Below are 57,157 nucleotides of genomic sequence, written 5' to 3' on the forward strand. Positions count from 1 at the left end.
TAGGACTTCCTTCAGATTCCATCTCACGATGGACACCCTTGTCTTCGACTAGTGGTTAGCGACTAAACCTCCACAGTGGACTTTCACCACTTAGATGTATGCCATGCCCGGCACACGAAAAAACACGCTGATTGCTCAACGTGTTTCGTTTAATCTTCTTTGGCATCTTGGAACTGTGAATTATAAAGCTTTTCATAGGCTCCTTGTTGCTTCATCAATTCTTCATGTGTTCCCTGTTCAACAATGTCGCCATCGTTAATTACAAGGATTAAATCCGCATTACGAATAGTAGATAAACGATGGGCAATGACAAAGCTTGTACGCCCAGTCATAACATTTTTCATCGCTTCTTGTAAGATTTTTTCCAATCGTGTATCAACGGAAGAAGTCGCCTCATCTAAGATCAATATCTGAGGATCTTTTAGAATTGCTCTAGCAATCGTTAACAATTGCTTTTCACCTTGGGATACATTGTTAGCTTCCTCGTTAATTAAGGAATCATAACCATCTGGTAGAGTACGAATGAAATGATGTACATTAGCCATTTTGGCAGCCTTAATAACTTCATCTTTTCTCGCATCTAAGCGACCATAACGAATGTTATCATAGATTGTACCTGAGAATAACCAAGTGTCTTGTAATACCATACCAAACTGATCACGTAAATTTTCTCGTTTCATATCTCGTATATCCACACCATCAATTTTTATGCTACCACCTTTTACATCATAGAATCGTAACAATAAATTAATAAGTGTTGTCTTACCAGCACCCGTTGGACCAACGATAGCGACCATCTGTCCACTTTTTACGTTGATATTCAAATCCTGGATGAAGTTATGATCGGTGTAACCGAATTTTACATGTTCAAATGTAACATTGCCTTTTGCATGATCTAATACTTCTGCCGGATTCTTTTCTGCTACTTCCTCTTCTTCCTCTAGGATTTCTAAGATACGTCCTAGCGCTGCAGCTGCAGCTTGGATTTGAGAGGATAGTGCTGATATCTGTGATAATGGATCATTGATTTGCCAAATGTAACGGATAAATGCTTGTAGGTTACCTATTTGCATAGTGCCTTGGATTACATAGATTGTTCCTACAACCGCAATTACACCAATTGTAATATACGTAACTAGTGCATTCAATGGTCCAATGGTAGAAGATACAAATTGTGCCTTAAAGGCATTCTCTCTTAATTCTTCGTTTAAATCATGAAATTTTTGAATACTTTCTTGTTGTTTGTTGTATAACAATATTTCATTATATCCTGTGTACATTTCTGTGATTGCGCCATTTAAAGCACCAAGTGCATTTTGCTGTGCCTTAAAACGTTTTTGAGAACGTTTTACAATCGCACGTGTAATCAATAATGTAAATGGAATAATAAGTGCAGAAATAGCAGCCATCACCGGATTGATCATAAACATCATAACCAATGAGAATACTAAGGATAAAGCACCTGTTGCGACACTGATAAAACTCTGTTGCATCGCATTGGATACAGCGTCAATATCGTTGGTAATCTTACTTAAGACATCTCCAAAGTGATGGGTATCAAAATAACGTACAGGTAATCTTCTAATTTTACTTTGTACTGCATTACGCATATCTTGCATAGCATGTTGAATTGCATTGGTTAACCAAACAACCGCGAACATTTGTGAGATTGTCTTAGCTAAATAAATGCCCAACAAGATCAACATAACTCTTATAATCTTTTGAAAATTAATCAGGATAACTCCTGCTTGAGAGTTCACGACATCCTCTGCCAATTGTGTCGTAATCAAACCTTCAAAGTAAGGTGCTAAGGACATTGTTAATACCGCAATAATTGCCATAATAACAGCCCCAACAAATCCCCACTTATAAGGCGCTAAGAATTGATAGAATCCTTTGATACTCTTCATTATTTGTTGTTTTTTATTCATGGTTCAATTCCTCCTCACTCAACTGTGATAGAGCAATTTCGTGATAAATCTGACAGTTCTTTAATAGCTCTTTATGTGTTCCTATACCGATTACGTTTCCTTCATCTAAGACTACAATTCGATCGGCATCCATAATACTAGAAATACGTTGAGCTACGACCATAACAATGCTATCTTTTGTCTCTTTCTTTAAATCATGACGTAATTTTGCATCAGTCTTAAAATCAAGAGCTGAAAAGGAATCATCAAATACATAGATATCAGGTTTTCTAACCAAGGCACGAGCAATAGAAAGTCGTTGTTTTTGACCTCCAGATACATTGGTCGCTCCTTCTGTAATCTCTTCTTCAAAGTGCTTTTCTTTTTCCATGATGAAATCAAGACCTTGTGCAGTTTTCGCGGCATGCTCAACTTCTTCATGTGTTGCATGTTCTTTACCAAAGCGAATATTTTCTTCGATTGTCCCACTAAATAACATTGCTTTTTGTGGAATCACTCCCAATTTAGAACGTAGTGCGAATAAATCATAATCTCTTAAATCCACACCATCGATATAGATATGACCACTTGTCACATCATAAAATCTTGGGATTAAGTTTACTAGAGTACTCTTACCAGAACCAGTACTACCAATAAACGCAATGGTTTCACCTTTCTTTGCTTTGAAAGATATATCATGTAGAATAGGTTCTTCCCCATCCGGATATACAAATGTCACATGATCAAACTCAATCGTTCCACTTTGATCTCCCTCCATTTTTCCATTCTTTGGATTCATAATCAAAGGTTCTGTATCCAACACTTCTTGAATACGTTTTGCACTTACTTCTGCTCTTGGATATTGCATAAATACCGTACAGAAAAGCATGACAGAGAACATTGCATGGAATAAATAATCCATAAATGCAACGAGTTGCCCTACTTGAAGTGCATTGTTTTCAATCAAAAGTGCAGCTACCCAGAAAATAGCAAGAGCTGCTAAATTCATAACCATAAAAAAGATTGGGCTTGTTAATGACATGAGTTTAAATAATTTTTTGGAATAGCCTGTGAATTGATGATTCATATCATCGAATCGTTGCTGTTCATAGTCGTCATTGTGAAATGCGCGAATGACACGAATCCCACTTAAATTCTCGCGGGAAATTCGATTCAGTCCATCAAGCGAATTTTGCTGATTTTCTGAAATTGGTTTAGATATCCTAGCGACGATAACAACCCCAATGATAATCATTGGAATGGTAGTCGCAATTACTAAGGATAAAGGAATTGATGCACGAGCTGTCATTATAAAACTAGCCACAAACATGACCGGAGTCATGAGGGCAGTACGTAACAACACATTAACAAACGTCTGAATTTGATAAGCATCATTATTGGTTCTAGTAATCATACTAGAAGTACCAAATTTATTAAATTCAAACGCGGTAAATTGCTGGACTTTGTTAAAGATATCATTACGAATATCTCTAGTAATAGACGTTGAAATTTTTGCACAGCAATACCCTAATAAAATAGTACCACCTACACCAATCAACGAAATCACTAACATAACAAGTCCCATTTGAAGGATATAGTCTGTATCCCCCTTGAGCGCACCGTTATCAATCATCATAGCGACGATTGTAGGAATTCCCAGTTCCACCAACGCAAATCCAAAGACAGACAAAACATTTACAATTCCAATTTTCTTGTAATTCTTTAAATAATGTAAAATTAGACGCATATTTGTCCCTCCTTATTTTGCCTTATCAGGTTCTGGCTTGTTTATCATAAACTATAAGGTTACCTTATAGTCAACACTTTATTTTATTTCTTTCCATTATTTTCACATTTGTCTTTCCTTTTATATCTCCAGCATTGACGTTTTTCTCTAACATGCTACTATATAGATAGATAGGTTTTATGATTTTAAAAAAACCTAGAGAAAAAGGAGAAAATGGGGATGAAAAAACTATGTTTGGTAGCTTTAAGTGCGTTAACAGTGTTGAGTTTAGCAGGATGTGGTAAGAAAAGCGTTGAGGATACATTAAAAGACAATAAACTTGAGGTAAGTTGTAAAGATGAAGCATGTTCCATAATGCCTAGTGATGAGAGTTACTCTTTTGCATATTCTATAGTTGATGATAAAGAAAATTTATCTTTTATAAAAATAGACCTAGCAACATACTCATCAATTATTTACTCTCTTACTAATGATTATACCTTTATCCTTAATGACGATGGTTCATGTATCATCACGAAGGGTAAACCAAGTGGAGACTGTGGTGATGATGCAACGGAAATCGCTAAAGATTGGAAAGAAACATATAAAACAACATTGTCTGATTTAGAAATCGAAGAAAAAGAATTACTCACATTTTTCAAAGATCAATTTAACAAAGCGTTTAAATAGAAAAGTTTCAATTTCAAAAGATTGTCCTATGGCAATCTTTTTCCTATATAAGTAGAAGCTATAGACATATGCTTCGCCTCATACTATACTTTATACAAGGAGAATCTTATGAATAAAAACAAATATTTTACAGCTGGAGAATTTTCAAAAATTGTTGATGTTGAAAAGCATGTTTTATTTCATTATGATGAAATTGGTGTATTCAAACCAGCATTTGTTGCGGACAATGGCTATCGGTATTATTCTATACATCAATACGATACCTTTCTCATCATTAAGAATCTTCAAAAGATGGGAATGTCTTTACAAGAAATACGCAATTATCTAGAAGAAAGAAACCCTTCTTTATTCTTGAACCTATTGGATACAAAAGCCAAAGAAATTGATGATGAAATACGATATCTTCTCAGTATTAAGTCGATGATGAAATGGATGAAAGATTCCACAACCTATGCCTTAACTCATCAATACCAAGAATTTGAACTTGTTGAATTAGAGAAAGAAAATCTCTTGTGTACTGAGAATTTAGAGAATACAAATGATAAAAGCTTTGCAAACTTTATGAAGGACTATATCAATTTTATGAAAGAAAGTTCCATAAGTGTTCAACAAAGTGTAGGAAATATGATAACCATTGATCATTTACGTAAACAGGATTATATTAACTATTCGTATATGTATCAAGTCTTACATGAAGATTATGCAAAACCATCCATGGTTCGTAAAAAAGGTTGGTACTTATGTGGATGGCACAATGGAAGTTATAATGATTTAGATGACACATACAAAGCAATGTTGGAGTATGCAGATAAGCATGATATTTCATTAGGAACTTATGCTTATGAAGAGTATATGGTAGCGGATATCGCAGTAAAAGAGGATAGTGAATATATAACTCGTATTTATATGGAAACAGATAAAATCTAAGGATCTTATCTGTTTTTTATTGTTTCGGTGTAATCTTTATGAACTATGTATAAGAGAAGAAAGGATACTCATACTACCTATAGAACGATATAAGGAGGTATGTATATGGATTTTGATTTACATGGAAAGATCGCGTTGGTAAGTGGATGTTCACAAGGGCTTGGATATGAATGTGTAAAGATATTAGCACAACATGGGGCAGATATCTTTGGTATTAGTATCGGGGATGATAGTAAGTTAAAGCAAGAAGTTGAAGTGATAGGTAGAAGATATCATTCCATGACGATCAGCCTAACCACTCCTGGTGCTATACATTCCTTGATGAAAGAAGTGCTGGGAACTTATCAAAAGATTGATATTTTATTGAATTTTGCAGGTACACTAAAGAAAGAAGATACACTAAAGATTACAAAAATAGAATGGAATTCTGCTATGGATATCAATGTGGGAGCTGCCTTCTTTTTATCACAAGAAGTCATTAAACAATTCAAAAAACAACAAACAGGTGGAAAGATAATCAATGCGAGTGGAATACTTCCTTTTGATACAAGTGAATATTGTGCTTATTATACTAGTAAAGGTGCTTTGGAGGCTATGACAAAGTATCTTGCTTATGAATTTGCTAGTGATCATATTCAAATCAATGCCATTGCGTTTGGGTTTATGGATACTGGCGCAAAGTTACAAAATGGAGATGGCAATGAAATGGATACCTCTATCTTACAAAGGATACCAACACACAGATGGGGGAGTGTACAAGATATGGAAGGTTTGATTCTTTTATTAACGTCCTCCAAAGGAGATTACATTACAGGAGCTTGTATTCCTATTGATGGTGGCTATTCTATACACTAAGCAAAAAGAAGTGACTCACTTCTTTTTTTACGCCATCATATATGCAATGATAAAAATACATAAAATTCCTAAACATAATGCCCCCACTAATATGCAGAGCGCTGTCTTAACTTCTTTTTGTGTAGGTTCCATAATCACCCTCCATCTTGTTATATGTAAAAACTAGAAAATGAGATAGTTCATATGCCTATTTCTATACATATTGTTAACTTCCTCTATAATTCTATCCTTACTGTTGATTTTACTGTACAAAACAAGCTTTGCTATATCATAATAAAGAAGAATAGGGGGAATAAATATGAGAAAGGATTTCGGGACTATTCTAAAAGAAGCATTGACAAAGAATAATTACAAACAAAAAGACATTGCGGAGAAGTTAAATATTTCTCCTCAAACCATGAGCCATTATATTAATAATAAGAGGCTTCCACAACTAGACTGTTTTCTTAGCATGGTAGAATTTCTTGGTTTAAAAGATGTATTTGAGGGTTCCCCACCACTCGATAAGGAGCATATGAATACATTTTTAATTACAGTGATTCCAAAGTTAGATGAAGAACAACAGTACATTCTATTTCTATTGGTGCGATACTTTGATAAAAGTATGCATCAAAAAAAAGGAACTCAAATGAATTCCTAAAACAAAAACAATGTAATATAGACAACGATACATGCAACCAGAGCAACCATAATCAAACTCTTTCCTTTATATGCAAGCACCAATGCCGCTGCACATCCAATACAACTTGCCAGTATCTGGGAGGGCGAAGTTCCAGCGGATGTAAATATAGCTGGAAATGTCATTGCGCCAAGAACTGCATAGGGTACATAAAACAAAAAAGATTTTATAAATTGGTTATGTATTTCTTTTTGAAAAAAGGTCAAAGGTATCATTCTTATAAGGTAGGTCACACCTGCCATAACGAGAATATATGGAATATAGTTACTCATGATGTACCTCCTCAATTGGAAAGAAATAAGCCCCAAACGCAGAAGCTATTACTGTGCACAAGATAATTGCAAATCCTGAACTTATTGGTACCCATGTATGAACGATGGCAAACAAACAACTTAGGAATATGGAAATTATCAGTACTTTTCTTACGGCTGAAAATTTCTTAGCAGGAGGAATGATGATTGCTAGAAACATTCCATAAATTGCAATCCCTAGCGCATTACGAATGGCTAGTGGTAATATGGTGCTTGCGGCTCCTCCAAGGAATGTACCAAATGTCCAACAGAATACAGGAAATGAAATAAGTCCTGCCATGTACCATTTACCAACGCGTTCATAAGTACTACTAGCAAGCGCAAATATTTCATCCGTGATGCCAAAAGAGACAAGTGCACGTTCGTGAGTCTTCATTTTCTTATCGACTTTTTGAGAAAGAGATAAAGACATTAAGGCATAACGTAAATTAATAATAAATTGAGACAATGCCAATTCAAATAAGGATCCTTGTTGAAGAATTAAGGCTAATCCAGAGAATTGTCCAGCACTTGTCAAATTCACCAAAGATATCATTACCGCAACCCCAACAGGTATTCCTCCAGAAACAGCTGCCATACCAAATGTAAAAGATACCGAAAGGTATCCTAAACCAATTGGCACTCCATCTTTTATCCCTTGTTTAAAACGATTTTCAATCAATTCCAAAAGCTTCACTCCCCGCTTCTTTAGGCATAATTATACCGTATTGTAAGATATATGAAAAGAAGAAATCCTTCTATCTTAAAGGATTTCCTTATTTATTCAACATAATATCTAAAATGGTAGCGTCCATTTCCTTTAAACCACCACTGACAAGTTTCCCAATGTGCTTTACTGTTTCTTCTACATCTTCAAAAATGATACCTTCTTTGCTAGTAGGTGAAATATCATTCATCGCCAGTGTAGAACATTGAATCGCTGCATTTGTAGCGGTAGCTATTTTCAATGCACAGGTTGTTTTCGCCCCATCACAAATCATTCCAGTCATATCCGCAAGCATATTACTTATGGCATGTTTTATGTTATGTAAATCTCCACCCATCAAATAGGTAATCCCACAACTTGCCCCAGTTGCTCCAGCGATACCAGCCCCACACAAAGGAGATAACCTACCCATGTATTCTTTGATATGGCAAACAATCAAATGACTAATTGCCAATGCTCTAGCTAATTTTTCTGGAGTTTCTTTAAGTTGTTGTGCGAGTGCTATTACAGGCATAGAACAAGCAATCCCTTGATTTCCACTTCCTGCAGTAGTCATAATAGGCATAGTACAACCATCCATTCTCGCATCGGATGCTGCGGCAGTAGCCGCAATGATTTGGTTCGCAACATTAGCACATAAAATATTCTTCCCATTCTCTGTATTGATTTTATTACCAACTTCTAATCCATATCCTCCTTTTAAGCCTTCTTGTGATACCTTTTGGTTCATTTCGGCGCCATCTAAAAGGAATGCAATTTCTTCAAAAGGGATGGTTGTCGCAAACTCATAGATTCCAGAGATTGTTAACAAGGTTCCCTTTTGTTCATCACTATCCTTGCATAATGACACTTCTTTAATGATTTCTTGATCTTTTTTTAAAAGGATTACATTTGTATGTTCACGAGCAATCACGACTTCTACGTTATGATGTACACCGCGCATATGTACTTCTATATATAAATTCTCATCCACAAACTTTTGTTTTGTAATTATGATCTTTTTATCGATTATCTTTTCTGCTTGTTGTAGTTCTTCTTTTGTGAAATTCGATAGTATTTCTAATTTCTTATCTGGTTTACAAATCGCAACACCCAAAGCAGCCGCAATATCCAACCCTACCTTGCCAGTTCCAGGTATCCCTACTCCCAATGCATTCTTAATGATATTTGCACTCAAAAAGAGGTCTATATGTTGAACTTCTTCTTCAAGCAAATCAAAAGCTAATGCGGTTGCATATGCCACCGCGATTGGTTCTGTACACCCTTCTGCAGGTATTACTTCTTTTTTAAGTGTTTCTAAATATATACATTTCATATTCTATCCTCTTTTACTATCATTCTAATAAATATAACAAGCATTGTAAACATATTTAGAACTTTATTTATGATTCGTATACTTTTACAGAAAAAAGATTCGCAAACAAGCGAATCCTTTAAAATTCTAGCTTTCTCTTATGCTTCAGTTGCACGTAATTTTAAACGTACTTCTTTTACACTCGCAATAGATGAAACCTCTCTAGATTTGCAAATGACTTTCCAAACTGCAATACTAATAACAAAGTCAATGGAACTATGCACAATAGTTCCCACTCCAACAAGTCCAAATACCATATATACAAACTCACTTGTTGTTGTCGTTCCCATATATGTAGGAAGTACCACAATAACTTCACATAGTGCGTGAACAACACCTACACATACTACAAATATAATTGTCTTAACTAAAGAATTTAATGTTTCTGGATGTTTCTTTAAATAATACGCTCCCCCAAATGCCCATATAACATGACTCAATGCGCGAAGTACAACTGGTAGTGGGAATGCTGCTAGTAAAAATCCTAAAGTAGTACCAAGTGCTACAGAAACCGCCACACTAGGAGATACAAATACCGCAATCATAATTGCCACATGAGATGCTAAAGTAAAGGACATTGGTTCGATTAAAACCTTAATTGGCGATACCATAGGAATCAAAATCCCAACCGCTATTAACATTGCAGATAATACCATTTTAAATATATTCTTATTCATACAATTTTTTCCCTTTCATCTATTTCTAACAGGTGTCTTGACACATGTTATGACTATTATAAACTTGCAAGTCACACCTGTCAATCCTGTTTTTTGTGAAAGCGTTTATAAAAAGGTTCCTCTTCACAAAGAACCTAACTTATATATGTCATAAAGGATGATAACGTATACTTCTTAGGATTTCTCGTAAAGGAATCCTTTTTCTTTTAAAGCATGTATAATTCTTTGATAGGTATCTTCATCTTTGCATTTGATGGTATGCAAATGAAGTCCGTTGGTAAGTTTTGATAGTGGAATTGCTTGATTGTTCTTCACGTTACTTAAGAACTGATCTGCATCATAGCGTGACGTGATATGAAGTTGTCCAGATAATTGACCATATAAAGGGTGTTCTACAATAACATCTACAATTGTACCTCCATGATCCACAATCGTATATAGCTCTTCTTTCAAATCTTCTTCTTTATGCACTACTGCGATTGCATAGGTCATAGAATCCAAGCTTATATCTTCCATTACATATCCTCTTGGAGTCGCAATAATATTCACGCCACTCGCTCTCAACAATGCGATATCCCCTACTACAATTTGTCTAGATACATGAAATTGAGTAGCCAAAGAACTCGCTGAACAAGGTTTTTCACTTTGTTTTATGGTTTGTAATATGGAGTCTCTACGCATGGAAGAATTCATAGGCAACACTCTCTTTCAAAAATAAATTTCTCTATAACCTCCGCAACTCCACCTTCATTATGGTCTGCTGTAGTAACATAATCACAGATGTCTTTAATTTCTTGTGCTGCATTGGCTACCGCAACCGATAAACCTGCGGTCTTTAACATTGCAATATCATTAAAATTATCTCCAATAGCAATCGTCTGTTCTACCGGTATTCCTAAATGCTGTGCTAGTTCTCTAAGACCCAATCCCTTATCAACTCCAGCACGATTCATTTCAAGATAGCGATCACTAGAAAAAGAAATACTAACTCCATCCGTAATTGGTAACATATCCTGTGCAATGTTTCTTAGATACTCCATATCAGCTCGTTGGAATAAAATTTTCATAATCGGAGTATTTTCTAAGAAATCGATGGTATTCTCTTCCATAACCACGGCATCACTTTTAAACATAAACAACCATTCTTTTTCATCTTCATTGATTTGATAGGCATATACATCTTTATCAGTAAATAGTTGAATACATAACCCATGTTCGATTCCATAAGTAAATAATTGTTTCGCTTTTTCAAATGGAAGGGTATGAAATGTTAGTTTCTTAAAATCTTTATTTTCACAAATGATACTACCATTACCAGAAATAATATATTCATCTTCTTTGTTATGTACATCCAACGTATCTAAGACATTTTGAATACATGTATATCCCCTGCCTGTCGCTGGTACAAATCGTATACCAAATTCTTGTTGTGCTCGTTTGATTGCTAGAACGTTACGTTCACTTATTTCTTTATCGCTATTTAATAGTGTTTCATCTAAATCACAGGCAATTAATTTATACATGTTCGTACCTCCAAATATGTTCTATTATAGCATGTTTTTAATCAAAATGTTCTTGAAGCCACAATGCAACCGCATCTTGATTATGATTGCTTATGACACCTGTTGCCTTTTCTTTTAGTTGGGGCAGTGCATTTTCAACTGCATAACAAGCATCACTTATCGCAAACATTGGAAGATCGTTTATAGCATCCCCAAATGTAATCACCTGATCATACTTCCCCATTTCCTTTAAAGCTTGAATTGCATATGCTTTGCTTGCTTGTATAGGCATCATTTCTAGCCAATACTCTTCACGATATAGTTCTTGTTGAAAAATGGTATTCGTAAAAGGATATGTACATATTTTATCATATACCTCTTGAAGAAAGACTCTCTCATGAATACATGTCATATAGAAAATATTTCCGTCGTATAACTCTTCAATGTGCTCTACTGGACGAAAACGTTTATCATGTTCACGTTGAAGAAGGTAATGATGTCCTCCTTCATGTAACTTACTTGGTAGATAACTTACTCTTTCTACACCATCTATATAAGCATAAACAAATGGGTATTGTGCAAAGGAAAGCAACGTATCTAGTAACTGTTTACTTTCTACATCAGAGAAAAATTGAGAATATATTGGAGTATGATGTATAGGATCGATAATAAAAACTCCATTATAGACAACCATAGGTATGTTGAGATGCAACCCTTGAACAACCTTAGATGCAGAACTAATGGATCGTGCAGTCGCAAATGTAAAATGCATTCCTTGTTCTATAAGTCCATTGATAATGCTTATCGTTTTTGAAGAAAGATTGGACTGTGAAGTAAGAAGTGTTCCATCTAAATCACTCACATATAGTTTTCTCATCATAATTCTCCTTATGGTCTGAACACAAATAAAATAAAGTATATGTGATTACGATAAATATAGCCATGATAAAAGAAAATGGAATGGAAAAACTTAGTTCTATGTTCTCATAAACTTCATTGATAAGATTCATAGGTTTTAATACATCCCAAGAGTTTAAACGCAGAAACCTTCCAAGGAATACACCGAATCCACTTAACAAGGAAATAACAGCTACCATTCCCCAGGAAATCCATGTATTGTACTTATCTTTTACATACAACTGTATATGATAAAGAGAACGATACCCAGCAAAAAAACCAATCAAAACTCCACACCCTATATGAAGTAATTCAATCCATACCCAAATATCACGTACATAAAAACTTCCTTGTGATGAGAATTCATAAAATGTTAATGGTGTAATATGTATGAAGTCCGTAATCAAATAGGCAACGTTTGGAAATAGCAACAACCAACAAATAAAACATACAATCATGGGCACTGTTTTCTTCTGTTTGGCCATACTCAAAAATAAAGAGCTAAAGAATAAAGGCAATGTCGCAAGCATTATATTCCAAATCATTGCACGATGGATAAAAACTTTCGTTTTATTGTAAACATACATAGAAAAAATAGAATACACAACAAATAGGATGATAAAAATAATTTCTTTTCTTCGTAATTCCTTCCTCATATGTTTACCTGCCTTCCATATATAGTATTATATCATGCTACGCTTTTCCTAATACTAAAGATTCTCTTAATTTATCGATAAGCTATATAAAATAAACTTATTATTATTTTGTTTATTGATATTATAAACTTCTGGTGTTACTATTATTATGAGGTGATGTTATGAAGACAATTAGTTTAGATCCATTTTATAAAGATGGGTACATTAAGCAAATGCCCAAAAAAAGAGAACTACGCATCCTTATACTACAATCCATTTGTAAAGAACTACCTCTTCAAGAAATCTATACAGAATCAGAAATCAATAATTTTTTGAAAACACGTTGTGATGATTTTGTTGAAATAAGAAGGTATCTAATTGATTATGGTATACTCAAACGCAATAGGGATGGCAGTGCATATTACAAGTGTAATAAGGACGGAATATAATGTTTATTTGTAATTAACTTTAAGAATCATATTCATCCTCTATTATCTGAATACTCAAAAGGGTAACTAAAAAGCGTGGAATCCACGCTTTTTAAACATAAATTATATTAGAAATTTACTTCTGTATCATAGTAGCAGCATTTCAATAATTTCACCATTTCTTCTTGAGATGGTTGACGAGGATTGCTACCTGTGCAAGCATCTAAAATTGCATTTGCCGCAATATCTTCAACTCTTTCAAGGAAAACATTTTCTGGAACAAATCCTTTTTCTGCAGGAAGTCCATCGATTCCATAAGTATTGATAGAATGTGGAATATTTAAATCATCACTCATTTTACGTAAGTGAGCAATCAATAATGCCACTTTTTCATCATCATTGTTTCCACCTAATTTCATATAGTCCGCAATCACACCATAACGTTTTTTCGCTGTTTCATCTTTTGCGTTGAATGCGATAACTTTAGGTAAGTACATTGCATTTGCTGCACCATGGATAATATGTCCTCCATCAATATCAGTAAATGCTGCACCAGTTTTATGTGCCATAGAGTGCACAATACCAAGCAATGCATTAGAGAATGACATACCAGCTAAACATTGTGCATCATGCATACTTGCACGACATTCCATATTTCCATTATAAGAATCTACTAAATCTTTTTGTATCATAGTAATTGCATGTAAAGCAAGAGGATCTGTATAGTTACAGTTTGCAGTAGATACATATGCTTCCACTGCGTGTGTCATAGCATCCATTCCAGTATGTGCAACTAATTTCTTAGGCATTGTTTCTGCTAAGTCAGAGTCAACGATTGCTACATCTGGTGTGATTTCAAAATCCGCAATTGGATATTTAATTCCTTTTGTATAATCCGTAATGATAGAGAATGCAGTAACTTCTGTTGCAGTTCCTGAAGTAGATGGAATAGCACAGAATTTTGCTTTTGTTCGCAATTTTGGTAAACCAAATACTTTACACATATCTTCAAACGTTGATTCAGGATACTCATATTTGATCCACATTGCTTTTGCTGCATCAATTGGTGAACCACCACCAACAGCAACAATCCAATCTGGTCCAAATTCTGACATCACTTGTGCACCACGCATTACAGTATCAACAGATGGATCTGGTTCAATACCATCAAAAATCAAAGTTTCCATACCAGCTTCTTTTAAATATGCTTCGATACGATCTAAGAATCCGCCTCTTTTCATGGAGCCTCCACCAGTACAAATGATTGCTCTTTTACCAGTAAAATCTTTTAGAGCCTCCAAAGATCCTTTCCCGTGATACAAATCCCTAGGTAATGTAAATCTCATTAAAAAAATCCTCGCTTTCCGGCTTATTGTAAGCCCTTAACTATCTATCAGTTTACATCAAATTACTTGTGAATTCAACAACTTGCACTCACAAGTAGACTTTTTTCGAAAAAAGTATTACGTATTTGTAGATATGTGTTATATTATTCTTGAAAGTATTTTTCTGAAACAAAAGAAAGGAGAGATTTCATGGAATTCATTGATGGCTATAAATTGATGTCCATTCTACGTCATACACTCAATAAACTTGATTATAGACTCATTGATCATGGCTATCGAGTTGCCTATATGGCATGGAAGTGCGCACTTTTTGAAGGGAATTTGCAACCAGAAGAATTACGTGATTTCACTATCACTTCTTTCTTACACGATATAGGTGCATATAAAACAGATGATATTGAGAAAATGGTAGAGTTTGAAACACAGAATATTATGAAACACTCTGTTTATGGTTATTTATTTCTAAAATATCTTGCGCCATTAAAAGACTACTCTAGAGCTATTCTTTGTCATCATATGCCTTATAATAAATTAAAAAATTATAATATTCCTGAATGGAAGTATATTCAGATTCTTTTCATATGTGATCGTTTCGATATTCTAATGACAATATACAACGATGTCCAAGAAGCAAAGAATAAATTACTAGAACATTCTGAGACTTTGTTTTCTTCGGATATGCTTGACTTATTTTTCCAAGCAGATGTGGAACATTACTTCATAGAAGATGTTTACCTCAAAGATATCGAATTAGATTTTAGCGAGATTTCAAAAATCTTACATTCAGATGAAGAACTGCGTGCTTATCTAGATATGATCACCTATTCGATAGATTTTAGGAGTGAATACATGATAACACATACCATGACAACCAATCGCATTGCTTTACATATAGGAAGATTGATGCAAGTAAGTACTAGCGATTTAGAAAAAATTGACTTAGGTTCTATCCTTCATGATTTAGGTAAAATCGGAATACCAAGTGAAATATTGGATTTCCCAGGAAAACTAGATGATGAACAAATGATAATTATGAGAAAACACGTCGATTATACAATAGAAATCTTAGATCATTTGATAGAAGAAGATATCGTTCAAATCGCAGTACGTCACCATGAAAAATTAAACGGTACAGGGTATCCACTAGGTTTAAATGAGAATGATTTAACCATGAATGAACGTATTGTTGCAGTAGCGGATATCATCAGTGCTTTATATGAACAGCGTAGTTATAAAGCAGCCTTACAAAAACATGAGATTGTAAAAATACTTCGTTCAAATGTGAATCATCATGAATTGGATTCTACCATTGTTGAAACCACTATAGCGCATTATGATGAGATCATAGCACAAGTTCAAAAAGAATGCGATCCTATGATTCTACTCTATAGTAAGCTTTCAAAACTGTATCCAGAAATATGTCAAAACATGGAAGAATATTTGATAAAAGGTACGAGCCTTACATAGTCTTTTATATGTACAGACATTTTCAAAAGTGATATAATATTTTCGTTCTTAATACGATTTTTATAGAATATACTATGAGGGCAATGTTCCTCTTCAAAATGCCGGAGTGGCTCAATGGTAGAGCAATTCACTCGTAACGAATAGGTTGGGTGTTCGATTCACCTCTCCGGCACCATATAAACTAAAATCCTTTTCCATAAGGGATTTTTTTAGTTTAAACGGTTGTATGGCATAAATAAATGGCATATGAAAAATAAAGTATGCAACCAAATCAAACCGTTTATGTTAATTCTCGTTGGTTGAAATCAAGCTTCTGCTGTCCTATACTTAATGTAAGGAGTGTGAAAAGTATGATTTCTCAGAATTTAATGATTTTACGAAAAAAATTCCGCTTTTCGCTTGAAGAAGTTGCGGAAAGAATTGGAGTTTCGAGACATGCAGTTACAAAGTGGGAAACAGGTGAAACAGTTCCTGACTTACACAATTGTAAATCACTAGCAGATTTATATGGAGTCACAATAGATGATCTTGTGAGTTTTGATAGTAAAGAAAACAATTTGCATATTCCGCCAAAAGGAAAACACTGTTTTGGTACAGTCAAAGTTGGTGAACGTGGGCAAATTGTAATTCCTAAAAAAGCTCGTAATCTATTTGATATGAAAGCAGGAGATGACTTACTCATTCTTGGAGATGAAGAACAAGGACTTGCCTTAGTGAAAGCAGATGTGTTCTTAAAGTTTGCACAAGAAATATTGAAAGGTGGAAACGAATCTCATGGAGGCAATTGAAACCATAAATCTTTCTAAATCTTATTCCAATATCCAAGCTGTGGATAAATTGAATTTCTCTGTTAAAGAAGGAGAACTCGTATCTTTATTAGGAATGAATGGAGCTGGTAAGTCGACTACAATCAAAATGTTATCAACTTTAGTATTACCAACAAGTGGAGATGCGAAAGTATATGGACATAGTATTTGCCATGATAGTTTTGAAATAAAAAAATTAATGAATGTTTCACCCCAAGAAACAGCAATAGCCCCTAATCTAAACGTTGAAGAAAATCTAAGATTCATATGTGGTGTATATGGTTACTCTAAAAAGGAAGCAATACAAAAAACAAAACAAATGATAGAGGATTATACAATGCAAGCCGTAGCGCATCAAAAAGCATCTACCCTATCTGGTGGATGGCAACGCAGACTATCCATAGCAATGGCATTGATTACAGAACCAAAAATGTTATTCCTAGATGAACCTACGTTAGGGTTAGATGTTCTTTCAAGACATGAGTTGTGGGATATCATTCGTAAACTAAAACAGAAGATGTCCGTAATTCTTACCACGCATTACTTAGAAGAAGCTGAAGAATTAAGTGATCGTATCATTATTATGTCAAATGGAAAGTGTATTGTTAATGGAACGGTTGAAGAAATCAAACAGAAGGCAAACGCTATAACATTAGAGAATGCTTTTCTTTATTTCAACCAAAAGGAAAATACTTTATGAAAACGTTAACGTTCGCAAGTAGAAATACAAAAGAAATTTTACGAGATAAAGTAAATCTATTCTTCGGTATTGTATTTCCAGTCCTATTGTTAGGTTTATTAACGCTTATTCAATCAAATCTCCCTGTAGAACAATTTCCTTTACGTACGCTAGCTCCTGGTATTGCTGTATTTGGATTATCTTTTATATCTATGTTCTCAGGCTTCTTAATTGCTAAGGATCGTACAAGCTCTTTTATGATGAGATTGATGAGTTCTCCGATGAAGTCTTATAACTTTATAGGTGGTTATGTTTTACCATTGATTCCAATGTCATTCATCCAAACAACCATCTGTTATATAGCTGCTTTATGTTTGGGACTTCCTTTCTCTATTCGCATCATTGCCTGTATAGTCGCCAGTGTTCCTATCAGTTTGATCTTTATTAGTATTGGATTGATATGTGGTACTTTATTTACAGACAAGCAAGTAGGCAGTTTATGTGGAGCCGTGCTTACAAACTTAGTCGCATGGCTATCTAGTACTTGGTTTGATGTTAGTTTGGTAGGAGGCTGGTTTGAAAATTTAGCAAATGCTCTACCTTTCCTTCATGCAGTTAATCTTGGTAGAAATATATATGCAGGAAATTGGAATATGCTTGGTAACGATTTTGTGGTTATTCTGATGTATGCACTCATCTTAAGTGTTATTTCCATTTATGTATTCACGAGAAAAATGAAACATATGTGTTAGCGTTTGATTCTAAGTCAAACGCTTTTATTTAAATCTTCTATCTATATTTTCGTACTTCATCGACAGATTTCTTTGACCAACATATACAAAATCTAACGCGTACAAAAAAAGAAGTCTGCCTTACAGGCAAACCTCGTTATCTTCTAATAAAATGGTGGAGGTTAAGGGACTTGAACCCCTGACCCTCTGCTTGTAAGGCAGACGCTCTCCCAACTGAGCTAAACCTCCACGACTGGTATAGATTTTACCATAGTTTCATTGAATAATCAACCACGAAAGAAAAAAAGGGCCAAGCCCTTAAATATTTGATAATTCTTCTTGCTTTTTACTAATCTTACGATATGCACGTAAATAGATAATAAATACAAGCACAACAACTATAAGTAACAATACACAACCTGTCATGAACAATCCTGTCATCATACTTGGATGTGTAGATAAAGAATAGTATATGTAAAGTAATGCCAAAAAGCAAATTACATCTACTGCAAGTAATGAACGCCATCCGCTTAATAAACGTTTGTATAGTGCTAATCTTGAAACACGATCACTAAAAATATTTGGTTCTGCCTCATGGATTGGCATTTCAATACGGAAATAATTCCATACACCATCAAACTCTGCTTTCTCGTGATAGATATTTTCCCAACCAGCTTCTAAGTAGTTGTCAACGTATCGATCTCCATCTTTTTTATCTTTTTCATAGTATCCTAAGTGATAGTAATAATTCTTAGGTTCACCTTGACGGAAAATGTACTGCATTCCCTTTTTTGTCACGAAGTGATACCCTTGTAAAGACATATCATGTAAATACACTGCCTCATCATCCATATCAGATACGAAGAATAATTTAAAACGTTTAATATCTTCTAAGATAGGTGCTGTAATCTCTTCTTTCGTTTCCACTTCAGTTGTTTGTAAGGGAGCACTCTCTTCACTAGTAGTTTCCACTTCTTTTGTCTTCAAGCTTTTTTCATCGTTCTTCTTCTTAGTTACAGTTCTGCTTGCTTTCGCTTTTGTTGCAGGTTTTTCTTCCTTAGACGCATCTTCTGTTTTCTTTGCTTTTGTTGTCTTTGTAGGTTTAGCTTTTGCCGTAGCAACTGCTTTACCCGCATCCTCTAAAGCAACTGTATCATCTTTTTTCTTTGTCTTTGTAGTTTTGGTAGTAGTCTTAGCTTCCTTTGTTGTTTCTTTCTTAGGGGCTTTTGCCTTTGTTACCTTCTTTGTATTTTCAGCATCCGCTTTAGTTTCTTTCTTTGCAGATGCTTTTTTCGTCGTAGTTGTTTTCTTTTTTATATTTTTTGAGGTATCTTCTGTTTGAAGATCTTTTGTCTCTTTTTCATTTGTTTTGTTTGTATCCATAAATAGCCTCCATTAATGTGCTACATAATAATTTAACATGTATACCTTATCGTGTCAAATTAAACCAAATTTAGCAACTCTTGAAAAGAGTCTATTTTTCTTTCGTATTCATCCACATTTCCAAAACCATAGCTCGCAAAAATGAAAGGAATATGTGCATCAATACTAGCTTCTTTATCCTTTTGTGTGTCTCCTACATATACAGCATTTTCTACTTGATTGCGTTCCATAAGCATACGTATATTAATACCTTTTTTCTTGCCAGTTCTTCCTGAACATTCATAGTCAATAATATACTTTTGAATATCGTATACAGAAAACAATGTCTCTATGTAGCCATCTTGACAATTTGATACGATATATAAATCGTGCTCTTCACTTAGTTTTGCCAATACGCTCTCTACCTCTGGATATAAATCTCCAGGATGATCTTTTAAGTATTCGCACTCCTCATTCATGCAAGTGGTAATAAGTTCCATTTGTTTTTCAAAAGGATATTGAGGAAAGATAGTAGCTGCGATATCCTCAGTAACCATACCCATCACACCATGGATTTCTTCCACACTCACATGCGCATCTGGTATTCCTAGCCTTTGTATTGTTTGATTATAAGATTCTGCAATCCTTTTTGTAGAATCCCATAGGGTTCCATCTACGTCTAATATTATTGATGTTTTCATTTTTCATCACCTCATTGTTATTTATCGTAGCATATTTTACGTCAGAAATCTATCGGACCTTCTCTTTTATATACAATGTAAAGTTCGCATACCAAAACTTTTCATCATGCACGATGTCTAAACGTACGATTCTGCATGTATTTAACACATCCATTTCAAATGAGGATATAGAAAGTTTGAGGTGTAAATCTTGATGTCTCATAAAAAGTGACAACATATCTCCTTCGTAATGAAACGCTTTTGTAGACCAAGTACTCGATCGATGATACTGAAAATCTTTCTTATTCTTTATTGCGAAGTATTGTTTACGAGCGAGTTGATAAAGTTGCCACCTACAGGCTATTGGTACCTCATGGAAATAAGCCATTTGAGAAAGCCTATGTGAATGCCTCTCCTCCATTTGTTTTACTAAATCTTGTAGCTGATCCATATAGGTTTGCTCATACTCTAGTAAAATCCTTTTCTCTTCCTCCTTCATTCTAATTCTAATCTTCTTTGTAAAGTACATAATTGCACACTCCTCTCACTTTCTATATACGAGAAAAGCATGTGAAATTCCTAAATTTTCTTTGATATTTTTCATAAATATAAAAAAACACCCAATATGAGTGTTTATTGTTTAATGGCGGAGTAGGAGAGATTTGAACTCTCGCGCCAGTTTCCCGACCTATACCCTTAGCAGGGGCACCTCTTCAGCCGCTTGAGTACTACTCCGTGTCTGATAAGTTGCTTTAACATATCTTGTTTTTTTGATGCCATAAAAGTATATCATAAACATTTTTAAAAGTCTAGTATGTAAGTTGAGATTTCTCTCTACTTATGATACTATAAATCCATAAAAACTCTATTCATACTTTATGTATGGTATAGTATAACTGTAACCAATGAATTCATCGAAAATCATACGTTAGAAATTGACTTGATGAACCCTCATTAGTATTGGAGAATATGGGAATATGAAAATTTCAACAAAAGGCGTTTATGCTTTAGAAGCAATGATTGAATTAGCTTCTAAAGGTGAAGACAAATGCGTAAGTGTTCGAGAAATTGCAGAGCACAGATCTTGTTCTATCAAGTATCTTGAACAGATTTTTAAATCATTGAAAACTGCAGGTATCATTAAGAGTACTCGTGGAAAAGAAGGTGGCTATCAAATAGCAAAACCAACTACAGAGATTACCTCAAAAGATATCATACTTGCTGTGGAAGGAAAGCTGGATCCTGTACTTTGTCTTTCACAAGTATGTCCTAGAGCAGCTAAATGTAAGACGCAACCTATTTGGTACGGAGTACAAGAAGAGATTTTTCATGTGCTACAATCGAAAACATTATACGATTTAGCTATCATGTATAAAAAAGAGGTGGCAAAATGAAATTATCCACAAAATCAAGATACGCCGTTCGTAGTATGATTGACCTTGCTGCGGCAAATCAAACTTTATCAATTATGGAAATCGGACAAAACCAAGATATATCAGAACGTTATCTAGAACTTATTTTTGCGAAATTAAAAAAATCTGGCTTATTAAAAAGTGTAAGAGGAAGCCATGGCGGATATCAACTTTCTAGATCTGCAGATGAAATTACGATTTATGATATTGTCCATACAATGGAAACAAATTCAAGTATCGTAAAAGTGAAGGAAAGTAACGACCCATTAAAATGTGTTTTACAAAGAGAGATTTGGAATCCAATCGACCATAACCTTGAAGAATACCTAAAAAGCATTAAGCTAAGTAGTCTTTTATAAATAAGTATTCTTTCATCCCTTATGAATCTATCAAGAAGCCCCGTACAATAAAGTATGGGGCTTCTTTACTTATACATATCTTCTAACCTCTTTCATATAAGATATATAAGTATTACCGAATTTCGTAATACACCATCTTTCTTCAGATAAAATAATCCAGTGAGCACTCATTTGAAACAAGATAACTATTGCACATAATATATATGAATTCGTTAACAAAGCGCATCCCATAAAATACAAGAAATACGAAACATACATTGGATTACGAGAAAACCTATATAAACCATCCTTATTAAAACCTTCTATTGTAGGTTTCGCAAAATTAACAATTGTAATTGCACACAATATCAATCCTAAAATATATAATATAAACCCTGATATACGCTGCCAAGAATAAACTATTTCAACCTTTAGAAAAAATAGATATAGCACTATGGCGATGTTTGTTATTTGATAAATATAATACGCCCATCTTTCATTCCCTATCATTTCTGGAAAGTGAGAAGCTCTCTTTATAGCATCTTTATTTATAAAAGAAAGTAATGTAAATCTAATCATTAGAAAAGGAAGTAATAAAAAAAATGCATTCATTTCAATAATTCCTCCTTTGCTCATATTTGTTTTCTTTTGATACATACTTACGTTGTTTTACCTAACGTATAATTACATAAACATTATACTCCTTATAAACAAAGATACATAACAATATTTTCATATGAATAATTCCTACTTAGATGAGATTGTTATAGGAAAGCTTTAGAAATAATAAAGAAAACCCTTCTATGTACCAATGTTAAGAATCTTTGCGAAGGAAAATGCAAAATAAACTTGCGCAAATTCCAAAGACTTTTGCTAGTGATACTACTTGTTTTATAGTAAAATGAACATTGAAAAGGAGTGATTATTATGGCTTTTGGGGAAAATTTGATGAATTTACGAAAACAGAATAAAATGACCCAGGAACAAGTAGCAGAAAAATTAGAAATTAGCAGACAGACAGTTTCTAATTGGGAACTAAATCAAACAAAACCTGATTTAGATCAATTAATTGGGTTATCTAGGTTATATAACGTTAGTTTAGATGAACTAGCAGAAATTGATATAAAAGCTTCACATGTAGAGAAAAGACCTACGCTACAGAAGGTAGAAACAAAATTTTCAAAATGTAGACGCTATTTGATTGAAAACAAGAATATTTGGATTATGATACTAGCATTGCTTTGTATCATCGCAATGGGTATTTGTGGTATGGTGGATTATGCACTGAACAATAACATTACATGGAGTTCAGTTCCGCTAATATCTATAATTTTTGGATATATAGTAATCTTACCGTTGTTTGCGAAGAAACATAAAATAGTTTTGTTTCTCTTATTTATCACAGTCGCAATACTACCTTATCTATACCTTTTAGAAAGTGTGTTACCTATTAAAAATTGGTATAATTCTCTGGCTGTTCCAATAGCATCAATAAGTGTTATAGGTTTATGGACTTCTTATGCTATTTGCAAATATTTAAAGATAAATGAATGGTATAAAGTAGCAATCCTTGTGAGTATGTGGGCAGGTATCATAACACCTATTATCAATTATATTGCTGGTAGTACGCATTCATATTTATCATTTCAAAATATTACGAATATCTTTTCATCTTTAGTAATAAGCCTATTATGTATCATTTACGGATACATTCGTTCAACAAAGAAATCTAATAAAAGATAAGACACCTAAAAAATCTACAAAAGAAACCGTAGATTTTTTTATAATCAAACTTATAGAATCCATCATAACAAACTCATCAATCGATGAGTTTGTAGGTTATGTTGATGGAGCAGATGAGGTGGGTAATTCAAAAACCTCGTTTTTAACATCTTAAGCTATAAAGACGGATGTTTTACCTAGCAAAGCCTTTGTTATTAAATGATAACAAATATCTAATCATGCTTGTAATACAGTTAACAGACTGGAATTTATCGTTTGTAAAATAAAATATTATTAACCCGTTCAGTTATATATATTTCATTTTCCACTATTTTAAGTTCATAACTCTCAATAATCTCTTTATCATGTTTCTTTAATAATTCATCAAATCCATAAGCAGTATCTTTTTTCTTCGGAAAGCGAATTGTGCTATCAAAAGATTTCTTAAATTGCAGCCCATATTTTCCGCATATTTGTAACCATTCGTCTTTTGTATAAAACTTAATATGACCATCTTTTTTTAACTGCATGTATCCATCAACAAATCGGCTGGCATCATTGGCGTTAGGTGTAGGGTCTGAAATAAACAAAATGCCATCTGATTTAATAACACGGCTAATCTCGGAAATACTTTTTTGTATATCTGGAAAATGATGTAATGCATATCTTGAAATAACCATGTCAAACTCATTATCAGCAAATGGAAAATCAACACCATCATAGGTTATAAAACTAATATTTTGGACATTTTCTTCTTTTGCCTTTAGACGATTGACTTCTAATGCCTTTTCAACAATATCCAGTCCAATGATAGATATATTTGGATATTTTTTTGCAATTGAGAAAGATAAATAGCCACTTCCTGTACCTAAATCTAAAATTTTCATATTTGCTTTAAATGGCAGAAAGTCGAGAATATTTTTCAAATGATGTCCATCTTGTGTCTGTTTATTGTAATAATCCCTTGAAGAAAAACTATCCTCAAATCCTTGCTTTGTAGACATAATACTGTTTTCTATATTCATAATATTCAATTCCTCTTTTCGTTTACAAATTCTAATTATAGTGATATTATAACTTGTTTTAAATCTAAAAGCCATTATTCTCTACTTTGCTTATTGGGTACTGCTCTATCACAAAAAGCTATATGCATGCTAAACTAAATTCTCGTTCCTCTCTACATGCAAAAAAGACATGAACACCCCTGTACTCTTTGAATACGAAGGTTTCATGCCTTACTATATAAAAAAACTCATCGATTGATGAGTTTACGTGTTTTTTACTGGAGCAAATGAGGTGGGCTCTTCAAAAACCTCGTTTCTAACATCTTTAATTATAAAGACATGCATTTGACCTAGTAAGTCCTTAGGTTTGAAGATAATGGATATCATATCATGCTTGTAATGTAGATAAACTGGAATTTAATACTATTTGTTATATTCAAGTACAGTGGGAAGATTTTCCCAAAGTTCTGCCCTCGTCTTGCTTTTTCTCAATTTTTCCAATACCTCTATGTCAGGATTAGGATATACTACGAAGCAGTCAACTTCTCCCATTTCTGAACGTATGGGAAATGCAAGCTGTTCGGTTTCTATTGAAAATTGTGCATTCACACCAGGCTTATTTCCTCTTGCGTCAAGCCTTATCCATTTTTTATAATCTTTAATGTATACGCCATTTAGTCCATGATAGATTAGCACAGGAGCTGCTTCATCATCTAAAATTAACTTTTGATAACAAAAACCTGTTGCAATAGATTTACAGCGTAATAACGCAGTAAGCAAGTGAGATTTAGCAAAACAAATCCCATGACCTGCTTTTAGCACTTCCGAAGCTGTACAAGTAATTATATCTGCATTTATATCTGCCGAATGTGAAATATTATCTCTAACAAATTCATAGGCTTTCCTAATAAAATCAAGCTCATTATCTGCCTTTTTGAATAACGAATTAGCCAATTCTATAATGACTTTGTTATCATAATCAATTATACTATCATGCTTTAGATATTCGTCCATTTTATTCGAGTATAAAATTATATCCATTTTTTTCTCCACCAAATTCTAATTTATAAGTACATTATACTTTGTTTTAAATCTAAAATCCATTATTTTCTATGATTTGCTTCATTTGACAATTTCCTTTCATCAAAAGCTAAACTCATGCTAAATTCAACCCTCGTTCCCCTTACATACAAAAAAGACATGAACACCCTAATACCCTTTGGATACATAGGTTTCATGCCTTTATATACAAAATATACTCTCAATCATGAGAGTACAATATTTCTAATGGAGCAGATGAGGCAGGGGAATTCAAAAACCTCGTTTTTAACATCTTAAACTATAAAGACGAACGTTTTACCTAGTAAAGCCTTTGTTATTAAATGATAAAAAATATCTATTCGTTCTAGTATTACAGTTAACAAACTTGAATTTATCGCTATGCGGGTTTGATAATTTCTTCTTCAAACAATGTTTCAAAAGTGTTCATAGCACCGCTATGCTCAACAATTTTCCCATCAATAACTTTATCTACATCTACTCCTGTAAAAGTTAATTTCTTTCCAGTTGGTTTCATTCCTAGCCATTCACCTTTATGTGTTCCTTCTGCGATAAATTCAGAAATAATATAATCTCCATCACTATACTGTCGAATTACTGTCATTTTCAAGTCTGGATATGTTTGTCTCACGGCTGTAATATGCTCTTTCATACCCTCAATACCGACATAATATGATTTTTCTCCAACTCTAGTGGTACAATCCGTTGAAATATAATTTTCAACTTCATTTATGAGACCATTAGATGTTACCACTTCACAAAAATACTTGATTTTTTCTTTGTCATTCATACAAATCCTCCTCTCATACAAATTCTTATTTATAAGTACATTATACCTTGTTTTAAATCTAAAAGCCATTATTCTCTACTTTGCTTATTGGGTACTGCTCTATCATAAAAAGCTATATGCATGTCAAACTAAATCCTCGTTCCCCCTACATACAAAAAAACATGAACACCCTTATACCCTTTAGATATATTGGTTTCATGCCCTTATATATAAAAAATGCACTCAATTATGAGTGTACGAGGTTTTTACTGGAGCAGATGAGGGGAATTGAACCCCCGTATCAGCCTTGGCAAGGCTGTGTTCTACCATTGAACTACATCTGCAAATGGCGGTCCAGATGGGACTCGAACCCACGATCTCCTCCGTGACAGGGAGGCATGTTAACCACTACACCACTGGACCAAAAAATGTAAAATTCAAAATGGCGGTCCAGATGGGACTCGAACCCACGATCTCCTCCGTGACAGGGAGGCATGTTAACCACTACACCACTGGACCATTTTGACTATTTTCATCATAGTGCCTGTATATAATACCATGTTTCGCATATATTGACAAGTCCTTATTTTCGTTTTTTAAAATTTTTTATAATAGAAAAGAAGTGCGTTATTTGCACTTCCTAAATATCTAAACTTACACGTATAGCGTGGTTGATTTTTTTGATGGTTTCTTCATCTAATGTACAGATCCATTGACCTAATCTTTTTTTATCTATTGTACGAAGTTGTTCACATAAGATCATAGATACATAGCTTAATGAATGATCACTGAATATCACATGAGTTGGAATGGGTGGCTTGCTCATCTTCTTAGATATTGGAGCTATTATCACTGTTTTTGAATACCGATTCCCTTTGTCATTCTGTATGACTACAACAGGTCTTACTCCCCCTTGTTCACTGCCTACAACTGGAGATAAATCTGCATAGTATACATCTCCTCTTCTTATCATTATTTCATCACAGCAACCTGCATGCTATTGATTACTTCCATCATTTCATCAGGACCTAGATCTTCTGAAAATACAGTGAATTCAACATTATCATAGATTACACTCATATGATTTCCATCATAAAACCCTACAACATCAAGAGCATCTATCATTTTACCTGGCATAATAACAGTTTGTGTTTCCTCTGCACTTGTTCGCTTCATCTCAACCACTGTAAAATTTTTATCACCTGTATACTCTAGCACATGCTTCACACTTCCATTGATATCCATTGTGGATGTATTCGTTAAGGTTGAGTTGTATACCATAACTGGATATAAAGGCAAATCCGCTTCATTAATTGCGGATGATGATGCGCTCTTTTCAATGGTTGTTGGGGCTTTAAAGTATTCATCTTTGATAGTCGCATCATAATCCGATTTTGTGAATACAATCTTTAACTGTGCACTATTATCTTTATTATAAATTTGAAGCCATTTTACTTTTGCGTCTTTATCAAACATGATCTCTTCATGATCATAATCCTTATTATTTGGATAGCTTACTTTACTACTCACAAGATATCCATCACTTTCCTTCTTTATATTCGCATTTTTTTGTTTTACAATCGATGCGATGGATTGTAACAGATAAGGCTTAGGAGAATTCATTGGCCAATCTCCCTCAAACTTAAATATCTGATTTAAACTAGGTGTTATTACATAGACACCACTTTTGTTACGTAGGATAATTTGTTGTTGGTTTAATTCTTTATCGGTAATTGTTACTTTGAATAAATCTTTGTCGTCCTTTTTGTATCCAACTTCTACTGCGTAAGTCTTTACATCTTCTCCTTTCGTAATTTCCATATTGCCAGACAGGATGTATGAATTCATATTTGACATTTTCTTATCGAATTGCTTATCGAATGATTTTGGTTTTATCGCAAACAAAAGACCAATCACCAATACTGCAATTCCAATTCCTGCAATAATCTTTGTCTTCATAGGTATCTCCCTTCATCTCATCCTAATTTATGCTGTACCCTGACAAATCATTCATAAATCCATTTCAATTTCATAGATTATAGCAGGTGATGAAAATGAGTAAGTTACAAAAATTCTGTTTAGTATTAACAATTATATGCAGTATCAATTATGCTTTTCATGTATTACTAGGGTTTGATATCCTATATGATTTTCTTCATAGTAAACTATGGATTGAAAAAATATATGCTTTTATCTTTGGGGCGTCCGCCTTCATAAATATCTTATTGTTCAAAGATGAACACATTAGATAAAGAAAAAACAGCCTGAGCTGTTTGGGTTTACAATAATAAGAATCCTAAATCTGTGATAACTTTCCGTGCGATTGATACCATATCGGAGTTGCCTTCTATTACAACACACTGTCTTTCTAAATCAATTTCGAAATCTGTTCTTGTTTCAGACAGTGCACTTTCGATTTTTTTTGCGCTTTCTTTGTCTTTTAGATTTCTAACTAAAATTATATTTTTCATAGGAATCACCTCGTTGTTATTATAGCACATTTCTTAGTTTATAAAACGCACATTTTTCTTAATTCTGATTTTGAATCAATGTGCCTTCTCCATTGGAAAATGTTCCCTTTAAATAAATTTTTATTTGATGTTCCTTTGCGTAATTAACACAACGATCATGTAGAACTCTAGATTTCATATTTAACATTTCATCATAGCTTAATACATCATACTTAATTGCGCAATCTTCTAATTTGGGATCTACGTTGTATACTCCATCTACATCCGTATAGATTTCTACTTCTTTTAAATCTAGCATATCTGCGAATAATGCTGCGCTATAATCACTTCCACCTCTTCCAAGCGTGGTTACATTACCATGATAAGAAATACCTATAAAACCACTTACTACAATGACATCATATTCTTGTAGCTTATGTTTAATTTCTTTGTTATCTAGTTTTAACACCTTTGCGTACTCATAGTTTTCATCGGTTAAGATACCACAACTAAAAAAAGGAAGCGCAAAGGCTCTTATTCCTAGCTCCAACAATTCACTACAAACTTTTAATGCTGAGATTTGTTCGCCCATGGAAACTAATCTAGCACGTTCTTCTTTACTTAGGTATTCACTTCCTAAAGACAATAAAGTATCCGTTGCGTACGTATCTGGATATCTTCCCATAGCAGATACAACCACTACGACTTTATGGTTTACAATATTCTTTAATATATGGCGATATACATGCTTTCTGGTTTTCTCATTTCTAAGGGAAGTTCCTCCAAATTTCATGACTTTTATATTCATTATTTAACCCCGCATTTCTCTATACAATATGCATAAAATACGTAGTTGTGAAGATTTTTGCCTAAAAAAAACATAGCTAACTATGTTCATTTTAATCTTTGAAGAACGCTATGCTTTTCTCTACAAGCTTTTGATAGACTGGTTTCATATCTTCTTCTCTTACTATCTGATTGATTTGGGAAAGTTCCACCCATTGAACACCGCTGTTCTCATCCGCTTTGATACGCAAGACGCTTTCTTCATCCGCAACACACAGAAACGTAACGTTTAAGTGAACATGAGAAGAGATGAAGTTACCCTTTTTCTTATGCGGTGGAACTGGCAATATCTCTATGGAAAATATACTGCTTTGTAGTGGGATTAATTTTTTTAATCCAGTTTCTTCCATCCCCTCTTTCAAAGCAACATTCATTACATCCTTATCACCATCACAATGTCCTCCACACCATCCCCATGAATCATAAATGTTATGATAAATCATTAAGACTTTTGTATTGGTTTTGTTGACAATCCACGGTGAGCATGTGATATGCGCATAGTGATTTTCTCTTTCGTAAACATTTTGAAAGTCATGTAGATATTCTAACATTAAAATGCGATCAGCTTCTTCTTGTTCATTGTAGGGAACATATGCTTTTAGTTGTTCTATTAAATCCATACTCATTTCTCCTTGTACCATTCTACAAGAGCCTCACGATATACTTTATAAGCCGTAGGAATGGCGTATCGATGATCAATATCTTCCATTGTACACCAAATGCCTTCTTGGTTCATATGCTCTACCTCTACGAAAAAGCCGTGCATCTGCCATTCTATATGAGAAAAGATATGTTTTGCATTTGGTAATTTTGTAATTTTTTTAATTCCTTTTATATGTTCTTGTAGGTCTTTCTTTTTCAAAAAGCCTTCGTGATTCATAAATTCATAAAGATTTGCGAGTAATCCTTCTTTGGGTCGTTGTTGTAGATAAATATTTTTATTATTCACTAGTACGAGAATTGTTTTTTGTTCGATTCTTCTTTTCTTCTTTTGTGTCTTGTTTGGAAGGCGTTGCGCTTGTCCACTTTGATATCCTAGACACTGATCACTAACAGGGCAGATATTACAGCGAGGAGCAGCATTAGGAACACAGATTAACGCACCTAATTCCATCAACGCTTGATTGAAATCTGCACTTCTTCCCTCAGGCATATAGTCTTGTATAATATTCTGAAATTTCTTTTTTGTTGTTTCTTTTAGGATATCATCTTCACAAACCAAGACTCTTGTAAATACTCTTAATACATTTCCATCAACTGCAGGAATATTTTCTCCATAGGCAATGGAAGCTACTGCACCAGCTGTATAATCACCAATGCCTGGCAGTGTTTTTAACAATGTAGATGTGTTTGGAAGTTGTCCATCGAACTCTTCTACACAACGTTGAGCACACTTCTTCATATTTCGAACGCGATTGTAATATCCAAGACCTTCCCATAACTTTGCGAGTTCATCATCACCTGCACAGGCTAAATCTTGTAGTGTTGGTAGAGCAGATAAAAATCTTTCGAAGTATGGTTTAACAGCTTCTACCCGGGTTTGTTGAAGCATAATTTCACTTACCCAGACGCGATAGGCACTATTGTCTTCTCTCCAAGGCAAAATTCTAGCATGTTGTTTGTACCACGCTAGTAATTGTGTTGTAAATTGTTGTTTATCATGTTGTTTTATCATAGCGAAATTATACCATACTCTCTATGTTGGATACAAAAGAAAAGCCATGTTTCCATGACTTGCCTTATATGTATTTTATAGGAAAAAATTTTCTGGTCGTACACGACAAGGTGCACTTCCACACGCATTTGCGTAGGTCCATCCTAAACCAAAGGACACATCTTTATTTGCATTCCATGTATTTACAATTTCCTGTAAGGACATATTTCCCATACTGGTAACTTCCACATGACAGTGAGGTCCTCCACTATTTCCAGAACTTCCTGACAATCCTATCTGTTGACCTTGTGAAACAATCTGTCCAGAGCTTACACTTGGAGCGTACATGTGATACATACCAATGACATAAGATTGTCCATTAGACAACTGTACAGCCATTAATACAGCGTTTCCAGCCCATGCAAGACCACAAGTACTACCTAAGCTTCCATATTCAGCACAACCGCTATATGTGGTTAACACAATACCTGCCGCAGGTGCTACTATTGGAATCCTTGTAGTAGTGCCAGTACTCATGTCCATACCAAGATGAACACCACCTCCTGGATACTGCCAAGTTCCATAATAGTAATTCCAAGTATTTCGAGACATAGGGCTCATCATATAAGAACTTAAGCCAGAACCATTATCTCCTCCAGTATTACCTCCGTTATCTCCTTCACCTGTATCTCCACCGTTTTCATTTCCACTATCTGATCCATTTCCATTATCATTCCCATTTCCATTTCCAGAGTTGTTTCCACCTCCGCCACCAAGTTCTGGTGGAATCGTTGTACTAATGGTTGGAAGAGATGACTTGATAGAAGAAGATTGCATCTCTCTTTCGATTGAGGCAGCGTTTAAATCCGCTTGCTTATTTTGATAACTAGCAATCAATGATTTATTAGATTCATTTAATGCTACTGCTAGTTTTTTCTTATTGTCGATATCTTGAACCTGAATTTCTAAAAGTTCTTTTTGAACCTCTACAGTTTCTCTATCTTCATTTAGCTTTTCTTTTTCTTTTTGAATTGCCTTTATTTGATCATTTTCATAACTGTTCAATTCCCCGACAATCTGTGTTCGTCTTAGTAAATCCGAGAACCCTGTTGACCCCATAATAAAATCTATATAATTATTGCTTCCTACATAAGCTTGCATTTCTACTAAACGCTTTTTCATTGATTCATCACGTTTTTTTATATCCGCTTGTTTCTTTTCAATCTGAACATTAAGGTCATCAATATTTGCTTGCGTGGAATCAATGGTTGCTTGAATGGAAGAAATCTGACTACTGTAATCTTGAATAACACTAGTGTTTTCTGAAATAGCACGCGACATTTTATCGATATCGCCTTGTAAATTACTCGCCTGATTTTTGATATCAGTAATTTGATTATCCAAATCTTGTGATTTATTTTGAAGATATTCTTTGTATTGGATACATTCATTCAATGTCGCCTTGTCTGTAACAACAGCACATTTCTTATTCATTTCATCTTCACGCCCTTCAAAGCCTTGGGCAAATATTAAATTTAGATTCCCAACCAACATGGAACCCACAAGAACAAACGCTATACTTTTCTTTCTCATAATCCCTCGCTCCTTTCTAACGCTTCCAACGTAAATAACGTGTTGTAGATATAAACCCGCCAAAGAATCCTACTAGTACTCCAATTCCTACCATCAATAAAGATATCTGTAATGTTAATGGATATACAGGAGATAGTTGAATCATCGTTGACATCATCTCACCCTTTGTTAATGAATATAAATATTGATATCCAACAATTGTAAGTATCGTAGGAACAATGGCTCCAATAAAGCCAATACACATACCTTCTAACATCATTGGAAATTTAACACTCCAATTACTTGTGCCAACAAAACGCATAATAGCAATTTCATTTTTTCTTGTATAAATGGACATTTTGATTTTGTTTGATATTAAGAACACAGCAATAAGAATCAAGAATAGAATGAATATGATACTACCATCTCTTACCATTTTTGCCCCAGCTAATAAATCTTGTGTCGAACTTCCACCATATTCTGCGGAAAATACTCCATCCGTATTTTTGATTGCTTTCGTTACATTTTCAATCTTACTTGGTTCACTCACTTCTACGATAAATGCATCTCGAACAGGACTATTCTCTCCATCATACATAGAGAACAAACTGTTTTCTCCTTGGTATTCTTCTTTATAGGCATTCAGTTCATCCTGTCCACTAGAATACGTGACACTTTTAACATTTTCTATGCTTTCAATCGTATTTTGTAGTTGTGTAATAGCATCATCTTTCACAATATTATCGATAGAAACTCGTATCGTCACTTGATCTTCTATATGAAATGTCATATTTGTTAGATTTGCACTAATGAGTGAAAAAACCGAGATGAGAATCAGCGTTATAGACACTGCAACAGACGCTGAAAACGTCAAACCTAAATGACGAGTTATATTTCTAAATGTTGTCTTTATATAAAATTTAAAGTAGCGATATAGTTTTTTCATAATTCAACTCTTTCTAAATTACCACTTATATGATACCTTACAAAATGCGGGATGTAAAGGTATATAGGCTTCACATCTCGCTTATAATCCTTAAAGTTTTGTAATAATTTTTAATGTGCATTCATTTAAAAAAAATCATAGCTCTAGACTATGATTTTTTAATGCATAATACGTATAATTTCTCGAAGCATTTTGTTTTCTTCTATGAGATTGCCAGCTTCATGATATATATTAGAGAGGTCTTCTAATAGGAGAATTTTCATTTCTTTTAAATCTCCAGGAAGTTCATAATACAACATTTCCAAGTATTCCGTATCATCTTCTTGACGATCAAATATTTTCTTTACATATAGCAAAGCTTTATGACAAAAACTATCAGGATCCATCTGTTCTCTTCTCCCTGCCCATAATCCCGCTTCTCCAAAATTCTCAAGCTTTGCATATGAATAGGCAAGGAATAAATACAATTGTGGTGAAAATTCATTGGAACTTTGGACTTTCAGTCCATAACGAACGCATCCTTCATAATCACGCATCAAAAAACGTGTATAACATAGATTAAAGTAACAGTTATATATTACATAATCATTCTTGTATTGTTGGGCTAATTTTAAAGTTTTCAGAAGCTGTTTTTCCGCAAGTTCAAAACAGCGCATACCAATATACGTAAAACCTATTGAACATATTGTATAAAGCATGCGATTGATATTCCACTTCTTTTCATAAAGTTCAAATGCTTTATTGTAGTAATCAAGAGATTCTACATAACGATTTTGATAATAACAAAGACAACCAAAATGTTGATACAACAATTCACGGTAGGAAAATGGAGATATTTTATCTGCCATCAAAAAGAATTGTTCACAATTATCAAAAAGTTCTCTTTCTCTAAAATAAATTCCTTTATAAATATAGTATAGCCCCTTATAGTCAGGACTCAACACATTCACAAAAAGCGATAAATCTTCCAATAAATGTTCATACTCTTCACTTAAAGGATCATTTATTCCAAGATACATAATTTTTATTAACAAATACTCAGGAAATAAAATCGAATGTTCAAAATCAACACCATCCAATTTCTTCATAAGTTGTTTCTGTTCATCTATGATATCATATGTAAGCACATGAAAAGCATCATCTAATAATTTTCTGTATTTCTCCTGTTTTTTAAACAAAGAGATAAAATCTATACCGATATAATCACAGATTTTCTTTAATGTATTCGGATGTGCTTCAAATCTTCCATTCTGAATATTATTCAGTTCCATGTAAGATATACCTGCGTACGAACATACGACACTAGGTAACATTTTTTTATTTTGGATGATATAAGAAATATAAGGTCCTACATACTCTAATTTTTCCATACACCAAAACATTTTGAACATAAAAACGACTTCTTTGTGTCTATGATATTATTGTCAGCCAAACAATAATTCTTCAAAACACATTCCATGTTCTCTCCTCCTCATTTTATTCTGCAAAAACAAATGAAACACCCACTTTAGGTCCCCGTACAATTTACACTTACGTCAATAAAAATATCACAGATTAAAACGAATTACAACATGATTTACTAAAAACATCTTTTATTTTTCTACATTACCAATTTAGTGTATACATATCTACATTTTTCTTTAAAAAGATTGCTTTTCAGCAATACTTTTATAGTATATAATTATTTCTAAAAGGGAGATTTTACATGCATACAAAGGGAATGTTTTATACAGTTATTTCTACGATATTATTTGGAATGACACCAATTTTAGCAACTTAGGTTTACGACTATGGCGTCAGTTCTATGACTATTGTATTCTTTCGTTCACTTTTTGTTCTACCTATCCTATATGTACTTATGAAATCACAGAAAGTTTCTCTCCATATACAAAAACAAGATTTGAAACACACTGCAATCATTGCAGTACTAGGAAGTGGACTTACTACTATCTTATTGTTTACGTCATATCAATACATTGATGTAGGCACAGCGACTACATTACATTTCCTCTATCCTTTGTGTGTATCTTTATTATGCTATTTTGTATATCATGAAAGATTAGGACGTACCAAAATCATGGAACTCTAAGTAGCTGCTGCTGGTACGCTTTGTTTTTTCGACACAAAACAAAGTGATAGCTTTATAGGAATATTTCTAGCGATTGCATCTGCAGTTGCCTATGCCTTTTATATGGTGCAGCTTTCAAAGAAACATCTTACAAGACAAAATCCTTTTTTTAATTTCATTCTACATGACTTTGTTTACTGTATTAGAGACCATTGTATATCATATCTTTTTGCCATCTATTTCACTTCAACCTCCTTTCAAAGCTTATTTCATCCTTATCCTATTGAACGTTGTATCTTCTTTTCTAGGAGTTGTCCTTTTACAACTTGGAATACGAGAACTTGGTCCTTCAGCAGCATCCTTATTTTGCCTCTTTGAACCCATCACTTCCATTATTGCAGGTGTCTTGTTACTACATGATCATGTAAGCCTTATTAACATTATTGGATGTATAGTAATTCTTTCAGCTCTTGTGATCATTACATTAGCAGAAAAGCAAAAAGAAAAGTATCTCCAATAAATTCTAGAGATACTTATTTTATTATAGGTTTTTCAACATGATGTTACAGCCATCGATAACGCAGTTTAATGCATTATCCGCAACATACACAGGTATTTTTAATTCATTTCTAAGGAGTTGATCCAAATTTTTCAATAAAGCTCCTCCACCAGTTAACACCAATCCATGAAGCACAATATCTGCAGCCAATTCAGGAGGTGTGACTTCTAGAATTGTTTTTGTGGCATGTACAATTTCTTGTAAGCTCCCACGTATAAATCCTTCTACTTCTTTGCTATCGATTTCAATAGAATGAGGCAAACCTGATTCAACATCACGACCGGAAATCATCATGGTTATAGGTTTTTTTGAAACAAGTGCATCACCCACTGTCTTTTTAATTTCATCTGCAGTTTGTTCTCCAATATACATTTTTTTATGAATACGAACACCTTCAATAATATCAGAGATTAAGCGATTTCCTGCTGTTTTGATAGATGTTGAACACACGATATCTCCCAATGATAATACGGCAATATCTGTTGTTCCACCACCCATATCCAATACCATGTTTCCACTTGCTTTTCCAATATCAAGGCCGGCACCTACTGCAGATACCTTTGGTTCTTCTTCTAGATATACTTTTTTTGCGCCTGCACGGTATGCGCAATCTCGTATTGCATTTTTTTCTACGGATGTAATTTTTGTTGGATGACAGATTAAGATTACATTTTTCTTAAACATGCCTTTCAAATCACATTTCTTTAAGAAATAATTTAACATCATGTCAGTTGCCTCAAAATCTGCAACTACTCCATCTTTTAAAGGACGAATACAAATCATATTCTTAGGAGTACGTCCCAACATATCACGTGCATCTATTCCAGCGGCGATACATTTTTTGCTTGATGCATCCACTGTAATAATGGATGGTTCATTGACGATGACTCCTTTATTATCAACACAAATTAACAGGTTTGTCGTACCTAAATCAATTCCTATTTTTCTTACCATCAGGGACCTTCTTTCAGCATATCATGCATATCGATACTAATATATCATATTTTTGAAAAAAATACTAAATATTACCAAATTTTTTTCATTTTTGTTTCGATTTCTATAAATATTCATACATTTTTAAAACACTTCCGATCTTTTGTAGTATTCATTATAATATTTATAAATTCTATATACGCTCATGATTATTAAAACAACACCCAATGCAACAATCAATAATCCACCAAATATAGACTCTTTATTCATATAAGCCTTATGCGTAATAAACACACCTAATACAAGAATCATCGCAATCATACCAGCAAACAAAGCAACAAGTAAAAACCCAATAATCATCCTGATCCATAACGGTACCTTTTTATCTTTTGTAGCAAAGACTACCCCTTCTAGTAGTAATTCAAACACAAACTCCAACAGCATATCCACTAACCCCATCTCCTTTTTCATAATCATAACATAAAAAAGAAGGCATGCATATGTACGCATAACCTTCTATAGAATATAATTCTTATTTATTCATCGCTTCTGCAATCGCAACAGCAACAGCAACACTAGCACCAACCATTGGGTTGTTACCCATACCGATTAATCCCATCATTTCTACGTGAGCAGGAACAGATGAAGAACCAGCAAACTGAGCATCAGAGTGCATACGTCCCATAGTATCTGTCATACCATAAGAAGCAGGACCAGCAGCCATGTTATCTGGGTGAAGTGTACGTCCTGTACCACCACCACTTGCTACAGAGAAATATTTCTTCCCTTGTTCAATACATTCTTTTTTGTATGTACCTGCAACTGGATGTTGGAAACGTGTAGGGTTTGTAGAGTTACCAGTAATAGAAACATCTACACCTTCGTTATGCATAACTGCAACACCTTCACGTACATCATCAGCTCCATAACAGTTAACAGCAGCTCTTTCTCCAGTAGAGTAAGAAGTTCTGTTCACTTCATGAAGTTCACCTGTGAAATAATCAAATTTAGTTTCTACATATGTGAAACCATTGATACGAGAAATGATCTTTGCAGCATCTTTTCCCAATCCGTTTAAGATAACGCGTAATGGTTCATTACGAGCCTTGTTAGCGTTACGAGCGATACCAATAGCACCTTCAGCAGCAGCAAAACTTTCATGACCTGCTAAGAATGCAAAGCATTTTGTATCATTGTCAAGTAACATAGCAGCTAAGTTACCATGACCAATACCAACTTTACGATCATCAGCAACAGAACCAGGAATACAGAATGCCTGTAAACCTTCTCCTAAAGATTTTGCAACTTCATAAGCAGTTTTGTCACCTTTTTTGATAGCAATAGCAGCACCTAAGATATAAGCCCAGCTAGCGTTTTCAAAACAGATTGGCTGAATTTCTTTTACAAGGTTATAAACATCTACACCTTTGTCATCACATAGTTTTTTTGCTTCTTCAATGGAAGAAATGCCATGTGCCTTTAAAACTTCATTGATTTTATCTATACGTCTTTCGTATCCTTCAAATAATGCCATGATTTTTCCTCCTCCTATTCGTGACGTGGGTCGATGTATTTAACAGCATCTGCATAGCGACCATACGTTTTCTTTGCGTTGTTTAAAGCGTCTTCAGCATTTGTACCTTTTTTAACAGCATCCATGAATACACCCATATTTACATATTGGTAACCGATGATTTCATCGTTTGCATCAAGACCCATGCTTAAGATATAACCTTCTGCTAAATCAAGGTAACGAGGACCTTTTACTTTTGTTGAGTAAATAGTACCTACTTGAGAACGAGTTCCCTTACCTAAGTCTTCAAGACCAGCACCTACTGGAAGACCATTTTCAGAGAATGCAGATTGTGTACGACCATAAATGATCTGTAAGAACAATTCACGCATTGCAGTGTTAATAGCATCACATACAAGGTCAGTGTTTACTGCCTCAAGTAATGTTTTTCCAACAATTGCTTCACTAGCCATTGCTGCAGAGTGAGTCATACCAGAACATCCGATTGTTTCAATCAATGCTTCCTCGATAATCCCCTCTTTAACGTTTAATGTAAGTTTGCAGGCACCCTGCTGTGGAGCACACCATCCAATACCGTGTGTCAAACCAGAGATATCTTTGATTTCTCTTGAATGTACCCATTTTCCTTCTTCAGGAATAGGCGCACAACCATGGCTTGCACCACATTTTACAGTGCACATGTTTTCGACTTCTTTTGAATAAATCATGTCATTTCTCCTTTCCCGTAAAATCCATGATAGATTTACTGTTCGCTTTCTTCTTGGAAAGCTTTTTTGCGATTGCTTCGCGATGTTAATTTTTATAACATACTGCAAGAATACATAGAATTTTCTTATTTGTAAAATATTTCACAAAAAAAGTATCCTGCCCTATTATTTTAATTCTTTTCGTATAGTATGTCAATGAAAAGAGCGTGTTTATCCCTACAAAAACGAAGAATATAAAGGATTTTATAAGGATGGATGTTACGATATGAAAACACAATAATTCGCAAACCTCCCTATTCAAACAAAAAGAAAAGGTGGGAATCCACCTATCGCTACAATTAAACACTCGCTTCTTGTTTACAACTATACTTTTTACCATCCATACGACTTACTTCACAATTCCCTAACAAAACTTCATTTAGGTTCTCAAACTCATAGCCATGAAAGTAACAATAATAAGGAATACTAACTCCACCATGTGCTACTATCAAGATATTTTTTTCTTGTGCTTGGTCAATAATCGTATCAAGGAATGCTTCCACTCGTTGATAAAAAGCAATACTATTTTCTGCCCCAGGAAATGGCGGTTCTTCACAAAGTTTCCAAAGTTTACTATAATCTAATCCATCACTGGAATGTCCTTCATACTCGCCAAAACTTCGCTCGCATAAACGTTCATCCACAACGAGAGGAAGATCCCAGTTCTCATTGATAATGGATGCTGTTTCTTTCGCCCTAGATAAGGGAGAAGCATAAATGAAATCCATCTGAACATCCGCAAGTTTTTCCTTAGCAATCAACGCTTGTTGTCTTCCTGTATCATTTAATTCTATATCCGTATGTCCTTGCATCTTTCCATGCAAGTTCCAATCGGTCTGTCCATGTCTTACAAAATATATACTCATAATGTCTCACTTACTTCCTTAATATACATTCCAACGTGTTTGCTTTGATGTGCATCACTCGCTGTCATGATCTTTACTCCATGTTTTTTCAAAATATCCATGAACTCTTTATTCGTCCCCATATCTTCATGGTTATAACGATAATAAATTCCTGTGTTGCATTCCATATACACATCATGTTCTTTTGCCGCTTGTGCTAATCGCTCATACGTTGGTTTTAAATCATACGTAGGATCATAATGAAACAACTTCAATTGATCAGGATGTCCAATTTGTGTAAATAAATCACTACAAATCATATCTTCCATAATTTCATAATATCGTTTGTATATCGCATTTGTATCATATTTATCCCATAAGATTTCCCGGGAAAAAGAATTCATATCATAGAGTAACCCATCGATAGAATGAATACTTCCAATCAAAAAATCATATGGATATGCGTTTAATATCTCACGTAAAAATTCTTTATCCTCTGGCGCATAACATACTTCTAAACCAAATTTCACTTCGATTGGTAAATCCATTTGTTTTACTTCTTCAATCAAATCGAAATAGGTTTGTAGTGGTTCTAATGTTTTCTTCTCAAACCATTCTTTTTGATAATGGGATGCTTCTTTTAATCTTGTATACAGTGGTTGGAATTCGATAAAACGATGCGTATGGTCAAGGATATGAATCGTATCCATACCTACTTTTACTCCAGCATTCACAAATTCCATAACATAATCTACATGCAATGGCCCATTCTCTAAATGCATATGTCCATCTATCATACAATCACCTCTTTTGTTTTTACATTATACGCTAACAACAAAAGAGATTGCAAACAAAACAACCATTACTGTGCCATAAATCCTTCTGGTTTACGAGGCAACCCTAAAAGTGGATTATCCATATCCTCAAAATCTTCTACTATAGAGCCTTCAACATAAGGGTTCATTGTGCTTACTACAGCCCCCTCTTCAATCAATCCCGCAATCATCATATCTTTTAACATATCCATAAAAACCATAATATCTTTATAAGACGTTCTGATTCTACCTTCCCCATCTTGTAACATACTAATACGAATTTTGTTTTCAAATTGACCATTTGCTACAGTTACTAACAAATCTCCAATTCTCTTTTGGTAACGCAAAAAACCTTCCATTGTCTTTTCTTCACAAGAAAACCCAAAGGAACGCAGACAACATAAAACATCATCACTTTTAATATTCATGATTTCCTCCATAAAAAGTTTTTCTTTATCATAACATATGCAAATTCGTAGTACCTCATTCAAATATCTTCCCTAGTCGTATGTATCTACATTGCATTGTATGATGATATCTATCGCTTTTAACTATATCGTACTTATATCAAATTGACAATATCGAAAAAGCGTATAGTTCTTTTATTCTATTCTAAAACAACCTTGTCCATGATAGGTATCTATACTACACACAAACCGTTGTCCACACTGTTTGCACTCGATTGTATGACATATCACATCAGATATCCATTCACCTTCCTTATTGCGTACATCTTCGATAGCGCAAGTCGCATCTACCAATGTAAAATCACCTGTATTTATAAGTTCTTGTATATACTTTAGCGTATTCTCATAATCACTTGGATCGTAAAAACGCTTCTTCAAATTTATGCTATCACAGTGTGTACACATACCTCGTCCTCATCTCTATATAGTTATGATGATTTCATTTCATCCTCAAATTTTAAAGCCAACAATTTTTTTATATCTTCAAAATGTTCACCACATGTTACGCGATAATGAATCCATCCACCCTCACTACAAGGATATTTATGGTCGATATAGTCCTGTGAATATGGCTGTAAACTATCATAAATAAACGCAAATTGTTCATTGGTTAATCTCATCATTACAGAAAAAGCTTCCTTTTCCGCAAAGACATGGCACATTAATTTCTTTTTCTTTCTATGTTCAATTGCCCAACCATAACTCTTTCCATAGGGAAACACTTGTTTTGATATCGTTTTATATTCTTTCTCAAGCCATGCATTTAATAGTGTAAAATACTCTCCACTTTTACCACAGTAATCTTCCATCTCTGTTAAGGTCGGTTTCTTTTCCTTATCTAACATTCTTTCATACATATCGATATCCTCCTTTTCTTTCATGCCTTTACTTGTGAAGCTCAATTCCCATTTCTATACGTATTTCATGACGTTCTATATCTTGATTAGAATAAGCATGTGTATCAAATCCAATGATTTTAAACCCATTTTTTTGATAACAATGAATTGCAGGAACATTACAGCTCTGTGTTTCTAAAATCACCATTCTCGCATTTTGATACTTTGCGGTATCTAGTATATGCTCAATCAAAATAGAACCTATTCTCATCCCTCTATGACCTTCGGTTACAAGGATGTTACTAATTCGAAATCGTTGATTCCAAGCCTCCATACTTCCCTCAACAAACCCTACTAAGGTATCTTCTACAAATGCGCCATACAACACTGGCGCTTCCAACCAATCTGCTAGTAGTTCATCTTTAAAACTTCTTCTTTGATTTTTTTCAAATGCTTTATATACGAATTGAAAAGACATATCGTTTATCTTTAAATTATAATATCCCGAAGTCTCATATATAAATTCATATTCTTTATGTTTGTATTCTTTTTCATTTAATGGTCGTATTTCCATGATGTATCCCTTCTTCTTGAAAAGGTTATATCCTTACTATTGATTGTACCATAATATCTCTTCTACGTATAAAATTTTTATAAGATTTATCTTTTGTAAGAATAAGTATGTATAATAAAGGTATGAATAAGCACCGGAAAAGAAAAATAACTCATATATTAATTCCAATTGTATGCACAATGGTAGGTATTGCCTTATGCAGTATTGCATACTTATTTTTCTTTGCGCCTAAAGTATACTTTATAGAAAATCCGATTAAATTAGAAATCCATGATACGTATGAAAATAAACAATTTGTGTCTGACTTAAGAAATTTGAAATGGAACGATATAAAGGTACATGGCTCTATAAATACAAATAAACTTGGTACATATACACTTACCTATAAAGCAAAGAATCATTCCTTTGATTTAAAGGTGGAAGTAAAAGATACGAAGAAGCCTATCGTAGAAGCACAAGAACAAAGCATTAGTCTAGAAACTAATCCAACTGCCCAATCTTTCATCAAACACATCAAGGATGCGACAAAAACGAAAGTATCCTTTAAAGAAAACTATGTCTTTGATAAAGTAGGGGATAAAAAAATAGTCCTTGTAGTTCAGGATGAGGGAAAAAATAAAACAGAAGTAGAAACGATTGTACATATCTTACCCAAAGATACTACTGCACCTGTGATTCAAGTACATGATTTCGAGATTGTTCAAGGTGGAGAGATCGATGTATTAAGTGGTATTTGTGCAAATGATGATCGTGATGGAAGCGTAGAAGTACAAGCAGATACTACTGACTTCGACAAAAACACCCCTGGTACATATACAGTTAAATACCACGCAGTAGATAAATCTGGAAATGAGGCAAATGCCTCCGCAACTATACGAGTACTACAACCAGTCGCGCCTGGAGATAAAGTAATATATCTTACCATCGATGATGGGCCAAGTGCCAACACTCCAAAAATATTAGAAATCTTGAATCGCTACAATGTAAAAGCTACCTTCTTTGTGACTGGACAATCCCTTGGATATGCATCCTATATTGGTGAAGAATATCGACAAGGACATGCGATTGGCTTACATACGTATTCTCATCGTTATCAAGATGTATATGCGAACGATGGTGCGTACTTCGCAGATCTACAAAAAATTTCAGACTTAGTAAAAGCACAAACAGGAGTAGAAAGTCGTATTATACGTTTTCCTGGAGGGGCAAGTAACACGATTAGTAAGAATTATAATACGGGCATTATGTCACGCCTAACAAAAGAAGTCCTTAATCGAGGATACCAATATTTTGATTGGAATTCCACTTGTGGAGATGGAAATAGCAATACTTCTACAGCCTCTTTAATTGAACAAACAAAGCGCTACAACGGTTCTCAGTTAACCTTCTTAATGCATGATCATGCAGGATCTTACACAACCGTAGAAGCACTTCCTGCCATCATTGAATACTACAAGAACAGAGGGTATACCTTTAAGACATTAAGTACAGCAGTACCTGCCCATCATCATTCGGTAAACAACTAAGAAAAGAACACACTTTAGGTGTGTTCTTTTCTATAAGGAATTCTTAAATTGTTCTAATTCAACTTGTGTTGCCATAGCGCTAATGGCACCTTCTTTGGTGGTCGTATGAGCTGCATATACATTTGAAAATTCAAGATATTCTTTCAATTCTTCATCGCTAAGTTTATAAAAGTCTTGTACACCATGTTGTAATAATTTGTATAAAAACGCTCCTATAAAGCTATCTCCTGCACCTGTGGTATCCTTCACCTCAACGATATTTCCACCCACTTGTACCATGGATGCATCTTTACGATACAATTGTGCACCATCTTTACCCATGGTATAAATAAGATAGGTAACATTACCTACAAATACATGAGGTAAAGCTTCTTCGATGGTTTTACACCCTGTAATGAATTCAAGTTCTTCATCTGAAATTTTTAGTATATGTGCACTTGGAATAAACTCTTTTACAGTTTCTTTTAAAGCTTCTTCACTATCCCAAAGAGATAAACGAAGGTTAGGATCAAAACTGATAATGGATTGTTGTTGAAGGGCTAAATCAATTAGTTTTTTATGTGCTTGTTTCATTGGACTTTCCACTAAGTCTACACTACAAAAATGTACGATTCCACAATCCTTTAACATATCTTCCGTAATCTTATCTGCTTCTAGCATTAAATCTGCACTCGTACGTCGATAAAACTTAAAATCACGATTTCCATCTTGTGCTAGTGAAACAAAAGCCAAAGCAGTATCTCCATGCTTTGTACGCAATACATCACTTGTATCAATACCAGCTTCTTTCATCGTTTCTTCTAAGTAATCTCCAAAGGCGTCTTCTCCTAATTGGGTAATGATTTTAGATTTCCCACCCAATCTAGAGACTGCCGCAGCCACATTGGCTGGTGCACCTCCTGCCGCTTTCTTAAAGGTTGTCACATCTTTTAATCGCATCCCTTTTGCCTCAGGAATAAAATCAATTAATGCTTCTCCTATCGTACATAATGTTTTCATTTTACTCTCCTTACGATAACGTTTACAACTTCAATACATGCAATTACAACAACATATTTCTTAAACACATTATAAAGCAGGAATTCCCGCTTTACAATGCTCTATGAACAAAGTCTATAAACAATCGATTCATATGGTCTAAGGATCTTGTCTTTCAATATACAATCACTATCTCTGTAATTGCTTATGATAATCTCTTTTATGTTCGTACCTTCTGGCAAATCAATATGGCATGGTTTTTCTTCTTCTTTAAAATTATTTAAAATGAGCCAATGTTCCTGTTGATAAGTTCTAATATAACCCCAGACTTCATCATCTCCCACATCGATACGCTGATACTCACCATTTGCTAAAATATCCTCTTCTTTACGAAGTTGTATTAGTTTTTGATAGTGATAGAAAATACTGTCATCATCGTTTATATTTCTTTCTACGTTGATTTCTGTATGTTTCCCATATCCAAGCCAAGGCATCGACTTACTAAATCCATAGCCTTCTGTAGTATCCCAAATCATTGGTGTTCTTGCATTATCTCTAGATTGGTACATGATGCCATCCATGATAGTTTTTTCGTCAATTCCTTTTTGTATTCGTTCCTTGTAAATGTTTAAGGTTTCCACATCATGATAGGAATCAATATCTTCAAAACCTGCATTTAACATTCCAATTTCTTCCCCTTGATAAATGTAAGGTGTGCCTTTTAACATATGCATACTCGTCGCTAACATTTTAGCGGACTCTTTATGATATTTTTCTTCATTTCCAAAACGAGATACCACTCTTGGTTGGTCGTGATTACTCCATACCAAAGAATTCCAACCATCTCCCGAATTTACTTCTCGTTGCCATGTATCTAAAATAGTTATCATTTCTTTGATATCTGGTGTAGTTCTTGTCCATCGATCTTTATTTCTATAATCTACTTTTAAATGTTGGAAAGAGAAAATCATATTTACTTCTTTATGTTCTGGTTTTGTATAATCGATTGCTTTTTCCGGATCCATACTCATCATTTCTCCAACACTTACACAAGGATAATGAGAGAATACTTCTTCATTCATCTCTTTCAAAAACTCATGCATTCTTGGACCATTGGCATAATAACATTTCCCCTTAGGTGAAGATTCCTCATCATCTAAAAAATCCTGTTGCTTACTAATCAAGTTAATCACATCTAAACGAAATCCATCCACACCCTTTTTCAACCAAAAATGCATCATTTTATAGATTTCATTTCTCAACGCTTCACATTCCCAGTTCAAATCAGCCTGCGTAACATCAAATAAATGTAAGTAGTATCGTTCTTCATCCAATGGCTCCCACGCACTTCCCCCAAACATAGATTCCCAATTATTCGGACTACAACCTTGTTTTGCAGATCTTATAATATAATACTCATAATAGGGACTTTTTTCTTTGTTCTTCAAGATATCTTGAAACCATGCATGCTCAATCGATGTATGGTTGACAACGATATCCATCATGATTTTGATTCCTAAATGATGCGATTCTTCTAATAATTGATCAAAATCATTCATGGTACCAAACAATGGGTCGATCGCATAGTAATCCGCTATATCATACCCATTATCTTTTTGAGGGGAAGAATACATAGGCGTCAACCAAAGAATTTCAGCACCTAATTTTTTTAGATAAGGAAGTCTTTTTCGAATTCCATTGATATCCCCGATCCCATCGTTGTTACTATCTTGAAAACTTTTAGGATAAATTTGATAAATACAAGCCTTTTTCCACCATTCCATAGTTACTCTCCTTCGACCTTTTTAAAATGCCACACGCGCGAAATAAAATCTTCCTTTACATTTTCAATACATATTCCAACGTACATTCATTCACTATCATACATATTCTTACTTTCTTGTTCTTGCCATAAGATTCCTTATTTTAATCTCTTGGCAGAATAGATATTTAAAATGGATATACGATTTCTATAGATGTCAAAATCGAATCATTCACAAACTTCTTTGTAAAACTATATCGCTTCTTTAATAAGCTCCTTAACTTCACTTAACAAGTGTAAATGGTTTCAATTCATAAATCGTTCCCACCATTTCAAATACTCCTTGTAGTTTCAGTTTAGAAATTTGATTTGCATAATGTCGACTTGTAAACACTTCTCTACCATCATTCACGAAAATCTCTATACTAGAAGCATCCATAAATATCTGCAACTTACACAAGTCATCAACAACAACACTTCTACGATCTCTTCCACAACCACACTCTGTAAATTTTAAAGTTAGAATATGATTTTTATAATGCAAGTGGATACCTTCATGAAGTTGAAGTTCTATTGTTTCGCATGTTGAAAAATTCAACTCAGCTTCATATAATGCAGGTGTTATTTCTTCCCCTTGATTCTTCATGGATATTCCTTTTGCATGCGTTCTTAATTGCTTAAATTCTTCTAAAGGTTTTGATACAAGATATCCTTCTTCTAAACATAATTGTCTAGGTAGTGTTAGTGCATGTTGCCACTGATGTTCAACTGTTTTATCGTTATGATAGCTCGCATCAGGAATTCCCATCCATGCTATTAGAATTCTTCTACCTTGTTCATCCAAAAAGCTTTGCGGTGCATAGATATCAAAACCGCGATCTAATTCTACGAAGTCAGACAACTCGTAACTTTTGTTTTCTAAATCAAGCTTCACTTCAAAATATCCCATTTGATATACATTCGCATAGTCAATTCCTTTTTGTTCTACACCTTGTGGACAACAAACTAGAAATGTCTTATCTTCAATATCAAATAAATCAGGGCATTCCCACATATAACCAAAAGGAATTTTACTTTCTATACGCATATGGTATTCCCATGTTACTAAATCATCTGAAACATAGAGCAATACACACCCTGTATCTTGGTTACTTCTTGCGCCAAGCACCATATAGTATTTTTGATTCTTTTTATAGATTTTAGGATCTCTTACATGAACACTCATATCTTCAGGATAGTCTGTGTTTTGTAATACAAGATGTTTTTTATCAAATGTAAATCCATCTGTTGAAGTAACTAACACTGTATTCTGTTCACGTCCACTTGTTATATAGTCGTATTCTTTATCGTTGTATTTCACATTCCCTGTATAGAAATAGTGGATCTTATCATCCTCTACAAAGGCACTACCACTATAGACTCCATCACAATCATATATTGAATCCGCAAATAGAAAGGGTTCTTCTTCATGATATTCTACCCAGTTCTTTGTTGTATAATGTCCCCAAGATTTGATTCCCCAACTAGGTGTCTGTGGAGTATATTGATAATAGATGTGATTTACACCTCGGTGTTGACATAAGCCATTTGGATCATTTAACCATCCCGTAGGGGGCATGATATGATACGCAAGACGATATTTATCTTTCTTTACTTCTTCTCGCATTTCCTTCATCGTTGGTATAAACTTTTCATATTCTTTTTTGGTAAACATGTTATTCACCTACTGCACAGATGATGATTTTTTTATGTTCTGATTGAATATTATAACTTCTATCATTGTGTAACTCACTTAAAACCATCATTGTTTGTGTTTGATAACCTTTGTTAGCAATCGTTTCGATATCCATTTCTAATAAGAGGTCTCCTTTTTTTACTTCTTGTCCTTCTTTTACATAAGAAGTAAAACCTTCCCCATTTAACTCTACCGTATTGATTCCACAATGAATCATAATTTTACTTCCATCTTTTAATGATAATCCTACAGCATGTTTTGTTGGAAATATGAATTCAACCTTTGCATCTGCTGGTGCAAACACCTTGTGATTGATTGGTTCAATAAATATACCATCTCCTAATGTTTTTGAGGCAAACATTTCATCCGCACACTTACTTATATCTTGTACAACACCTTCCATTGGCATATCTAATACAATTTCATCTTCCTTTGGTAGTTCTAAAACCACCTCTTCACTTTTTTTTGCTTTTGTTTTACCAAATACTAGGGTTAATACAAGCCCTACACCTAAACCAATGACATGAGCAATAACATAATTGATATAGCCATTGTTACTTGGATCTACAATCGCAATACCAGGTACTGCTGTTGTCCCAAATCCTAAAGAAGCTAAATCAGTGAAAAACACATATGCTCCAGCTACAGCACCACCAATACATCCTGCAATCAAAGGAAATTTATAACGTAAGTTAATACCAAAAATCGCTGGTTCACTGATGCCAAATAATGTACTTATAAAACTTGGAATACACAATTCACGTGTACGTACATTCTTCCAATTCAATAATAAATAACCAATCACTGCGCCTGCTTGTCCAATCAATGCTACTGACATTAAAGGATTCAAGAAGTTTCTACCTGTTTCCGCTACTAACTGTGCTTCCACTGCGCCTAGAATATGATGAAGTCCTGTAATAACAATAATCTGTTGAAAACCAGCAAATAACATATAACCGAATGCTCCTAGGTTTTCCGCCATCCAAATTAAGGAACCACTTACACTATCACCTAAGATTCTTCCCAATGGTCCTACGATTGTAAACAATAATATAGTTGAAATAAATACCGTTAACATAGGTGCCACCAATAATTTGATTACATCTGGTATCTTCTTAATAAAGTATTTATCTAAAGTTGCTACCACATAACCCATCATTAAGGCAATGATTACACCACCTTGAAATCCAACCATTTCAATTTGAAAACCAAGAATATTTAGTACTTCAGGACTGAATCCTTCTGTTCCAATACTATACGCATTCGCAAGACTTGCATCTAACATAATTGCTCCCACAACTAAGCCTAGAATTGGTCTTCCGCCATAGCGCTTTGTTGCTGAATAACATACAGCCATAGGAAGGATCGCAAAAATTCCAGTAGATGCTAGATTCGCTAAACGATTGATTGCATAAAATGTTTCATTATTAGTGACCACATCCCATTTCCCTAAAACACCAGTTAATCCCATAAGCAATGCGGCTGCTAATATTGCTGGCATTATTTCTACAAAAACATCGGATAATGACTTGATCACCTTTTGAAAAGGATTTTGTTTTTGTGTTGTTTTTGCTTTGATATCGCCTAATGACATATTCTCAGTATGTGTAAGGTTCGCAAACACTGCATATATATCATTGACAAGACCTGATCCAAAGATGATTTGAAGTTGATCTCCCGCAACAAATACCCCTTTCACTAAATCCACATTTTCAATTGCACTTAATTGTATTAGTTCATTATTTTCTAATACAATACGTAGTCGTGTTGCACAATGTGCTGTTCCTTGAATGTTGTCCAACCCTCCAACAAGGTTAACAAGTTGTTTTGAAATTTCTAAGTAATGTTGATTTTTTTCCATGATATTCTCCTTCACCATCATACTGGAACCGGTTTCACAATTTCATTATAAAACGCTTACATGAATTTGTCAACACTTTTTATGGAACCGGTTCTCTTTTTTTATTTTATAATTAAAAAAGAAGAACATGCGTTCTCCTATTTCACATCTATGAGCCCCATATTGGCTTTCCACGTCAATATACGTTTTACGGATACGTCCAATTGTTTCACATCAATTTCACCTTGTTCGATTGCTTCTAAAACAGCTGGAATTTGTTTGCGATAATCACTGCATATTAACATGTCGTTTCCTGCATTGATCGCATTGATTGCGGCTGCACTTGAATCTATGTAATCCTTTATTGCATCCATCGCTAAATCATCTGTCATGATAACACCTTGAAAACCTAATTCATTACGAAGTATTTCATGAACCTTTGAAGAAAGTGATGCAGGTCCATCTTTATCTACACATGTCATAATATTATGAGAAACAAGAATGCTATCAACACCAGCTTCTATTCCTGCAATAAATGGAAGAAAATCACTCTCTACGAAATTCTCATACGTACGTTTATCAACTGATATTCCAGTATGTGTATCTACATTATTTCCATACCCTGGAAAATGTTTTAATGTAGAACCAAGATTATTTTCTTTCATAATACTTACTACAGTTGCCACATACGTTGCGGTTTCCGTTGCATTCTTTCCAAAAGATCGAGCATTGATAAAATCATTTGGATCTATCGACACATCCGCAACAGGCGCAAGATTTACATTGATACCTATGTTCTTTAACAATGTTGCCTTTTCTATAGTATCGGAACGAATTAAATCATATCCTCCATAGTTATATAAGTTTTGAGGAGACCAGAATGGAACTCCTCGAAATGCTGTATACTTACTTAAACGTACAACACTCCCACCTTCTTCATCCACTCCTATTAATAAAGGAATCTTTGCTTGAGATTGATACGACGCAATACTATCTACTACTTCTTGATAAGAGTTTTGATGAAAATCCTTATCGAACAAAATATACCCACCTAAATGATAACTCGCTACATCACTCATTGCGTCATCCTCGGGGCTTCTTACAAAAAACATTTGTCCTACTTTTTCTTCGATAGACATTTGAGAAATGATATCATCAATACTTTGTCTTTGATCATCTGTAGAAACTTCATTCTCAAGAATCGTTCCCTTTTGCGCATACATCACACCATCTTTTACTATATAGCTAACTTGGATTTCAAAATCCTTTTCCAATTCCCCATCTTTCATTTGCATTTCAGTTCGATTAAACTCATATTCTTTATTTGCACTTGTCACAATAGAAAAATGAGTACTTGTCACATCTATAATCTTCCCTTGCACAGTAACAGATTTAACATCTTCTGTTTGCGCCACTTCTTCTTTTTTCTCATTGTTTCCAAAACAACCACTTAGGGTAAACAACATGCACATAGCAATCACTATAGAAATACGTCTTCTCATAATACTCCTTCTTTCAAAAACAGTATAGCATGTCTATTTTCAAATAAGTAAAAATTGATAATTTTACTAGGAATAGCTATTACATGCACTTATTCATCCTTTTGATTCCTCTATATCATATAAAAAAGTCCTATCTTTCAATAGAACTTATATCTTGTACGCTATTTCCTTCTAAGAATTCATAATCAATCATGGCTTGATTACACACGCTTTGATGTTGTATTAAGTTTAATATAGTTTCTGCAGCGAGATCGCCTGCCAACGCATTATTAAATCGTATCGTTGTTAGTTTGGGTGTAATTAACATACTAATTTCATATCCACCAAATCCCATTAAGGATACATCTTCTGGAATCTTATATTTTTTTTCTTGAAGAGCTTTTAAAGCACCTAGTGCCATGGTATCTGTTGCGGCAATAATCATATCCATCTTTCCATGTTCCAATATATCACACGTATGCTCATATGCTTTTTGAAAACTAAAATCACTTTCTATCACATGCACGTTAGCATCACTTCCGCACCCCTTTAAAACCCCTTGCTTTCGATGTAACCCAACCGCTACATCTTTTTCCTCAACTCCAAGATATACAATGTTTTGATGCCCCTTCTTCACAGCATAACTTCCTACCATACTCCCTGCTTCAAAATCATTATTTACAATAGATATTCCATCTTCATATGCTTGTCCTACTACGACTACAGGTACATCAATACGTTTGATAATTTGCTTATGCTCCTCCGTAATATGAGTCGCAAGTAAAATGATTCCATCGACCTTCATACGCCACAAATTTTCTAGACTATCCAATTCCAGTTGTTCCATATGGTTCGTATTGATAATCATAGAAGTATACCCTTCTTTTCGAAGATGTTCGTCAATAGCCATCATAATACGAGAAGATACAGTAGAATCTAAACAAGGCGCAATAATACCAATCATTTTAGACTGCTTAGCCTTTAAACTTTGCGCGAAAGCATTCGGTTGATAATTATATTCCTCAATAACCTTTTTAATCTTTTCTCTTGTGTCATCTTTGACGTAGCCACCGTTAAAATAACGAGATACTGTACTCTTAGCGACACCACTAATCTTTGCAATATCTTGCATAGTCAATTTCTTTTCCATATCCATCACCCGTATTCTTTCACTTCCTCCATTATAATGTGGAACCAGTTTCACGTCAACAACCATCATATCCAAATCGAAATTCTCGTGAAGGAAACTTGCTTTTACGAAAGGGATAAGCGATAATAAACATAATCATGGAGGACTGTTATGCGCTATCGAGATATATCCATACGTAAGAAAATTTTGTTATCCAATTTTTTGATGATATTGATACCCGTAATCTTTGTTTGTATAATTTTTTCCATCATCCTATTTGGATTTTCATTTCTAACGAATAGTTCCTCTTCGCTTATTCGAAACGTCCTACTAAATTCCTCCAATTATGGTCCTACTTTACTCATAAAATCATTAAATGATGAGATAAGTGATTCTACTACGATTACAACACAGGCAAAAACAATCTTTGCACAATTAGAAGAAATTAATCTACACATTATGGTGAAAGAAAATGACTCTATTGTATATCTATCAAATGGATATACAAGTAAAGATATAAAAGCAGAATTTTATCAAATTGCAAAAACTAAAGAATATGAGTCTCCCTATATTTTATGGAACCAAAATGGTATGGCTTATGAAGCAACACTACAAAACAAAGCGAATAAGAATATGACACTAACCTTTACAGGAGTTGATTTAAGTCTTCCTAAAGACAGCTATGTCTCTTGGGAACAAACTAAGCTTGTCATCAAAGTTACAATCATTGGGACTGGTTCCTTTATGATCTTATTTATTTTATTGCTGGGAATTTTTCTTACAAGAAAACTTTCTCGTTACATCTTACAGCCTCTTGCTCAACTTCAAATTGCGACAAATGAAATCAAAGAAGGAAATTTAAGTTCTAGTATTTCTTCTTCTACACAAGATGAATTTGGAGTTCTTTGTGAGAACTTTGAAAACATGCGTGAACAACTTGTAGCATCTGATCAAATACAAAAACAATATCTACAACAACGAAAAGAACTGATTGCAGGTATTTCCCATGATTTATCTACCCCACTTACTTCGATTCAAGGATATGTAAATGGTTTATTAGATGGAGTCGCAAATACCCCTGAAAAACAACAACATTATTTACAAATCATTCAAAGCAAAACAAAACATATGAACGATTTGGTAGAGAGCTTATTCCTATTATCGAAGCTTGATATGGGTGAAGAATCTTTACAGACAGAACTTCTAGATTTGAATGCATTTATGATACAATGGGTAGAAGAAGAACAGGCGAAATATGAGGAACAATCCTTACTACTTTCCTTCGTACCATCAACAAGTCCTTGTTATGTAATGATGGATACTTCCCTCTTTATTCGTGTGCTTGATAATTTATGTGACAATAGTATCAAATACAAAAGGAACGATATCGTTCATATGGACATTCATCTAACAAAAGATAAAAATGGTTGTTTGATTTCATTTCAAGATGATGGAATCGGTGCACAACAAGAAGATATACAACGTTTATTTGAACGCTTCTATCGTGCCGACCCAGCGCGAAGTTCTAAGATAAAAGGAAATGGACTGGGTTTATCTATCACACGTCATATCATTGAACAAATGAAGGGAACTATATGGGCACAAGGCGAAATAAATAAAGGTTTATGTATTTCGATTCAATTACCTACGGAGGAAGTACAATGAAAAAAATACTAATTATAGAAGATGATAAAGAAATCGCAGAATTAGAACGTGATTACCTTTCTGTAAGTCACTTTGAGAGTGATATTGTAGACGATGGTGAAAAAGGACTACAAGCTGCATTGAAGAATGATTATGCTCTTGTGCTGTTAGATATTATGCTTCCTGGTATGGATGGATTTGAAATATGCCAGCGCATCCGTGAAGAGAAAAATATTCCTGTCATTATCGTTTCCGCAAAACGTGAAGATCAGGATAAAATCAACGCCTTAGGATTAGGCGCAAACGATTTTATTATGAAACCATTCCATCCAGGTGAAATGGTAGCTCGTGTAAAATCACAGATTGAAAACTATGAGCGTCTAACAAACAATAGTACACAGCCTACCTCTATGATTTATCTAGATACCATTACTATCAATACGGATTCTCATGAAGTATTCGTTGATGATGTTCTAGCAACATTTCCAAATAAAGAATATGAATTATTGGTATTCTTATGCAAACATCCAAATACAGTATTCTCAAAGAGCCAACTCTTCGAAACTATATGGGGATTAGATGCCATAGGTGAAATCAATACTGTAACCGTACATATTAACCGTATTCGAGATAAAATAGAAAAAGATAGTGCTAACCCTAAAATCATTGAAACTGTTTGGGGTAGCGGCTATCGCTTAAGAAAGTAAAAGAAAAAAACAAGCCTCTCTAAATAGCTTGTTTTTTTGTCCCTCATGTTACCAGTCACGAAGGATAGAAACATGAGAAATTATATTCCCGGTGAAAGGAGCGGGAGTTACATCCCTATATAGGGTTACCAGCCACCAACATAGACATGTAAGATATTCTCATGATTTCGTAAAGAATTTATGAATGTTTTGAAAGACCACTTTATGTTCCACAATACCTTTTAATAGATATAACATTCATAGAATCTTAATCGCGACACATTCTACGTTTCGCACTTTAATTTTACTAAAAGCGTTTACAGAAAGCAATATAAATGCATAAAAATGATGAAAAACCGTTATTTTTTCTTACCTGCGATTGAATTTACTTCGATTTTATAAATCGCTGTTACCGCAATACTCTTATCCACAGCAGAATCAAATTCACTCATATAATCTGGTGTATATTTCAAACAGATTGCCTTTAAAGCCTCTCGCTTTTCATCTTCTTCTTGAACTTCTTGAATACACCCTTCCATGACAACAGATGCATAAAACACTGTAAACTTTTCTTGAACGATGTGATAATTGCCAACTGCATTTACACATACTCTAGGGTTCATTTGAAAAGAATCGTTCTTTTCACCTTCCATAGCACAATGAAAATATAAGACTTCTCCTATTCTTGCCATAGATACATTTACAACATAAGGTGTTCCATCTTTACGAATACACCCAATACTAGCATAATCACTTTCATCAAATACTTTCCAAGCATCTTCTCTACTAATTTCACATTTACTTCTTCTCATATATGTACCTTATTTCTTTTCATCTAAACGATGATTTTGTACGAAAG

The 57,157-nt window shown here is 34.1% G+C and carries 63 protein-coding genes and 6 tRNA genes (1 of these 69 cut by a window edge); 19 read left to right on the forward strand and 50 right to left on the reverse strand.

Going from position 1 to position 57,157, the window contains the following annotated elements:
- Positions 1-149: 149 nt before the first annotated feature.
- Positions 150-1,931: an ABC transporter ATP-binding protein gene (locus ACWG0P_RS00005; protein ID WP_455799918.1), complete on the reverse strand. Its 1,782-nt coding sequence runs from the start codon at positions 1,929-1,931 to the stop codon at positions 150-152.
- Positions 1,924-3,657: an ABC transporter ATP-binding protein gene (locus tag ACWG0P_RS00010; protein WP_455790445.1), complete on the reverse strand. Its 1,734-nt coding sequence runs from the start codon at positions 3,655-3,657 to the stop codon at positions 1,924-1,926. The genes ACWG0P_RS00005 and ACWG0P_RS00010 overlap by 8 nt, the downstream gene beginning before the upstream one ends.
- A gap of 219 nt (positions 3,658-3,876) precedes the next feature.
- On the opposite strand from ACWG0P_RS00010, the gene ACWG0P_RS00015 reads away from it, so the two are divergent.
- From ACWG0P_RS00015 to ACWG0P_RS00030, 4 genes are all read left to right on the forward strand, one after another.
- Complete coding sequence (locus ACWG0P_RS00015; protein ID WP_455799919.1) at positions 3,877-4,326, forward strand: hypothetical protein; 450 nt, start codon at positions 3,877-3,879, stop codon at positions 4,324-4,326.
- 108 nt (positions 4,327-4,434) lie between these two features.
- Positions 4,435-5,253: a MerR family transcriptional regulator gene (locus ACWG0P_RS00020; RefSeq protein WP_455799920.1), complete on the forward strand. Its 819-nt coding sequence runs from the start codon at positions 4,435-4,437 to the stop codon at positions 5,251-5,253.
- Positions 5,254-5,358: 105 nt separating this feature from the next.
- Positions 5,359-6,108 carry an SDR family oxidoreductase gene (locus ACWG0P_RS00025; protein ID WP_455799921.1) on the forward strand — a complete coding sequence of 250 codons (750 nt, stop codon included), beginning with the start codon at positions 5,359-5,361 and terminating at the stop codon, positions 6,106-6,108.
- Between the two features lie 298 nt (positions 6,109-6,406).
- On the forward strand, positions 6,407-6,748 hold the full coding sequence (locus tag ACWG0P_RS00030) for a helix-turn-helix transcriptional regulator (protein WP_455799922.1): 342 nt from the start codon (positions 6,407-6,409) through the stop codon (positions 6,746-6,748).
- Here the strand turns inward: ACWG0P_RS00030 and ACWG0P_RS00035 are convergent.
- The 8 genes from ACWG0P_RS00035 to ACWG0P_RS00070 all read right to left on the reverse strand — a co-directional run bounded on the left by ACWG0P_RS00035 (position 6,745) and on the right by ACWG0P_RS00070 (position 12,890).
- Entirely contained in the window at positions 6,745-7,059 is a 315-nt protein-coding gene (locus ACWG0P_RS00035) for an AzlD domain-containing protein (protein WP_455799923.1), read from the reverse strand. The genes ACWG0P_RS00030 and ACWG0P_RS00035 overlap by 4 nt on opposite strands.
- Positions 7,052-7,765, reverse strand: a complete 714-nt coding sequence (locus ACWG0P_RS00040; protein WP_455799924.1) for an AzlC family ABC transporter permease — start codon at positions 7,763-7,765, stop codon at positions 7,052-7,054. The genes ACWG0P_RS00035 and ACWG0P_RS00040 overlap by 8 nt, the downstream gene beginning before the upstream one ends.
- 88 nt (positions 7,766-7,853) lie before the next feature.
- Positions 7,854-9,119 (reverse strand): L-cysteine desulfidase family protein, encoded by a 1,266-nt coding sequence (locus tag ACWG0P_RS00045; RefSeq protein ID WP_455799925.1) that lies wholly within the window; start codon positions 9,117-9,119, stop codon positions 7,854-7,856.
- Between the two features lie 137 nt (positions 9,120-9,256).
- Positions 9,257-9,835: a hypothetical protein gene (locus tag ACWG0P_RS00050; protein WP_455790435.1), complete on the reverse strand. Its 579-nt coding sequence runs from the start codon at positions 9,833-9,835 to the stop codon at positions 9,257-9,259.
- Between the two features lie 174 nt (positions 9,836-10,009).
- Positions 10,010-10,528: a 3H domain-containing protein gene (locus tag ACWG0P_RS00055; protein WP_455799926.1), complete on the reverse strand. Its 519-nt coding sequence runs from the start codon at positions 10,526-10,528 to the stop codon at positions 10,010-10,012.
- Positions 10,525-11,358, reverse strand: coding sequence for a Cof-type HAD-IIB family hydrolase (locus ACWG0P_RS00060; RefSeq protein WP_455799927.1), 834 nt, complete (start codon positions 11,356-11,358; stop codon positions 10,525-10,527). The genes ACWG0P_RS00055 and ACWG0P_RS00060 overlap by 4 nt, the downstream gene beginning before the upstream one ends.
- A gap of 37 nt (positions 11,359-11,395) precedes the next feature.
- Positions 11,396-12,214, reverse strand: a complete 819-nt coding sequence (locus ACWG0P_RS00065; RefSeq protein ID WP_455799928.1) for an HAD family hydrolase — start codon at positions 12,212-12,214, stop codon at positions 11,396-11,398.
- Entirely contained in the window at positions 12,192-12,890 is a 699-nt protein-coding gene (locus ACWG0P_RS00070) for a DUF1361 domain-containing protein (RefSeq protein ID WP_455799929.1), read from the reverse strand. The genes ACWG0P_RS00065 and ACWG0P_RS00070 overlap by 23 nt, the downstream gene beginning before the upstream one ends.
- 161 nt (positions 12,891-13,051) lie before the next feature.
- Here ACWG0P_RS00070 and ACWG0P_RS00075 point away from each other — a divergent pair, with 161 nt between their 5' ends.
- Positions 13,052-13,318: a DUF2087 domain-containing protein gene (locus tag ACWG0P_RS00075; RefSeq protein ID WP_455799930.1), complete on the forward strand. Its 267-nt coding sequence runs from the start codon at positions 13,052-13,054 to the stop codon at positions 13,316-13,318.
- Positions 13,319-13,425: 107 nt separating this feature from the next.
- Here ACWG0P_RS00075 and ACWG0P_RS00080 read toward each other — a convergent pair whose 3' ends face one another.
- Positions 13,426-14,643: an iron-containing alcohol dehydrogenase gene (locus tag ACWG0P_RS00080; protein WP_455799931.1), complete on the reverse strand. Its 1,218-nt coding sequence runs from the start codon at positions 14,641-14,643 to the stop codon at positions 13,426-13,428.
- A 189-nt stretch (positions 14,644-14,832) separates the two neighbouring features.
- Between ACWG0P_RS00080 and ACWG0P_RS00085 the strand changes: the two genes are divergently transcribed.
- The 5 genes from ACWG0P_RS00085 (at position 14,833) to ACWG0P_RS00105 (ending at position 18,347) form a co-directional block, all read left to right on the forward strand.
- On the forward strand, positions 14,833-16,110 hold the full coding sequence (locus tag ACWG0P_RS00085) for an HD-GYP domain-containing protein (protein WP_455799932.1): 1,278 nt from the start codon (positions 14,833-14,835) through the stop codon (positions 16,108-16,110).
- A 100-nt stretch (positions 16,111-16,210) separates the two neighbouring features.
- Positions 16,211-16,285 (forward strand) — tRNA-Thr (locus tag ACWG0P_RS00090).
- Between the two features lie 175 nt (positions 16,286-16,460).
- Entirely contained in the window at positions 16,461-16,898 is a 438-nt protein-coding gene (locus ACWG0P_RS00095; RefSeq protein ID WP_455799933.1) for a helix-turn-helix domain-containing protein, read from the forward strand.
- The gene (locus ACWG0P_RS00100; RefSeq protein WP_455799934.1) at positions 16,885-17,616 is read left to right on the forward strand and encodes an ABC transporter ATP-binding protein; all 732 of its coding nucleotides are present in this window, start codon (positions 16,885-16,887) and stop codon (positions 17,614-17,616) included. Before ACWG0P_RS00095 ends, ACWG0P_RS00100 begins: the two co-directional genes overlap by 14 nt.
- Positions 17,613-18,347, forward strand: a complete 735-nt coding sequence (locus ACWG0P_RS00105) for an ABC transporter permease (RefSeq protein WP_455799935.1) — start codon at positions 17,613-17,615, stop codon at positions 18,345-18,347. The genes ACWG0P_RS00100 and ACWG0P_RS00105 overlap by 4 nt, the downstream gene beginning before the upstream one ends.
- A gap of 152 nt (positions 18,348-18,499) precedes the next feature.
- Here ACWG0P_RS00105 and ACWG0P_RS00110 read toward each other — a convergent pair.
- From ACWG0P_RS00110 to ACWG0P_RS00130, 5 genes are all read right to left on the reverse strand, one after another.
- Positions 18,500-18,575 (reverse strand) — tRNA-Val (locus tag ACWG0P_RS00110).
- A 69-nt stretch (positions 18,576-18,644) separates the two neighbouring features.
- A complete protein-coding gene (locus ACWG0P_RS00115; RefSeq protein WP_455799936.1) occupies positions 18,645-19,709 on the reverse strand; it encodes a DUF2812 domain-containing protein in 1,065 nt (354 codons plus the stop codon).
- A 59-nt stretch (positions 19,710-19,768) separates the two neighbouring features.
- The gene (locus ACWG0P_RS00120) at positions 19,769-20,389 is read right to left on the reverse strand and encodes an HAD family hydrolase (protein ID WP_455799937.1); all 621 of its coding nucleotides are present in this window, start codon (positions 20,387-20,389) and stop codon (positions 19,769-19,771) included.
- 49 nt (positions 20,390-20,438) lie between these two features.
- Complete coding sequence (locus tag ACWG0P_RS00125; protein ID WP_455799938.1) at positions 20,439-20,897, reverse strand: hypothetical protein; 459 nt, start codon at positions 20,895-20,897, stop codon at positions 20,439-20,441.
- Between the two features lie 115 nt (positions 20,898-21,012).
- A tRNA-Ser gene (locus tag ACWG0P_RS00130) sits at positions 21,013-21,103 on the reverse strand.
- A 242-nt stretch (positions 21,104-21,345) separates the two neighbouring features.
- Between ACWG0P_RS00130 and ACWG0P_RS00135 the strand changes: the two genes are divergently transcribed.
- Positions 21,346-21,762 carry an RrF2 family transcriptional regulator gene (locus ACWG0P_RS00135; RefSeq protein WP_455799939.1) on the forward strand — a complete coding sequence of 139 codons (417 nt, stop codon included), beginning with the start codon at positions 21,346-21,348 and terminating at the stop codon, positions 21,760-21,762.
- Positions 21,759-22,139: an RrF2 family transcriptional regulator gene (locus ACWG0P_RS00140; RefSeq protein ID WP_455799940.1), complete on the forward strand. Its 381-nt coding sequence runs from the start codon at positions 21,759-21,761 to the stop codon at positions 22,137-22,139. Before ACWG0P_RS00135 ends, ACWG0P_RS00140 begins: the two co-directional genes overlap by 4 nt.
- A 69-nt stretch (positions 22,140-22,208) precedes the next feature.
- On the opposite strand, the gene ACWG0P_RS00145 is transcribed toward ACWG0P_RS00140, so the two are convergent.
- Entirely contained in the window at positions 22,209-22,775 is a 567-nt protein-coding gene (locus tag ACWG0P_RS00145) for a methyltransferase family protein (RefSeq protein ID WP_455799941.1), read from the reverse strand.
- Positions 22,776-23,045: 270 nt separating this feature from the next.
- On the opposite strand from ACWG0P_RS00145, the gene ACWG0P_RS00150 reads away from it, so the two are divergent.
- A complete protein-coding gene (locus ACWG0P_RS00150; protein WP_455799942.1) occupies positions 23,046-23,861 on the forward strand; it encodes a helix-turn-helix domain-containing protein in 816 nt (271 codons plus the stop codon).
- Between the two features lie 248 nt (positions 23,862-24,109).
- On the opposite strand, the gene ACWG0P_RS00155 is transcribed toward ACWG0P_RS00150, so the two are convergent.
- The 8 genes from ACWG0P_RS00155 to ACWG0P_RS00190 form a co-directional block, all read right to left on the reverse strand.
- Positions 24,110-24,844 (reverse strand): class I SAM-dependent methyltransferase, encoded by a 735-nt coding sequence (locus tag ACWG0P_RS00155; RefSeq protein WP_455799943.1) that lies wholly within the window; start codon positions 24,842-24,844, stop codon positions 24,110-24,112.
- Positions 24,845-25,267: 423 nt separating this feature from the next.
- Positions 25,268-25,885 carry a transglutaminase-like domain-containing protein gene (locus tag ACWG0P_RS00160; protein WP_455799944.1) on the reverse strand — a complete coding sequence of 206 codons (618 nt, stop codon included), beginning with the start codon at positions 25,883-25,885 and terminating at the stop codon, positions 25,268-25,270.
- 397 nt (positions 25,886-26,282) lie between these two features.
- Positions 26,283-26,693, reverse strand: coding sequence for an ester cyclase (locus ACWG0P_RS00165; RefSeq protein WP_455799945.1), 411 nt, complete (start codon positions 26,691-26,693; stop codon positions 26,283-26,285).
- Between the two features lie 249 nt (positions 26,694-26,942).
- Positions 26,943-27,016 (reverse strand) — tRNA-Gly (locus tag ACWG0P_RS00170).
- A 3-nt stretch (positions 27,017-27,019) separates the two neighbouring features.
- Positions 27,020-27,095, reverse strand: a tRNA-Asp gene (locus ACWG0P_RS00175).
- Positions 27,096-27,115: 20 nt separating this feature from the next.
- Positions 27,116-27,191: transfer RNA gene (locus ACWG0P_RS00180), tRNA-Asp, on the reverse strand.
- Positions 27,192-27,312: 121 nt separating this feature from the next.
- Positions 27,313-27,645, reverse strand: coding sequence for a type II toxin-antitoxin system PemK/MazF family toxin (locus ACWG0P_RS00185; protein WP_455793260.1), 333 nt, complete (start codon positions 27,643-27,645; stop codon positions 27,313-27,315).
- Positions 27,645-28,631 (reverse strand): LolA family protein, encoded by a 987-nt coding sequence (locus ACWG0P_RS00190; RefSeq protein ID WP_455793261.1) that lies wholly within the window; start codon positions 28,629-28,631, stop codon positions 27,645-27,647. The genes ACWG0P_RS00185 and ACWG0P_RS00190 overlap by 1 nt, the downstream gene beginning before the upstream one ends.
- A gap of 95 nt (positions 28,632-28,726) precedes the next feature.
- Between ACWG0P_RS00190 and ACWG0P_RS00195 the strand changes: the two genes are divergently transcribed.
- Positions 28,727-28,924: a hypothetical protein gene (locus ACWG0P_RS00195; RefSeq protein WP_455793262.1), complete on the forward strand. Its 198-nt coding sequence runs from the start codon at positions 28,727-28,729 to the stop codon at positions 28,922-28,924.
- A 27-nt stretch (positions 28,925-28,951) separates the two neighbouring features.
- Here ACWG0P_RS00195 and ACWG0P_RS00200 read toward each other — a convergent pair whose 3' ends face one another.
- The 7 genes from ACWG0P_RS00200 to ACWG0P_RS00230 all read right to left on the reverse strand — a co-directional run bounded on the left by ACWG0P_RS00200 (position 28,952) and on the right by ACWG0P_RS00230 (position 35,510).
- The gene (locus ACWG0P_RS00200; protein ID WP_455793263.1) at positions 28,952-29,143 is read right to left on the reverse strand and encodes a hypothetical protein; all 192 of its coding nucleotides are present in this window, start codon (positions 29,141-29,143) and stop codon (positions 28,952-28,954) included.
- Positions 29,144-29,201: 58 nt separating this feature from the next.
- On the reverse strand, positions 29,202-29,930 hold the full coding sequence (locus tag ACWG0P_RS00205) for an aspartate kinase (protein ID WP_455793264.1): 729 nt from the start codon (positions 29,928-29,930) through the stop codon (positions 29,202-29,204).
- 91 nt (positions 29,931-30,021) lie between these two features.
- The gene (locus tag ACWG0P_RS00210) at positions 30,022-30,588 is read right to left on the reverse strand and encodes an NUDIX hydrolase (RefSeq protein ID WP_455799946.1); all 567 of its coding nucleotides are present in this window, start codon (positions 30,586-30,588) and stop codon (positions 30,022-30,024) included.
- Positions 30,589-30,590: 2 nt separating this feature from the next.
- Positions 30,591-31,643: an A/G-specific adenine glycosylase gene (gene mutY, locus ACWG0P_RS00215; protein WP_455799947.1), complete on the reverse strand. Its 1,053-nt coding sequence runs from the start codon at positions 31,641-31,643 to the stop codon at positions 30,591-30,593.
- Positions 31,644-31,718: 75 nt separating this feature from the next.
- Positions 31,719-33,215, reverse strand: coding sequence for a coiled-coil domain-containing protein (locus ACWG0P_RS00220; RefSeq protein WP_455799948.1), 1,497 nt, complete (start codon positions 33,213-33,215; stop codon positions 31,719-31,721).
- Between the two features lie 16 nt (positions 33,216-33,231).
- Positions 33,232-34,140 (reverse strand): permease-like cell division protein FtsX, encoded by a 909-nt coding sequence (ftsX, locus tag ACWG0P_RS00225; RefSeq protein ID WP_455799949.1) that lies wholly within the window; start codon positions 34,138-34,140, stop codon positions 33,232-33,234.
- Between the two features lie 158 nt (positions 34,141-34,298).
- A complete protein-coding gene (locus ACWG0P_RS00230; RefSeq protein WP_455799950.1) occupies positions 34,299-35,510 on the reverse strand; it encodes a hypothetical protein in 1,212 nt (403 codons plus the stop codon).
- 434 nt (positions 35,511-35,944) lie between these two features.
- Here ACWG0P_RS00230 and ACWG0P_RS00235 point away from each other — a divergent pair, with 434 nt between their 5' ends.
- Positions 35,945-36,229 carry an EamA family transporter gene (locus ACWG0P_RS00235; protein ID WP_455799951.1) on the forward strand — a complete coding sequence of 95 codons (285 nt, stop codon included), beginning with the start codon at positions 35,945-35,947 and terminating at the stop codon, positions 36,227-36,229.
- A gap of 91 nt (positions 36,230-36,320) precedes the next feature.
- Positions 36,321-36,728 (forward strand): EamA family transporter, encoded by a 408-nt coding sequence (locus ACWG0P_RS00240; protein ID WP_455799952.1) that lies wholly within the window; start codon positions 36,321-36,323, stop codon positions 36,726-36,728.
- A gap of 21 nt (positions 36,729-36,749) precedes the next feature.
- Here the strand turns inward: ACWG0P_RS00240 and mreB are convergent, their stop codons facing one another.
- From mreB to ACWG0P_RS00290, 10 genes are all read right to left on the reverse strand, one after another.
- A complete protein-coding gene (mreB, locus tag ACWG0P_RS00245; RefSeq protein WP_455799953.1) occupies positions 36,750-37,721 on the reverse strand; it encodes a rod shape-determining protein MreB in 972 nt (323 codons plus the stop codon).
- Positions 37,722-37,844: 123 nt separating this feature from the next.
- Positions 37,845-38,177, reverse strand: a complete 333-nt coding sequence (locus ACWG0P_RS00250) for a hypothetical protein (protein ID WP_455799954.1) — start codon at positions 38,175-38,177, stop codon at positions 37,845-37,847.
- A gap of 55 nt (positions 38,178-38,232) precedes the next feature.
- Entirely contained in the window at positions 38,233-39,234 is a 1,002-nt protein-coding gene (locus ACWG0P_RS00255; protein ID WP_455799955.1) for a GGGtGRT protein, read from the reverse strand.
- A gap of 14 nt (positions 39,235-39,248) precedes the next feature.
- Positions 39,249-39,941, reverse strand: coding sequence for an iron-sulfur cluster assembly scaffold protein (locus ACWG0P_RS00260; RefSeq protein ID WP_455793236.1), 693 nt, complete (start codon positions 39,939-39,941; stop codon positions 39,249-39,251).
- Between the two features lie 338 nt (positions 39,942-40,279).
- Positions 40,280-40,846: a histidine phosphatase family protein gene (locus ACWG0P_RS00265; RefSeq protein ID WP_455799956.1), complete on the reverse strand. Its 567-nt coding sequence runs from the start codon at positions 40,844-40,846 to the stop codon at positions 40,280-40,282.
- Complete coding sequence (locus tag ACWG0P_RS00270) at positions 40,843-41,622, reverse strand: histidinol-phosphatase HisJ family protein (RefSeq protein WP_455799957.1); 780 nt, start codon at positions 41,620-41,622, stop codon at positions 40,843-40,845. The genes ACWG0P_RS00265 and ACWG0P_RS00270 overlap by 4 nt, the downstream gene beginning before the upstream one ends.
- 65 nt (positions 41,623-41,687) lie before the next feature.
- Positions 41,688-42,068: a hypothetical protein gene (locus tag ACWG0P_RS00275; RefSeq protein ID WP_455799958.1), complete on the reverse strand. Its 381-nt coding sequence runs from the start codon at positions 42,066-42,068 to the stop codon at positions 41,688-41,690.
- A gap of 174 nt (positions 42,069-42,242) precedes the next feature.
- Entirely contained in the window at positions 42,243-42,512 is a 270-nt protein-coding gene (locus ACWG0P_RS00280) for a hypothetical protein (RefSeq protein ID WP_455799959.1), read from the reverse strand.
- 23 nt (positions 42,513-42,535) lie between these two features.
- Positions 42,536-42,964, reverse strand: a complete 429-nt coding sequence (locus ACWG0P_RS00285; protein WP_455793241.1) for a DUF3788 domain-containing protein — start codon at positions 42,962-42,964, stop codon at positions 42,536-42,538.
- A 28-nt stretch (positions 42,965-42,992) separates the two neighbouring features.
- Positions 42,993-43,517 (reverse strand): GNAT family N-acetyltransferase, encoded by a 525-nt coding sequence (locus ACWG0P_RS00290; RefSeq protein ID WP_455799960.1) that lies wholly within the window; start codon positions 43,515-43,517, stop codon positions 42,993-42,995.
- A 179-nt stretch (positions 43,518-43,696) separates the two neighbouring features.
- Here ACWG0P_RS00290 and ACWG0P_RS00295 point away from each other — a divergent pair, with 179 nt between their 5' ends.
- A complete protein-coding gene (locus ACWG0P_RS00295; protein ID WP_455799961.1) occupies positions 43,697-45,043 on the forward strand; it encodes a polysaccharide deacetylase family protein in 1,347 nt (448 codons plus the stop codon).
- A 30-nt stretch (positions 45,044-45,073) separates the two neighbouring features.
- Here the strand turns inward: ACWG0P_RS00295 and ACWG0P_RS00300 are convergent, their stop codons facing one another.
- From ACWG0P_RS00300 to ACWG0P_RS00325, 6 genes are all read right to left on the reverse strand, one after another.
- The gene (locus ACWG0P_RS00300; RefSeq protein ID WP_455799962.1) at positions 45,074-46,042 is read right to left on the reverse strand and encodes a carbohydrate kinase family protein; all 969 of its coding nucleotides are present in this window, start codon (positions 46,040-46,042) and stop codon (positions 45,074-45,076) included.
- A gap of 101 nt (positions 46,043-46,143) precedes the next feature.
- Positions 46,144-47,805, reverse strand: coding sequence for an alpha,alpha-phosphotrehalase (locus ACWG0P_RS00305; protein WP_455799963.1), 1,662 nt, complete (start codon positions 47,803-47,805; stop codon positions 46,144-46,146).
- Between the two features lie 261 nt (positions 47,806-48,066).
- Entirely contained in the window at positions 48,067-49,497 is a 1,431-nt protein-coding gene (locus ACWG0P_RS00310) for a glycoside hydrolase family 32 protein (RefSeq protein ID WP_455799964.1), read from the reverse strand.
- Position 49,498: 1 nt separating this feature from the next.
- Positions 49,499-51,379 carry a glucose PTS transporter subunit IIA gene (locus ACWG0P_RS00315; RefSeq protein ID WP_455799965.1) on the reverse strand — a complete coding sequence of 627 codons (1,881 nt, stop codon included), beginning with the start codon at positions 51,377-51,379 and terminating at the stop codon, positions 49,499-49,501.
- A gap of 137 nt (positions 51,380-51,516) precedes the next feature.
- Positions 51,517-52,860 (reverse strand): glycoside hydrolase family 3 protein, encoded by a 1,344-nt coding sequence (locus tag ACWG0P_RS00320; protein WP_455799966.1) that lies wholly within the window; start codon positions 52,858-52,860, stop codon positions 51,517-51,519.
- Between the two features lie 130 nt (positions 52,861-52,990).
- Complete coding sequence (locus ACWG0P_RS00325) at positions 52,991-54,058, reverse strand: LacI family DNA-binding transcriptional regulator (RefSeq protein ID WP_455799967.1); 1,068 nt, start codon at positions 54,056-54,058, stop codon at positions 52,991-52,993.
- Positions 54,059-54,139: 81 nt separating this feature from the next.
- On the opposite strand from ACWG0P_RS00325, the gene ACWG0P_RS00330 reads away from it, so the two are divergent.
- Together ACWG0P_RS00330 and ACWG0P_RS00335 are read left to right on the forward strand one after the other, a co-directional pair.
- Positions 54,140-55,633: a HAMP domain-containing sensor histidine kinase gene (locus tag ACWG0P_RS00330; RefSeq protein ID WP_455799968.1), complete on the forward strand. Its 1,494-nt coding sequence runs from the start codon at positions 54,140-54,142 to the stop codon at positions 55,631-55,633.
- Positions 55,630-56,319 carry a response regulator transcription factor gene (locus tag ACWG0P_RS00335; RefSeq protein WP_455792448.1) on the forward strand — a complete coding sequence of 230 codons (690 nt, stop codon included), beginning with the start codon at positions 55,630-55,632 and terminating at the stop codon, positions 56,317-56,319. Before ACWG0P_RS00330 ends, ACWG0P_RS00335 begins: the two co-directional genes overlap by 4 nt.
- A 338-nt stretch (positions 56,320-56,657) precedes the next feature.
- On the opposite strand, the gene ACWG0P_RS00340 is transcribed toward ACWG0P_RS00335, so the two are convergent.
- The gene (locus tag ACWG0P_RS00340) at positions 56,658-57,110 is read right to left on the reverse strand and encodes a pyridoxamine 5'-phosphate oxidase family protein (RefSeq protein WP_455799969.1); all 453 of its coding nucleotides are present in this window, start codon (positions 57,108-57,110) and stop codon (positions 56,658-56,660) included.
- A gap of 9 nt (positions 57,111-57,119) precedes the next feature.
- Positions 57,120-57,157: the end of a thioredoxin gene (locus ACWG0P_RS00345; RefSeq protein WP_455799970.1), read on the reverse strand. It continues 400 nt past the right edge of the window; only the last 38 of its 438 coding nucleotides appear in the window; its start codon lies beyond the right edge, outside the window; the stop codon is at positions 57,120-57,122.

It is taken from the genome of Amedibacillus sp. YH-ame6 (assembly GCF_053848845.1).

Excerpts from the sequence above, each read along its gene's own strand:
- ACWG0P_RS00330 (WP_455799968.1), top strand. The coding sequence starts at position 54,140 with ATGCGCTATCGAGATATATCCATACGTAAGAAAATTTTGTTATCCAAT.
- ACWG0P_RS00150 (WP_455799942.1), top strand. The coding sequence starts at position 23,046 with ATGGCTTTTGGGGAAAATTTGATGAATTTACGAAAACAGAATAAAATG.
- ACWG0P_RS00325 (WP_455799967.1), bottom strand. The coding sequence starts at position 54,058 with ATGATGGTTGTTGACGTGAAACTGGTTCCACATTATAATGGAGGAAGT.
- ACWG0P_RS00255 (WP_455799955.1), bottom strand. The coding sequence starts at position 39,234 with ATGGCATTATTTGAAGGATACGAAAGACGTATAGATAAAATCAATGAA.
- ACWG0P_RS00075 (WP_455799930.1), top strand. The coding sequence starts at position 13,052 with ATGAAGACAATTAGTTTAGATCCATTTTATAAAGATGGGTACATTAAG.
- ACWG0P_RS00210 (WP_455799946.1), bottom strand. The coding sequence starts at position 30,588 with ATGGATTTAATAGAACAACTAAAAGCATATGTTCCCTACAATGAACAA.
- ACWG0P_RS00155 (WP_455799943.1), bottom strand. The coding sequence starts at position 24,844 with ATGTCTACAAAGCAAGGATTTGAGGATAGTTTTTCTTCAAGGGATTAT.
- ACWG0P_RS00050 (WP_455790435.1), bottom strand. The coding sequence starts at position 9,835 with ATGAATAAGAATATATTTAAAATGGTATTATCTGCAATGTTAATAGCG.
- ACWG0P_RS00140 (WP_455799940.1), top strand. The coding sequence starts at position 21,759 with ATGAAATTATCCACAAAATCAAGATACGCCGTTCGTAGTATGATTGAC.
- ACWG0P_RS00290 (WP_455799960.1), bottom strand. The coding sequence starts at position 43,517 with ATGGAAATACGACCATTAAATGAAAAAGAATACAAACATAAAGAATAT.
- ACWG0P_RS00135 (WP_455799939.1), top strand. The coding sequence starts at position 21,346 with ATGAAAATTTCAACAAAAGGCGTTTATGCTTTAGAAGCAATGATTGAA.
- ACWG0P_RS00125 (WP_455799938.1), bottom strand. The coding sequence starts at position 20,897 with ATGTACTTTACAAAGAAGATTAGAATTAGAATGAAGGAGGAAGAGAAA.
- ACWG0P_RS00315 (WP_455799965.1), bottom strand. The coding sequence starts at position 51,379 with ATGGAAAAAAATCAACATTACTTAGAAATTTCAAAACAACTTGTTAAC.
- ACWG0P_RS00055 (WP_455799926.1), bottom strand. The coding sequence starts at position 10,528 with ATGAATTCTTCCATGCGTAGAGACTCCATATTACAAACCATAAAACAA.
- ACWG0P_RS00105 (WP_455799935.1), top strand. The coding sequence starts at position 17,613 with ATGAAAACGTTAACGTTCGCAAGTAGAAATACAAAAGAAATTTTACGA.
- mreB (WP_455799953.1), bottom strand. The coding sequence starts at position 37,721 with ATGGTAAGAAAAATAGGAATTGATTTAGGTACGACAAACCTGTTAATT.
- ACWG0P_RS00060 (WP_455799927.1), bottom strand. The coding sequence starts at position 11,358 with ATGTATAAATTAATTGCCTGTGATTTAGATGAAACACTATTAAATAGC.
- ACWG0P_RS00115 (WP_455799936.1), bottom strand. The coding sequence starts at position 19,709 with ATGGATACAAACAAAACAAATGAAAAAGAGACAAAAGATCTTCAAACA.
- ACWG0P_RS00145 (WP_455799941.1), bottom strand. The coding sequence starts at position 22,775 with ATGTATCAAAAGAAAACAAATATGAGCAAAGGAGGAATTATTGAAATG.
- ACWG0P_RS00120 (WP_455799937.1), bottom strand. The coding sequence starts at position 20,389 with ATGAAAACATCAATAATATTAGACGTAGATGGAACCCTATGGGATTCT.
- ACWG0P_RS00285 (WP_455793241.1), bottom strand. The coding sequence starts at position 42,964 with ATGTATGAAAGAATGTTAGATAAGGAAAAGAAACCGACCTTAACAGAG.
- ACWG0P_RS00015 (WP_455799919.1), top strand. The coding sequence starts at position 3,877 with ATGAAAAAACTATGTTTGGTAGCTTTAAGTGCGTTAACAGTGTTGAGT.
- ACWG0P_RS00270 (WP_455799957.1), bottom strand. The coding sequence starts at position 41,622 with ATGATAGATGGACATATGCATTTAGAGAATGGGCCATTGCATGTAGAT.
- ACWG0P_RS00300 (WP_455799962.1), bottom strand. The coding sequence starts at position 46,042 with ATGAAAACATTATGTACGATAGGAGAAGCATTAATTGATTTTATTCCT.
- ACWG0P_RS00065 (WP_455799928.1), bottom strand. The coding sequence starts at position 12,214 with ATGAGAAAACTATATGTGAGTGATTTAGATGGAACACTTCTTACTTCA.
- ACWG0P_RS00205 (WP_455793264.1), bottom strand. The coding sequence starts at position 29,930 with ATGAATATAAAAGTCATGAAATTTGGAGGAACTTCCCTTAGAAATGAG.
- ACWG0P_RS00080 (WP_455799931.1), bottom strand. The coding sequence starts at position 14,643 with ATGAGATTTACATTACCTAGGGATTTGTATCACGGGAAAGGATCTTTG.
- ACWG0P_RS00195 (WP_455793262.1), top strand. The coding sequence starts at position 28,727 with ATGAGTAAGTTACAAAAATTCTGTTTAGTATTAACAATTATATGCAGT.
- ACWG0P_RS00020 (WP_455799920.1), top strand. The coding sequence starts at position 4,435 with ATGAATAAAAACAAATATTTTACAGCTGGAGAATTTTCAAAAATTGTT.
- ftsX (WP_455799949.1), bottom strand. The coding sequence starts at position 34,140 with ATGAAAAAACTATATCGCTACTTTAAATTTTATATAAAGACAACATTT.
- ACWG0P_RS00185 (WP_455793260.1), bottom strand. The coding sequence starts at position 27,645 with ATGATAAGAAGAGGAGATGTATACTATGCAGATTTATCTCCAGTTGTA.
- ACWG0P_RS00030 (WP_455799922.1), top strand. The coding sequence starts at position 6,407 with ATGAGAAAGGATTTCGGGACTATTCTAAAAGAAGCATTGACAAAGAAT.
- ACWG0P_RS00295 (WP_455799961.1), top strand. The coding sequence starts at position 43,697 with ATGGTAGGTATTGCCTTATGCAGTATTGCATACTTATTTTTCTTTGCG.
- ACWG0P_RS00005 (WP_455799918.1), bottom strand. The coding sequence starts at position 1,931 with ATGAATAAAAAACAACAAATAATGAAGAGTATCAAAGGATTCTATCAA.
- ACWG0P_RS00280 (WP_455799959.1), bottom strand. The coding sequence starts at position 42,512 with ATGTGTACACACTGTGATAGCATAAATTTGAAGAAGCGTTTTTACGAT.
- ACWG0P_RS00035 (WP_455799923.1), bottom strand. The coding sequence starts at position 7,059 with ATGAGTAACTATATTCCATATATTCTCGTTATGGCAGGTGTGACCTAC.
- ACWG0P_RS00165 (WP_455799945.1), bottom strand. The coding sequence starts at position 26,693 with ATGAATGACAAAGAAAAAATCAAGTATTTTTGTGAAGTGGTAACATCT.
- ACWG0P_RS00310 (WP_455799964.1), bottom strand. The coding sequence starts at position 49,497 with ATGTTTACCAAAAAAGAATATGAAAAGTTTATACCAACGATGAAGGAA.
- ACWG0P_RS00235 (WP_455799951.1), top strand. The coding sequence starts at position 35,945 with ATGACTATTGTATTCTTTCGTTCACTTTTTGTTCTACCTATCCTATAT.
- ACWG0P_RS00275 (WP_455799958.1), bottom strand. The coding sequence starts at position 42,068 with ATGAATATTAAAAGTGATGATGTTTTATGTTGTCTGCGTTCCTTTGGG.
- ACWG0P_RS00340 (WP_455799969.1), bottom strand. The coding sequence starts at position 57,110 with ATGAGAAGAAGTAAATGTGAAATTAGTAGAGAAGATGCTTGGAAAGTA.
- ACWG0P_RS00010 (WP_455790445.1), bottom strand. The coding sequence starts at position 3,657 with ATGCGTCTAATTTTACATTATTTAAAGAATTACAAGAAAATTGGAATT.
- ACWG0P_RS00320 (WP_455799966.1), bottom strand. The coding sequence starts at position 52,860 with ATGAGAAGACGTATTTCTATAGTGATTGCTATGTGCATGTTGTTTACC.
- ACWG0P_RS00200 (WP_455793263.1), bottom strand. The coding sequence starts at position 29,143 with ATGAAAAATATAATTTTAGTTAGAAATCTAAAAGACAAAGAAAGCGCA.
- mutY (WP_455799947.1), bottom strand. The coding sequence starts at position 31,643 with ATGATAAAACAACATGATAAACAACAATTTACAACACAATTACTAGCG.
- ACWG0P_RS00335 (WP_455792448.1), top strand. The coding sequence starts at position 55,630 with ATGAAAAAAATACTAATTATAGAAGATGATAAAGAAATCGCAGAATTA.
- ACWG0P_RS00240 (WP_455799952.1), top strand. The coding sequence starts at position 36,321 with ATGCCTTTTATATGGTGCAGCTTTCAAAGAAACATCTTACAAGACAAA.
- ACWG0P_RS00230 (WP_455799950.1), bottom strand. The coding sequence starts at position 35,510 with ATGGAAAAATTAGAGTATGTAGGACCTTATATTTCTTATATCATCCAA.
- ACWG0P_RS00190 (WP_455793261.1), bottom strand. The coding sequence starts at position 28,631 with ATGAAGACAAAGATTATTGCAGGAATTGGAATTGCAGTATTGGTGATT.
- ACWG0P_RS00260 (WP_455793236.1), bottom strand. The coding sequence starts at position 39,941 with ATGATTTATTCAAAAGAAGTCGAAAACATGTGCACTGTAAAATGTGGT.
- ACWG0P_RS00305 (WP_455799963.1), bottom strand. The coding sequence starts at position 47,805 with ATGGAATGGTGGAAAAAGGCTTGTATTTATCAAATTTATCCTAAAAGT.
- ACWG0P_RS00265 (WP_455799956.1), bottom strand. The coding sequence starts at position 40,846 with ATGAGTATATATTTTGTAAGACATGGACAGACCGATTGGAACTTGCAT.
- ACWG0P_RS00160 (WP_455799944.1), bottom strand. The coding sequence starts at position 25,885 with ATGGATATAATTTTATACTCGAATAAAATGGACGAATATCTAAAGCAT.
- ACWG0P_RS00100 (WP_455799934.1), top strand. The coding sequence starts at position 16,885 with ATGGAGGCAATTGAAACCATAAATCTTTCTAAATCTTATTCCAATATC.
- ACWG0P_RS00045 (WP_455799925.1), bottom strand. The coding sequence starts at position 9,119 with ATGAAATGTATATATTTAGAAACACTTAAAAAAGAAGTAATACCTGCA.
- ACWG0P_RS00085 (WP_455799932.1), top strand. The coding sequence starts at position 14,833 with ATGGAATTCATTGATGGCTATAAATTGATGTCCATTCTACGTCATACA.
- ACWG0P_RS00070 (WP_455799929.1), bottom strand. The coding sequence starts at position 12,890 with ATGAGGAAGGAATTACGAAGAAAAGAAATTATTTTTATCATCCTATTT.
- ACWG0P_RS00250 (WP_455799954.1), bottom strand. The coding sequence starts at position 38,177 with ATGATTATGAAAAAGGAGATGGGGTTAGTGGATATGCTGTTGGAGTTT.
- ACWG0P_RS00025 (WP_455799921.1), top strand. The coding sequence starts at position 5,359 with ATGGATTTTGATTTACATGGAAAGATCGCGTTGGTAAGTGGATGTTCA.
- ACWG0P_RS00095 (WP_455799933.1), top strand. The coding sequence starts at position 16,461 with ATGATTTCTCAGAATTTAATGATTTTACGAAAAAAATTCCGCTTTTCG.
- ACWG0P_RS00220 (WP_455799948.1), bottom strand. The coding sequence starts at position 33,215 with ATGAGAAAGAAAAGTATAGCGTTTGTTCTTGTGGGTTCCATGTTGGTT.